A 55,615-nucleotide genomic window follows, 5' to 3' on the forward strand; every position below is an offset into this window, starting at 1 on the left:
CGCCGCCAGGCTTTACGATACGTGCGCTAAACTAAAACTATCCGAACCCATTCACATCACCTGCATTGGCAGGATTAAATTGGCGCGGGGTGGAGCAGCCCGGTAGCTCGTCAGGCTCATAACCTGAAGGTCACAGGTTCAAATCCTGTCCCCGCAACCAAGTTCGACACGCAACCGCCCGACCCAAGGTCCGGGCGGTTGTCTGTTATGCGCAAGATTTGCGCGAGTCTCCGGTTCGCGAGGAGATCGCACGCCAAACCAGCTCAACGACCCGGCGCCGTGTCAATCGGCGTCCCAAAAGGATCTCTTCGAGGGCGAGTGGCGGTTGTCGCGGTTGTCGTTGCCGGTCTCAACGATGCCGCAAATGCGGTCGAGCAGCGCGGTCGTCATCTCGAGGGCGTCGGGTGAAATCGACATAGGTGACCTCGATCACATCGCGCAGCTGCCGGCCGCATCCGAAGCGGCGCCTATCCGATGTGGTACAGGGCGAAATCGACCCGCATTCAATCGGGGTTATGGCAGCACACGCAGAGCTTGTTCCCGAACGGGTCGCGGAAATAGGCCCCGTAATACTGCTCGTGATAATCCGGGCGCAGGCCCGGCCTTCCCTCGTCTGTGCCGCCGTTGCGCATGGCCAGATCGTGGCAGGCATCGACCTGTAGCCGGGACGTGGCCAGAAAAGCGATCATCTGCCCATTTCCACGCGTGGGGGCGGCCCCGTCGAAGGGGCGCGCGATGATGAACAGGGGCCGATCCGCATCAGGGCTCTTCCAGCCCGCCCATTGCTCCTCGGAAAATTTCAGGGCGAGCCCGAGCTGGTCCAGCAGGGGATCATAGAAGCGGCGGGCGGCTTGCACGTCGGGGATACCGATCGTGGTGTGTGACAGCATGGCAGGCTCCGGATGGCGAGGGGGAAGGATCAGGAACGGGCCGCTTTCCGCTTGATACGCTCGGGCCGGCCGTGGGCAATGCGCCATTGCATGAGGGCATCCGCGCCGGGGCCGGCCTCAAGGGAGATCGGTAGCGCCTCCCTGCTCGCGCCCTCGTCCTGATCGACCAGTGTCAGGCTCAGGGGATGACCGGAAACGGCGTTGACGAAGCGCATTGGGGGGGCACGCCGCTGCTCTCGGCGCCATGTGTCGCCGATCTGCACCATCGCCTGCAGCAGCAGGGCTATGTCCCGTCCCCTGGCGCTGGGAATATACTCATAGCGGTCGGGTCGCGTCTGATACAGGCGGCGCTCCACAAGCCCGGTCTGCTCGAGGGACTTCAGGCGATCCGACAGGGTCGCATTCGTGATACCGCTCGACTGGCGCAGGTCGTCGTAGCGGGTCAGGCCGAGCAGAAGGTCACGCATGATGAGCAGCCCCCAGCGATCGCCGAGCGCGCTCATGACCTCCGCAATCGAGCACTCCATCCCATCGAAGCCCTTGGACCGCATATCGCGCGCCATCCTCCAACCAATACAACTCTCATAATAAGAGTTGATATGCTCCTATCATAAGAGTTACGTGGTCCGGCATCAACGATTTTGGAGTCGAGCATGTCGGACATCTCCCGGATCTTCGTGATCGGCGGCACCGGCGCGCAGGGCCTGCCGGTCGTGAAAGGGCTGGTCAGCGATGGCCGCTATGCGGTGCTCGCCCTGACGCGCGATTCCTGCTCGCCACGCGCCAGCCAGTTGGCGGCGATGGGGAATGTGTCCTTTCTCGAGGGTACCTTCGCCGATGAGGCCATGCTGCGCGAAGGAATGCGGGCCTGCGAAGGTGTCTTCATCAACCTGGATGGCTTCAACGCCGGCGAAAAGACCGAGATGTTCTGGGCGATCCGCGCCTATGAGATCGCGCTGGAGGAAGGCGTGAGGTTCCTCGTCTACGGCAATCTCGACTACACCCTGAAAAAGGCGGGTTATCGCTCGGAATTCCGCACCGGCCACTATGACGGCAAGGGACGGATCGGGGAATGGATCCTCAACCAGAACCGATCGAACGGGCACAGGATGGGCGCCGCCCTGTTCACCAGCGGCCCATACATCGAAATGGCGTTTTCGGCCGGAACGCCGATGACGCCGCGGATGGAGAATGGCGTCCTGACATGGCGCGTGCCGCTGGGGGAGGGGCGCGTAGTCCATGTCGCGCTTGATGATTGCGCTTATTATGTCCGCTGGCTGTTCGACCATCCCGAGCGCGCCAACGGGATGGATCTGGAGGTCGCGATCGAGCATGTCGGCTACGCCGATCTGGCCGCTGCTTTCGAACGGGTGACCGGGCACCCGGCGCGCTATATCGACACCGATCTGGATACCTATTTCGCGTCGATCCCCACCATCGCGGCGCAGCCCGCCGGCTATAATGCCGATCCGGCTGACAAGAGCACGATGAGCTTTCGCGAAAATTTCACGGGCTTCTGGAACCAGTGGAAGCACGATGTCATCACCCGTGATTACGCGCTGCTGGACGAAATCCACCCCGGACGGATCCGAAGCGCGGAAAACTGGATCAGGCGCCACGAGCAACGCGCCAGGGAGGAGGGCACGGAGACGCTCTGGGAGCGGGTTCAGCCCGGAACGATCACCAACCGGCGGATTCTGAAATTGAGTGAGGATCAGCGACGCGGCGCGATCTGATCGATTGCCAAATACCCGATATGAATCAGAAAAGTCGAACGGGAGCGCCCGCCGCATGCGGAGGCAATTCGTGAAGACAGACAGCGGAGCCTGCTATCGTGGCTATGTGAAGGTCGAGGTCGAGGCAGAAGCCAGCGGGGCCGGCTCTGCCGCCGGTCATCCCGCCTTCGATGCCTTCCCTGGCCGTCACCAAACGATTTCGCCCCGCAAGAGAACGGTATTGCCGGTGTCCTTGCCGGGGAAACTTCCGACGATATTGTCGGTCGTCCAGCGGATATAGTTCAGCTTCAGATCGAACATGTCGTTGAGATACCAGTTGCCGCCGACCGTGATGGCATGTCCGTCGCCGCCGCGCGGCGCATCCTTGAAATCGTACTTGTCGTAGCGGGCGAGCAGTTCGAACGCGCCGGGGCCGCCCTGCGTTAGCGGGCGCAGAACGTTGGGACGGGTGAATACGCCGGAGCGGGAAGCGTAGGGCACCTTCTCGCCGGTGATGAACCACCCGCCATAGGCGCTCCAAGCCTTCTGATCGATATTCTCGCCCGTGCCGTGGACGCGGATCGTGCGCTGGCCGTATTCGCCGAACGCCCACAGCGAATGCCAGCCGGCGCCCAGTTCGGCGCCATAGCCGTTATCAGCCTTCACGTTGGAGATGGAGCTGGCCGAGACGCGCACCTCGTCGTTGAAGTCGGTGGCGATCGCGCTCGTCTTGTTGATCGAGGTCACCGTCTTGTTGAGATTCTCGTAATAGGCCCATCCGGCGATGTGGATGAAGGCGTCCTTGCTCAGGATCGGGTTGACGTGGGCGCGGGTGAAATAGGCGATGTTGTCGTTGTGGGTGCCGTCATTGTCGCCATTGTCCCCACCCTTCACCGCGGCGCTGACGTGCCAGCCCCTGCCGAAGATCCGCTCCTGCAGGCCGAGGCCGAAATAGCCGATCTGCGGCACCGCCACCGATGCGACCGCGTTTCGCTCCGCGAACGGGATCGACACCAATTCGGTAGACCCCTCGATCGAGCGATCGTTGAGCGAATTGCCGAGATAGGTCTTGCTGCCAAGCCCCGCGATCTTCGTCTCGTAGGTGATATAGGCCTCTTTCACCGAGACCACGTTGCCCGCGAAGTCGACGTCGAGGCTGTAGCCGAGCTTGCCGATATTGCCCTCGGCGCCCAGGCGCAGATCGCGGAACTCGGTCCCCGTGAGATTGCGCGCGTGATAGCTCGAGCCGCTGGTGGACGAGACATCCGCGACGATGCGGCCGTTCGGGTGGAAGCTGAAGAAGCCGTCGTTGCTCTCGAAGGTAGGGCCGCCCTCCTTCCAGTCGACCTTCACGCCGTGTTTCGATCGCGCGTCGAGCTGCGCGACCTTGGCCTGCAGGTCGGAAACCTCGTCGACCTTGGTGTCCTGCGCGGCGGCGGCGATCTGGGCGTCGGTCCGTGCCTGCTGCGCCTGCGCGGCGGTCTGTACCGGCGGGGCGGCAGGTGTGGCCGACGCTTGCTGCTCGCGTGCCTCGACGGCGGAGAGGCGCTGTTTCAACTCGGCGATCTCGGCCGCCTGCGCCTTCACGAGATTGGCCAGCTCGGCATTGGTGGGTGCCTTGGCGGCGAGTGCCGGCGTGGCGGTCAGCAGCGCGCACAGGCTGCTGCCCAGCGCCAGGCGCTGGAACATTCGAATCCTCATACCCCTTTTCCTTCTGTTCTGTTCGGTCGTGTCAGTCGTTGTCGGTGGGTTCGCTCGATGCCGGATCGGGTCTGTCGGCCGCCGTTGCGCCGAACAGTCCCTGCGCCTTGGCGAAGGCAGTGAAGAGGCGCGGCCAGGCGGAGACCAGCGACCCCGGATCGCCGAGGCCCCAGCCATGCCCGCCCTTCTGGAAGATGTGCATCTCGTGCGGCACGCCGGCCTTCCGCAGCGCGTCGAACATCAGCAGGCTGTTGTCGATCGGCGCGATCGGATCGTCCGCGGCCTGCGCGGTGAAGGTCGGCGGGGTGCGGCCCGAGACGTGCGTCTCCACGGACCATTCGGCCGACATTTCGGGCGACGGATGCGTGCCGATCAGCTCGCGCACCGATCGCGTCGTGTCGAAGGGCGGACGCAGCGTCAGCACCGGGTACATCAGGCCGGCGACGACAGGGCGCGCCGAATGCTGGTCGATCGCGTCGATCGGTTGATAGCGCGGGGCGTCGGGCATCACCGCGGTCATGCCGGCGAGGTGTCCGCCGGCCGAGAAGCCGATCACGCCGAGTTTGGGCGCGTCGAAGCCGAAATCGGCGGCGCGCGATCGGATCAGCCGCATCGCCCGCTGGGCGTCCGCAAACGGGGCTTCGCGCGGCCAGCCGTCGCCCGGCATGCGATAGAGCAGCTCAAACGCGGTGACGCCGATCTGCTGGAGCCAGCGGCAGGTGGGCGTGCTTTCGTTCGCCACCTGGATGCGGAAATAGCCGCCGCCGCCCATCACCAGCATCGCCGTGCCGTTGGGTCGTGCCGGACGGTAGACGCGGATGCGCGGGCGGGTGATGCCGGATACCGCGCCGATCCCCTTGCCGGTCTGGCCGGTCCGTTCGGGGCCGTGGCCGCCGCCGGGGCCGGGCGGGGTGCCGGGCCACAGATCGATCTCCTCGACCGCGCCGGGGGCTGCGGAGAGGCGGGCGGGCAGGCTCATCGCGGTGCCGGCGACGAGGGAGGCGCCGATCAGGGCGCGCCGGTTCAGGTCCATGCTTCGGCTCCGTTGGTGATGTCGGGATCGCGGCGGCGCGGCTTGGGATGCCCGTCGAGCGCGGCGGTCAGCCGCTCGTGATCGAGCGCATTCTCCCAGCGGGCGACGACGATCGTCGCCACCGCGTTGCCGACGAAGTTGGTGAGGCTGCGGCATTCGCTCATGAAGCGATCGACGCCGAGGATCAGCGCCATGCCGGCGACCGGTACGTCGGGCACGATCGAGAGCGTCGCGGCCAGTGTGATGAAGCCCGCGCCAGTGACGCCCGCCGCGCCCTTGGATGACAGCATCGCGACGCCGAGCAGCAGCAGTTGCTGGCCCAGCGTCAGGTTCACGTCGCAGGCCTGCGCGATGAACAGGGCGGCCAGCGTCATGTAGATGTTGGTGCCGTCGAGGTTGAAGCTGTAGCCGGTCGGCACGACGAGGCCGACGACCGGCTTGGCGCAGCCGGCCGCCTCCATCTTCTCGATCAGGCCAGGAAGGGCCGCTTCCGAGGAGGAGGTGCCGAGCACCAGCAGCAATTCGGAACGAAGGTAACGGATCAGCTTCAGGATCGAGAATCCGCAGCCCCAGCCGACCGCGCCGAGCACCACCAGCACGAAGATCAGCGATGTGAGGTAGAAGGTCGCGACCAGCCCCGCGAGATTGGCGAGGCTGCCGACGCCGAACTTGCCGACGGTGAAGGCCATGGCGCCGAACGCGCCGATCGGCGCCGCGCGCATCAGGATGCCGACCATACGGAAGACGATCGCCGAGAAACGCTCGAGCAGCTCGATCACCGGCCGCGCCGGCTCGCCGACCAGCGATGTGGCGATGCCGAACAGCACCGCGATCAGCAGCGTCTGCAGGATGTCGCCGTCGGTGAGGGGCGACACCAGGGTGGTCGGAATGACGTGGAGCAGGAAGCCGGTGATCGTCTGGTCGTGCGCGGCCTTCGCATAGCTTTTCACCGCGCTCTGATCGAGCTGGGCGGGCTGTATGTGCAGGCCCGCGCCCGGCTGGACGATGTGCGCCACGATCAGCCCGAGGATCAGCGCGAGCGTCGAGAAGAACAGGAAGTAGGCGAAGGCCTTGCCGACGACCCGGCCGAGTCCGCCGAGATTCCCCATGCCGGCAATACCCGTCACCAGGGTCAGGAAGATCACGGGTGCGATCACCATCTTCACCAGCGCGATGAAGGCGTCGCCGAGCGGCTTCAGTGCCGCGCCGGTCGCCGGGGCGAAATGGCCGAGCAGCGCGCCGCACAGGATCGCCGCCAGAACCTGGATATAGAGATGGCCGCTCCAGTGACGCGCCTTCTCGGGCGCGGGCGTTCCGGTGGCGGGGAAATGGGCCAAGGCGTATCCTCTATACTGCCCGATCTTCTCCGTGTGTCGGGACGGGGCCAAGCGTAACGCGCCTCGCTTTCGGCGCCAGCGACATTTCGATGGAAAAATATCGTCTCTAATCAGCTGGTTGATGATTAGAGATTGACTGGTGTGTGTGGATTTCCGCACATACATGAAGCCTGAGGTGCGATTTTTCGGACATTCGATGAACGACAATCCTGCTCGATTCGCCTTCGTGCCCGCCGATCTACGGCCGCGTATCGTCATCGCAGCGATCCTGTATCTGGCCTCCCTGATCCTGCTCGCCTGGGCGGGCGACGTGTGGGCGGATCAGCAGGCCCGCAACGAGGCCCGCCGCGCCGCGCAGATCGCCGCCGCCTCGCGCGCGTCGCTGCTGGTATCGGAACTGCAGAAATACCGCCTGCTGCCGGTCGTGCTTGCCGAACAGCCGGAGATTGTCGCGGCGCTCGGCGGTGATGCGGGTGCTCGCGATCGCGCCAGCCGCAAGCTGGAAGACATTGCCGGCGAGCTCGGTAGCTCGGTCGTCTACCTGCTCGATGCGCGAGGGCGGACGATCGCGGCGAGCAACTGGCGCCTGCCGAGCAGCTTCGTCGGGCAGGATTACAGTTTCCGCCCCTATTTCACCCGCGCGATGCGCGCCGGTTCGGCCGAGTTCTTCGGCCTCGGCACGGTCAGCCGCGAGCCGGGCCTGTTCCTGTCACGACGGGTCGCAGGCGGCCAGGGCGTCATCGTCGTCAAGTTCGTCTTCGGCGCGGTCGAGCGGGGATGGGGGCCGGCGCCCGGCACCGTCATTGTCACCGGCGCCGATGGCGTCGTGCTGCTGACCAATCGACCGGGCTGGCGCTTCGGCACCACCCACGCGCTGCCGACCGCCCAGATCGCCGAGATGCGGCGTACCCGGCAATATGGCGGTGCGCCGCTGGCTCCTCTGCCGATCAGTGCGGCCGGCGATGCGCTGGTTGATATCGGGGCTCAGCAATCCGCCGCCGCCGACACGCCGGTTCCCGTCCCCGGCTGGCGCTTGACCGTCTTCGAGCCGCTCGCGCCGGTGCGCGCCGCCTATCTGGCGACCGCGCGGCTGATCCTGATCGGCGCGGCGGTGCTGCTGCTGCTACCGCTCGGCTGGTGGCTGCGCGCCAGCAGCCGCGCCGCACTCGCGGCGAGCCTCCGGCGGGTGCTGGAAGACGAGGTCGCGGCGCGCACCGCCGAGCTGGAGGCGGCGCAGACCCGCTTCCGCGATGCGCGTGAGGCGCTCGCCCATGCCAACCGGCTCGGCTCGATCGGGCAGATCACCGCGGCGGTGGCGCACGAGATCAACCAGCCCGTCGCGACGATCCGCACGCTGGCCGAGAATGGCACCGCCTTCCTCGCGCGCGGCGATGCGGCGACGGCGGGGCAGAATCTGGAAGCGATCGCCGGCCTCACGCAGCGGATCGGCACGATCACGGCGGAACTGCGCAGCTACGCCCGGCGCGGCACCGGGACGCTGCGCCCGGTCCCGATCGATCAGGCGATCGACGGAACGCTGCTGCTGGTCGGCCACCTGATCCGCAGCGCGGGTGTGATGCTGGAGCGGGTATCCGTCCCGGCCGTTGCCGTGCTGGCCGACCCGATCCGATTTGAGCAGATCCTCGTCAACCTGCTGCACAACGCCCTCGAGGCGCTTGCCGGGCAGCCAAGGCCACGGATCGGCCTGCTCGTCGATGTGGAAGCCGATACCGTCCGCATCCTTATCGCCGACACTGGCTCGGGCATTGCGGAGGCCGCGCGCGGTGACCTGTTCGCCCCTTTCGCCACCACCAAGGAGGCGGGCCTTGGCCTTGGCCTGGGCATCGCGCGCGACATCGCCCGCGAATTCGGCGGAGAGCTGGACGTCGGCGATGCGCCGCCCGGCTGGACGACCGCCTTCCTGCTGACCCTGAGGCGCGCATGACCGAGACGATCGACACCGTCGCCTTCGTCGATGACGATGCGGATCTGCGCACCGCCAACCTGCAGACGCTGGCGCTCGCCGGGCTGCGCTCCAAGCCCTTTGCGAACGCCGAGGCGGCGCTGGCGGCGATCGACCGCGATTTCCCCGGCATCGTCGTCACCGATGTGCGGATGCCGGGAATGGACGGCCTCCAGCTTTTCCGGGCGTTGCGCGCGATGGATTCCGAACTGCCCGTCATCCTCGTCACCGGCCATGGCGAGGTGGCGATGGCGGTGGCGGCGCTGAAGGAAGGCGCCTGGGATTTCCTGACCAAACCGTTCGGCAGCGACGTACTGATCGCAAGCGTGCGGCGCGCGCTGGAGACTCGGCGCCTCGCGCTCGAGAACCGGCGGCTCCGCGCCGCGGCCGCCGAGGCGGGGGAGGAAGTGCTGATCGGCCGCAGCCCGGTGATGGAGCGTTTGCGCGAAACGATCCGCCAGCTCGCGCAGGCCGATGTCGATGTGATGATCGAGGGCGAGACGGGCACCGGCAAGGAGCTTGCCGCCATTTTGCTCCACCGCTGGGGCGCACGGCGGGGCAGGCCGTTCGTGGCGATCAACAGCGGCGCGCTGCCCGAACAGCTGGCCGAGGGCGAGCTGTTCGGGCATCAGGACGGCGCGCTTCCCGGTGGCCGCCTGTCGCGCACCGGGCGGATCGCGGCGGCGAGCGGCGGAAGCCTCTTCCTCGATGAACTCGATTCCATGCCTCTGCCGCTCCAGGTCCGGATGCTGCGCGTGCTGGAAGAGCGGGAGGTCATGCCGATCGGCGGCGACCAGCCGATCGCGATCGACATCCGGGTGATCGCCGCGATCAAGCAGAGCCCCGATCGGCTGATCGCCGACGGACGGCTGCGCGCGGATCTTCACTACCGGCTCGACGTCGTGCGGCTGCGGATGCCGCCATTGCGTGAACGGATCGAGGATATTCCCCTGCTGTTCGCGCATTTCGTGCAGGAGGAGGCCGAGCGTCAGGCCCGGCCCGCGCGGGCGATCACGGACGAGGTCGTCCGGCGCCTGCAGGATCATGACTGGCCGGGTAATGTCCGCGAGTTGCGTCATGTCGCGAGCAGTTTTGTGCTGGGCCTGGACGGAGCGCCTCCCGACGATGCGAACGACGAGGAAGTGCGCAGGCCGCTGCGCGAGCGCACCCGCGCCTTCGAGGCGGCGGCGATCCGCAACGAACTGCGCTTGAATGACGGGGACGTCCAGCGGACGCTCGAGCGGTTGGATCTTCCCCGCAAGACCTTTTACGACAAGCTCAGCCGCTACGGCATCATCCCTGCGGATTATCGCCAGCCCCGGAAGAGGTGACGCTCATCCCCGCTCGGCGGCGAAGGCGAGGCGGAGCGCATCCGACAGGCTGGATACGTCCAGCTTGGTCATCAGATTGGCCCGGTGCACCTCGACCGTGCGCGGGCTGATGTCGAGATCGTAGGCGATCGACTTGTTGGGCAGCCCCCTGGCCAGCCCGGCCAGCACGTCCTGCTCGCGGGGGGTGAGCAGGGCGATGCGCGTGCGGGCGTCCTGCGCGCGATCCTGCGCCTGTTCCTGGCCGTCGAGCCGGAGGAAGGCCGCCTTCACCGCCGCGAGCAGCGCCGCTTTCTCGAACGGCTTTTCGAGGAAATCGACGGCGCCGCCCTTCATCGCCGCCACCGCCATGCCGATGTCGCCATGGCCGGTGAGGATGATGACCGGCATGGCGATGCCGCGTTCGGCCATCGCCCGCTGCACCTCCAGCCCGTCCATCTCGGGCATCCGGACGTCGAGCAGCACGCAGCCCGGCTCGGCATGACGCGCCTCCTTCAGGAAGGCGACGCCGCTGTCCCAGGTGGTGACGGCGTGGCCGGATGTCCTGAGCAGGAAGCCCACCGATCGGCGCAGCGCCTCCTCGTCGTCGATCAGATGGACCATCCGGTGCGTCGTCATGCCGCGTCCTCGGTGTCGGGGCGGGGGAGAGTGAAGTGGAATTCGGTGCCGCCCGACGGCGGAGAAACGGCCCAGATGCGGCCGCCATGCGCCTCCACGATGGTGCGGCAGATGGACAGGCCAAGGCCCATGCCGTCGCGCTTGGTGCTGGAAAAGGCCTCGAACAGCCGATCGCGGACCTCGGCCGAAAGGCCGGGGCCGTCATCCGCCACGATCAGGTGGGCCTGCGCGCCCTCGCCCGTCGCCCGGATTTCGAGCATGCCGCCCCCAGACATCGCCTCCACGGCGTTGCGCAGCAGATTGACCAGCACCTGCTGGATCTGCACCCGATCAGCCAGCACCGGCCCGGCATCGGGATCGATGCGATGGCGCGCGACGATGCCGCGTTCGGCCGCGCCGGCGAGGCCGAGCGCGCTGGCATCCTCGATCAGCGGCTCCAGCGGCTCGACCGTCTTCTCCACCTCGCCGCGCGCCACGAAGGCGCGAAGCCGGCGCACGATGCTGCCGGCGCGGAACGCCTCGCCGGCAGCATCCTTCAGCGCATCGCGCAGGATCGCGGTGCGATCCGCCATCTCGCCATCGAGCAGGTCGATCGAGGCCTCGACATAATTGGCCACCGCCGCGATCGGCTGGTTGAGTTCGTGCGCCAGCGTCGAGGCCATGGTGCCCATCGCGCTGAGACGCGAGACATGGGACAGTTCGGCCTGCAAGGCGGCGAGGCGCGCCTCGCTTTCCTCCTTCGCGGAAAGATCGCGGATGAAGCCGGTGAACACACGCTGCCCGCCGCCGATCGCCTCGCCCACCGCCAATTCCAGCGGGAAGATCGATCCGTCCTGCCGCAGCCCGAAGACGCGGCGCGTGGTGCCGATGATCCGCCGTTCGCCGGTATCGAGATAGCGCGCGAGATAATCGTCATGCGCGTCGCGATCAGGCTGGGGCATGAGCAGGCTGATGTTCCGGCCCAGCACGTCTGCCTCGGCATAGCCGAAGAGGCGTTCGGCGGCCGCGCTGAACGAGGAGATGATCCCCCGGTCGTCGATCACCACCATCGCATCGGGCACGGTCGCGAGGATCGAGCGAAGCTGCATCTCGCGCGCCTCGATCGCGGCTTCGGATGCACGCTGCCCGGTCACGTCGTGGACGACCTTGCCGAAGCCGACATGGCGCCCGCGCGCATCGCTGAGCGCGGTGATGGTGACGCTGGCGAGGAAGCGGCTGCCGTCCTTGCGCAGCCGCCAGCTTTCCTCCTCCAACCGGCCATGCGCCGTCGCGAAGGCGAGATCGCGCGCGGGCTTGCCGCTGTCCGCATCCTCGGGGGTATAGAAGATCGCGGTGTGGCGGCCGAGCACCTCCGCCTCCGCCCATCCCTTGATCCGTTCGGCGCCGCGATTCCAGATCGTCACATGCCCGCCGGTGTCGAGCATATAGATGGCGTAGTTGGTGGCGCCGTCGATCAACAGCGACAATTCGCTCGACATCTGCGCACGGCCGCACGCGGTGCGCGCCCGGCGCCCGAACAGCCAGCCGAACGCCGCAGCTGTGGTCAGCAGGGGAATAATGGCGAACTGCCAGGGTACGGCCATCGTCCTCGGTTCGGTGTCTCTTGCCTGTGTCGCGGCCATCATCGTGCCGGACGCTAAAGGCCGCAAGCGCGCGATCCCATACGGGAAAGCCCCAATAGCGCGGTGCTGGCGCGCGCGCGAGACGTGGGGCATCCCGAAAGGAGATCGGCATGATCCAGACACCACCCGAAGCGCAGGTCACAGGTGCCGCAGACCATTCCGTCGCGTTGCCCACGCGCTGCGGAATGACGCTCCACGTCCGGCCCGTCGTCGCGGAGGACGAGCCGGTCATGGCGGCCCTGTTTGCCGCCCTGTCGCCCGAAGACCTGCGCTACCGCTTCCTCAGCGCGATCCGGCAGGTGGACCCGGCGCGCATCCACGCGATGACGCGGGTCGATCACGATCGCACGGAGAGTTTTCTCGCATATGCGGAGGGCGAAGCGGTTGCGACGGCGATGCTGGCTATCGACGAGGATGGCGTCCAGGGCGAGGTCGCGGTGGTCGTACGCAGCGATCTCAAGGGGCATGGCATCGGCTGGGCGATGCTCGATCATCTGCTCCGCCATGCGCGCGCGCGCGGCCTCAAGGCGGTGCGCTCGATCGAGGCGGGCGACAATGTCGGGACGATCGCGCTGGAGCGCGAGATGGGCTTCTCGGTCCGTCAGGACGAGTGCGCGCATGAGATGATCGCCACGCGCCCGCTGGCCGGCGCATGACGCGCCCCGCCGCCATCGCGATACGGGGCGGTTCGCGTCAATGCGCCATGAACAGCGGTATGGGGCAGGTCCGCAGCATATCGCGGGACACGCCGCCGAGAAGCGCCTCGGTGATGCGGAAGCGCGAATAGGCGCCCATCACCACATAATCGAACCGCCCCGTCCTCAGCGCGTCGCGCAGCATCGCGGCGACCGGCGCCTGGTGCCCGCGCTCACGCCGGATCACCGGCTTCACGCCGTGACGGGACAGATAGGCGGCGGCGTCCTCGGCGGGGGCTTTCACCGTGCCGTCGTCGATCTCCAATATCATCGTCCGGCTGGCGAGGCCGAGCAGCGGGGTCGCCGCCCGTAACGCCGCGGCCGCCTGATCCGATCCGTTCCACGCCACCAATGCCCGGCCGTCGGCGTGAAAGCCGCCATGCCCTTCCGGAACGACGAGTACGGGGGCGCGGCACCGGGTAAGGATGTCGGCGGCGAGTTCGCGCTGGGCATGGCCGGGGAAACAGCGGATCTTCGGGCTGGCGACGATGACGTCGGCCATGCCGGCGGCGGCGACCAGGCTTTCCGCCACGTCGCCCATCGCCTCCTGCCAGTCCCAGGCGACATCCTCGACGGGGAGCCGGTCGCGCAGTCGCCCGGCGTTGGGCGCCTCCTGGGCCTGAGCGGCCTCGCTAAGGATCGCATAGGCGTCGCCGCTCATCGCATCGGCGGCGAGAGTGGGCGCCTCCACGACGGCGAGGCAGGTGAGGTGCCCGCCCAGCGTCCGGGTGAGGTCCAGCGCGGCCTGCAAGCGGGCTTCCTGGCCCGCATCGTCATGCACCGGCAGCAGCACGTTCTTCATCGTGAGCCTCCATCCTCTTCGTGGTCTACGCAGGCTAGGGCGGTTAGACGCGTTCCGGCATCCGCAAAGCTACGCAGTCAGGCGGCGAGCAACGTCGCCGCGCACAAGGCCAGCGGTGCCGTGCGGTGGCTGACCAGCAGCAGGCCCTGCCGCATACGCCCCAGCCGTGCGTCGAGCCGCCGGACGAGTTGCGCTTCCGTCGTGGCATCGAGCCCCTCGGTCGGTTCGTCGAGCAGCAGGATCGGCGCTGGAGACAGCAGCGCGCGGGCGAGCGCCAGCCGCCGCCGCTCGCCGCCCGACAAGCGGATGCCGTCCTCGCCGATCCACAGGTCCAACCCGCCGAGTTGCCGGACACGGTCGTCGAGCGCGGCGTCGTGCAGCGCCGACCAGAGCGCCTCATCACCGGCACCGGGCGCCGCGAGACGGAGATTGTCGCGCACCGTGCCGGTGAGCAGCATCGCATCCTGCGGGCACCAGGCGAACAGGGCGCGTCGCTCGGGAACGGACAGGGCGGCGAGATCGCGTCCGTCGAGCGCCGCGACGCCCGGTGACAGCGGACGCTGGCCGATCAGCATCTCGACCAGCGTCGTCTTGCCGCAACCGGAGGGACCGGTGAGCGCGATACGGCCCGCGCTCGCGAGCCGGAGCGGCCCGGCGGTGGACTGATGAGACGGCAGACGAACCGACGCGGGGGTCAGCATCGCATCGAGGCGGGCCTCGGCGGCGCGGACGGAGGCGCGTGCGGCGATATCGCGGACGAAAGGCGCTGCACCGTCGATCGTCATGGCCGCCGCCAATGCGGTCAGCGCAGCGATCGCGGCACCGGACGGGATCGCCAAGAAAAGCGCTCCGGTCGCGGCAAGGGCGAGCGTCGCACCCAGAACCGCTTCGTACAGGCCCGCGCGCGCGGTGAGCCGGCGTTGCGCCTCCCCGAAGTCGCGGCTGCGGTCGGCCATGCGCCGGGCGGCCCATTCCTCCAGCCCGTAGCAGCGCAATTCCGCGCGGGCGCCGGCGAGTTCGGCGAATTGCTGCTTGAGCAGGCCGGCTTCGTGCTGGCTCGTTCGTGCCGGACGCTCCGATCCCGCCGCGATGGCCCGACAGACACCGATGGCAAGGGCCAGGCACGCCATCGTCGAGCCGAGCGCCATAACCCCACCCAGGCAGATGAGCGCTGCCCCGCTCAGGGCGGACGCGGCCAGTCCCCAGCCGGTCGACCGGCGCACCAGCCCGGCCTCGATCGCGGCGACATCCTGCACCAGCCGGCTCGACGCTTCGCCCGTACCGAGCGCGAGGGCGGCCGGGCTGCGCGCGCTGCCCAGGAACAGACGGCCACGTACCCGCGCCATCGTGCGCAACGCTGCCGCATGGCCGGTCAGGCGCTCGCCATAGCGCGAGCCAGTGCGCAGGATGGCGAGCAGGCGGATTCCGGCGCTCGGCAGCAGATAGTTGAAGCCCTGCGCCGCGATCGGCCCGGCGAGGCCCGCGAGCGCCGCCCCGGTGATGAACCAGCCGGACAGGCCCAGCAGCAGGCTCGATGCGGCCCCGACCAGCGCGGCAAGGGCGGCCGCCTGCCTGAAACGCCGCCGCTCCGGCCGCGCCTCGGCGGCGATCAGATCGCGGAGCGTCATGCAGGTTGCTCCAGTCGGACGACGCGATCGGCGATGGCCGCCAGCCGGGCGCTGTGCGTGGCGATGAGAGTGGTGCGGCCGCGCGCCTGCCGCATGATCGTCTCGATCAGCGCGCTCTCGGACGCTTCGTCGAGATGGGCGGTCGGCTCGTCCAGAAGCAGGAGCGGTGCGTCGTGGAGCAGCGCGCGGGCGAGGCCGATGCGTCGCCGCTCGCCGCCGGACAGCCCGCTGCCCCTGGCGTCGAGCACCGTATCGAGGCCGCGTCTGTCCAGCACGCGGGCGAGGCCGGCGGCGAATGCGGCGGCGAGGATGTCGGCCTCGTCGGCGTCCGGCCGGGCGAGCGTGATATTCTCGCGCAGCGAATCGGGGAGGATCAGCGGGGACTGGCTCGCCCAGCCCGCATCCGGCCGGCCGGATGCAGCGAGCGCGCATCCGTCGATCGTGACAGTGCCGCTGGATAATGGCGCGAGGCCGAGCAGCAGGTGGAGCAGGCTGCTTTTGCCGGCCCCGGACGCCCCCATGATCGCCACCGTCTCTCCCGGCATGACAGCGAGGGAGAAGCCGTGAACGGCGTCGCGATCCGTGTCGGGGTAGCGGATGGTCACGTCGTCGAAGCGGATCGCGGGAGGCTGCCCGGTTTTCGAGGCCGGGGCGGCAAGCGGCTCGGCGGAGGCCTCCAGAGCCTGCAGCCGCTCGGCGGCCGCCTCCGCCATCTGCTTGTCGTGATAGGCGGCGGCCAGTCGGCGCATCGGCGCATAGAATTCGGGCGCCAGCGCCAGCACGAAGAAGGCGCGTGCGAGATCGAGATGCTCGGGCACCCGGAATGGCAGCAGGCCCAGCAGGTCGAACCCCGCATAGACCGCCACTAGCGCCACCGAAAGCGCGGCGAAGAATTCGAGCGCGCCGGAGGAGAGGAAGGCGATCGCCAGCACCCGGAGCGTCCGGTCCGCGACTTCGCCGGCCGCGTCCCCGATGCGCGCCGCTTCCGTATTCTCGGCGCGGAAGGCGAGGACGATCGGCAGAGCGCGTATCCGGTCGGCGAACAGGCCGGAAAGGCCGGCCATGGTGGCGAATTGCCGGCGCGTCTCGTCGGCCGCCGCACCGCCCGCGAGGGTCATGGCAGCGATGAAGGGGATGAGCGTGAAGGCCATGATCGCGGCCGATACCGGGCTGGCGCACCCGGCCGCGATCAGCACCAGCAGCGGGCCGATCGTCGCTGCGTGGCGGGCGGGCAGGAAGCGCGCGACATGGCCGTCGATCGCCTCCACCTCGTCGATCGCGGCGGCGGTGAGCGTGCCGGTATCGCCTTGCCCGATCGGCTGGTGCAGCGCGGCCCCGGCGATGCGACGACGCAGCGCGGCCTTCGCGTCGCGGGCATCGCGCGCGCCCACCCGCGCGGACAGCACCGCGCAGCCCCCCCGCGCGAGGCCGGAGGCGAGCATCAGCGCCAGCCAGACAGATGGGCTGGCGGAGCCTTTGGCGATCGCGGCGACACCGCCGGCAAGTCCGCCCGCGAACCCGATCGCGGCCACGGTGTCGAGCAGGAGCAGGGCCGTCGCGGGCCACCTCCGCCCCGCGACGCCGGAGAGGTAGCGCCGGGTTTCGGACGGGGCGAGGGCGGTCGCGGTCATGTCCCCCCATCGCATGGACGGGCGGCGCACGCTTTGACGGCCGTCAAGGCGGGGGCCGCATCGCCCGATTACGCGTCGCATTGAAGGAGACGCAATATGGACCCGACGGTCGTCGATCTCTCACGATTGCAGTTCGCGCTGACCGCGCTCTACCATTTCCTGTTCGTGCCGCTGACGCTCGGCATGTCGTTCATGCTGGTCATCATGGAATCGGTCTATGTGATGACCGGCCGCGAGATATGGCGCACCACCGTCCGCTTCTGGGGCAAGGTGTTCGGCATCAATTTCGTGCTGGGCGTCGCCACCGGCCTCACCATGGAGTTCCAGTTCGGCACCAACTGGTCCTACTTCTCGCATTATGTGGGCGACATCTTCGGGGCGCCACTGGCCATTGAGGGGCTGATGGCCTTCTTCCTCGAAGCGACGTTCGTCGGGCTGATGTTCTTCGGCTGGGATCGCCTGTCGAGGCTGGGCCACCTGATCGTCACCTTCATGGTCGCGCTCGGCACCAACCTGTCGGCGCTGTGGATCCTGATCGCCAACGGCTGGATGCAGAACCCCACCGGCGCGAGCTTCAATCCCGATACGATGCGCATGGAGGTGACCGATTTCGGCGCCGTGCTGTTCAACCCGATCGCGCAGGCGAAGTTCGTCCACACCGTCAGCGCCGGCTATGTCTGCGCGTCGGTTCTGGTGCTCGGCGTTTCGGCCTTCTGGCTGCTGCGCGGGCGCTTCACCGAGGTCGCGAAGCGATCGATGACGGTGGCGGCGGCGTTCGGCCTCGCGTCCTCGCTGTCGGTCGTCGTGCTGGGCGACGAGAGCGGCTATGCGCTCACCGACAACCAGAAGATGAAGCTCGCCGCGATCGAGGCTGCCTGGCACACGGCGCCGGCCCCCGCCGGGCTGACGCTTGTCGGCATCCCCGACGTCCATGCGCGGGAGACGCGCTACAAGGTCGAGATTCCCTACGTGCTGGGCCTGATCGCCACCCGCAGCCTCGACAGACAGGTGACGGGCATGTCCGAGCTGGTGCTGAAGGCGCAGGAGAGGATCACCTCGGGCGTGATCGCCTACGATGCGGTGCAGAAGCTCAAGGCTAACCCGAACGACCTCGCCGCGCGGCAGGTGTTCGAGCTGCACAAGCGCGATCTGGGCTATGCCCTGCTGCTGAAGCGCCATGTCGACGATCCGCGCAAGGCCAGCCCGCAGCTGATCGCCGATACGGCGTGGGACGTGGTGCCCGACGTGCCCTTCATGTTCTGGTCGTTTCGTACCATGGCGGCGATCGGCTTCGCGATGATCGCGCTGTTCGCCACCGCCTTCGCATTATGTTCGCTGAGGATCCACACCCGCACCCGCTGGTTCCTGCGGCTGGCGGTGTGGGCAATCCCGCTGCCGTGGATCGCGATCGAGCTGGGCTGGGCGCTGGCCGAGATCGGCCGCCAGCCCTGGGCGATCGACGGCGTGCTGCCGACCTTCCTCGCATCCTCCTCGCTCACCCCGGTCGCGCTGATCACCACGATCGTCGGCTTCACCCTGCTCTACGGAACGCTCGCCGTGATCGAGGTGCGGCTGATCCTGAAGACGATCGCGCACGGCCCGGTCGAGGATGATCTGGCGCCTCTCGCCGATCCGATCCCCGCAACCTCCATCACCGCCTGAAAGGAGGCATGACGATGTTCGACTATGAAATCCTGCGCCTGATCTGGTGGGCGCTGCTGGGCGTCCTGCTGATCGGCTTTGCGCTCACCGACGGTTTCGATCTCGGCACCGCGGCGCTGCTGCCCTTCGTGGCGAAGACCGATGCCGAGCGTCGCATGGTCATAAACTCGGTCGGCCCGACGTGGGAGGGCAACCAGGTCTGGTTCATCCTTGGCGGAGGGGCGATCTTCGCGGCCTGGCCGTTCGTCTATGCCGTCAGCTTCTCGGGCTTCTACCTCGCCATGTTCCTGGTGCTGGCGTCGCTGATCCTGCGGCCCGTCGGGTTCAAGTACCGATCCAAGAGGCCCGGCCCGAAATGGCGGAGCCGGTGGGACTGGGCATTGTTCGTCGGCGGCTTCGTGCCCGCGCTGGTGTTCGGCGTGGCGGTGGGCAACGTGCTGCAGGGTGCGCCCTTCCGCCTCGATAGCGATCTGCGGGCCTTCTACGAGGGCGCCTTCCTCGGCCTGTTCACGCCCTTCACGCTGCTGGCCGGCCTGCTTTCCGTCGCGATGCTGGTGCTGCACGGATCGGCCTGGGTGGCGCTGAAGGTGGAGCATGGCCCGGTTCATGCCCGCGCCCGTCGCTTCGGCGCGGTCGCCGGCATCGCCTCGATCCTGCTCTTCGCGCTGGGGGGCGTGATGGCGGCGAAGCTCGGCTTCCGGATCGAGGGTGTCGCCGATCCCTTCGGCCCGTCCAATCCGCTGCGCACCACCAGTGTCGCGTCGCCGGGCGCGTGGTTCGCCAATTACGGTCTGCATCCGTGGATGCTGATCGCCCCGGTGCTGGGTTTCGGCGGCGCGCTGCTCGCCTTGCTTGGCATCCAGACGCGCAGCGAGTGGGCGGCGTTCGGCGGCTCCTCGCTGTCGGCGACGGGGATCATCGCGACGGTCGGCCTGTCGATGTTCCCCTACATCCTGCCGTCGAGCATCGATCCCCATTCGAGCCTGACGGCCTGGAACGCATCATCCAGCGAGAAGACGCTCGGCATCATGTTGTTCGTCACCTGCGTCTTCCTGCCGATCGTGCTGGCCTACACGGCCTGGGTGTTCCGGGTGATGCGCGGCCGGGTGACCACCCGGCTCGTCACCACCCATCCGGATTTCTACTGATAGGAGGCATTTTTCCATGTGGTATTTCACCTGGGTCCTGGGGCTCGGTCTGGCGGTCGGCTTCGGCGTTCTGAACGGCATGTGGCATGAATTCCACCTGCCCGAAGGAGAGCCGGAGGCGCGCGGGGAATAGGCCGCCCCATCGTGAAAGGACGAAGCCGTCGCGGGATGCCGTGGCGGCTTCGGCGCGTAAACGGGGGTCGTGACGATGGAATGCGGGCAGGTTTGCGAAGGCTGCGCGGTGCGCGACGTGGCGCTGTGCGGCAGCCTCGACGACAGCGGGCTGGCCGATCTCAACCGGATCGGCCGCAGGCGCCGGGTCGGATGCGGCGAGACGATCGCCTGGGCGGGGGAGGAGAGCCGCAGCTGCGCCAACATCCTCTCCGGCCTGTTCAAGCTCTCCGCCTCCACCGCCGACGGGCGGGAGCAGACCGTCGGCCTGCTCTATCCGGCCGATTTCGTGGGGCGGCCCTATGCCCCGCGCACCGACTACAACGTGACGGCGCTCAGCGAGGCGGAGATCTGCGTCTTCCCACGCCCCGCCTTCGAGGAAACGCTGGAGCGGCACAACGAGCTGGAGCGCGAGCTGCTCCGCCGGACGCTGACGACGCTGGACGAGGCGCGGGGGCGGCAGCTGATGCTGGCGCGCCAGTCCGCCGAGGAGCGGATCGCGCGCTTCCTGCTCGACATGGCGAAGAAGATGGGCGGTGCGCGGCCAACGCCGGGCGGCCCGCAGACGTTCGACCTGCCGCTGTCGCGCGGCGCGATCGCCGACGTGCTCGGCCTCACCATCGAGACGGTGAGCCGCCAGATGACCAGACTAAAGGCGGCCGGCATCATCGCGCTGCCCGGCGGGCGGGCGGTCACGATCCTGCGGCGCGCGGATTTGCAGGGGCTGGCGGCGGAGACCTGAGCGTCAGGCGGCGCAGCGGCGCGTCAGGCTCGCCACGAGCAGCACGCGCGCCGGCGCGGTGAGGCGATCGCCGGCGAGATCGAGGATCGCCAGTTCCTCGAACGCCATCGCCTGCCGGCATGACTGGAAGAAGCAGCGCAGCATGTAACCGAGCGTGTTCGCCGTGGTCGGCATCGCGCCGGGATCGAGGGCGGTCGCCAGATCCTGCCCCTGGACGATGCAGGCGGCGCGGCCAGTCTCGATTTGATGCACGATGGCGCTGGCCACCCCGCCATCCGCCGTCTGATCGAACAGGCGGCGGCAGAGATGCCGCTCCCGCGCGTCATGCGCCGGCAGGAAATGCAGCAGATCGTCGCGCAGGCGGCCGGCGGCCTCCATGCCGGGAAGCGTGGGGAGCGCATCCGCCAGCGCCTCCAGATCGTCGCACAGGCGCGAGAGACCGGCATGATCGGCCACCATGGCGACCAGATCGATCTCGTCGATCATGTGCCAGTTGCCGGGGAACAGACTGCCCATGCCGGCCTCTCCTGTCGTCAGAAGCGCATGCCGATGCCGATGCCCGGCACCAGCGGATCGAGATGCACGCGCTCGCGATTGACGAGGCTGCCCGTGGTGAGCCGCGCGGTGGTGTCGATGTCGATATATTTGAGGTCGAGGTTGACGAACACGCGCGGCGTGATGTCCACATCGACGCCCGCCTGCAGCGCATAGCCCACGCTGTCGTTGAGGCCGAGCTTCGTCCTGCCGATCGCGCTCTGCAGCGCGCCGCTCGCCTTCTCCGAATAGAAGATCGAATAGTTGATGCCGGCGCCGACATACGGCCGGACATGGCCGTCGGGCAGGAAGTGATATTGCAGCGTCAGCGTCGGCGGCAGCACCCAGGTGTGGCCGGCCTTGCCAAGCCCGTCGAGCGCGCCGCGCCCCTGGATGTCGTGCTTGGTAGTGGCGAGGATCAGCTCGGCGCCGACATGTTTCGTCGCCATGTAGGTAAAATCCAACTCCGGCGCGTAGGCGTTGGTGATGGCGGTGTGCGCCGTCGGGAAGGTCGGCGCGATCGGCCCGGTACGCTCTGTCGGCGTCACCCGGATGGCGCGCAGCCGCACGATCCAGTGCTGATAGTCGTCGGCCGCCTGCGCCCGTGCCGGGGCCGCCGCCGCGCCCGCCAGCATCGCCGTGCCCAGCAGCAGCATCTTGATCCGCATCGTCAGTCTCCTCAGTCAGAACCGAGGCGGGGCTAGGCCGGCGGGCGCGGCGCGACATTGACGCGGCGCAAAGACGGATCGTGTCGTCGGGGGCAGGTTCGGCGCATGACGGCCTATATCCCCGAACTCTACGAGCGACCGGTGCCGCGCTACACCAGCTACCCGACCGCGGTGGAATTTCACGACGGCATCGGGGCATCGGATCAGGCGGCGGCGCTGGCGGGCGTGCCGGCGGATATGCCGGTCTCGCTCTATGTCCACATCCCTTATTGCCGGGAGATTTGCTGGTATTGCGGCTGTAACACCGGCGCGATCGGGCGGGGCGAGCGGCTCGGCCGCTATGTCGCGGCGCTCCGGGCCGAGATCGAGACGGTCGCGCGGCTTATGCGGGGGCGGGTGGTGTCGATCCATTTCGGCGGCGGCAGCCCCAATGCGCTGCCCGCCGACATGCTGGTGGCGCTGATCGGGCAGCTTCGGACATGCTTTGCGACCGTCGAGCGGCCGGAGATCGCGGTGGAGCTCGACCCCCGTCTCGCCGATGCGGGCTATGCGCGCGCCTTGGCGGCAGCGGGCGTGACGCGCGCGAGCCTCGGCGTGCAATGTTTCGCGCCGCACGTGCAGGCGCGGATCAACCGCATCCAGCCCCCGGATATGGTGGAGCGCGTGGTGCGAGAGCTGCGCGAGGCCGGCGTCCCCGCGATCAACTTCGATCTGCTCCATGGTCTGCCCGCACAGACCATCGATGATGTCGCCGATACGATCGCGCGGACGCTGACGATGCGGCCGGATCGGATCGCCCTGTTCGGCTACGCCCATCATCCCCGCCTGCTGCCCCGCCAGCGGATGATCGATGCGAGTGCTTTGCCGCGCGGGGCGGACCGTTTCAGGCAGGCTAGCGGAGCGCACGACCTGCTGGTGGCGGCCGGCTATCGGGCGATCGGCTTCGATCATTTCGCGCTGCCGGCGGATGCGCTGGCTCGCGCCGGTCAGGCGGGCAGGCTGAGGCGCAATTTTCAGGGCTTCACCGATGAGCCGGGCGAGGCGGTGATCGGCCTCGGCGCCTCCGCGATCAGCCAGTTTCCGGGCCTGCTCGCGCAGAACGAGAAGCATATTGGGCGGTATCGCGCGGTCGCGCTGTCCGGCTGTCTCGCGACCGCGCGCGGTGTCGCGCGCGATGCGGAAGACCGGATGACGGCCGAGGCGATCGAGCGGTTGCTGTGCAACCGGCGCGTCGATCTCGCCGCTGTCGCCGGTCGCCATGGGCACGATCCGCAGGTCTTCCGGCCAGCGCTCGACAGGCTCGGCCAACTCGGCGTGCGGCATCTGGTCACGATCGACGGGGACATGCTGACGATCCCGCCCGGTGCGGCGCCCTATATGCGGATCGTCGCGTCGGCGTTCGATCGCTATCGCTAGAGCGATTTCAAAGCCGATGGGATCATCGGCTGACTCGGAAATCGCGGCAAAACAAATCCTAGACGAGCATCGCCGCCGCCATCCGGCCGAAGGCGGCGAGCATCGACGCGCGCAGTTCGGCATCCTCGATGTGCAGGGCGAGCGACCGCTCCATCGCCGCGATCCATTGCGCGGCGGGTACCCTGCCGAAGCCCATGGCGCGGTGCCGGCTCATGATGCAGCCGCGCGGATCGGGCGGCAGGGGCGGCCCGCCCAGCCACGCCGACAACCATGTCGCGAAGGCGGCGCGGACGCCCTGCATGTCGGCATGGAGCGCGCGCAGCTCGGCGAAGCGCGGCTCCGCCTCGATGCGATCGTAGAAATCGTCGGAAAGGGCGCGGACGACCTCGATCCCGCCGATCCGCTGGAACGGCGTCACGACCGGCCGCCTTCGCGCAGGCGCTGGCGGCGGGAGGAAGGCGCCCGGCTGCCCAGCTGGAACACGCGTGGGTAGCGTCGCGCCATGGCCTCGTCATAGCCGAGGTTGAAGACGGTGGAGCTTTTCCGTGGACGTTCCGGGCGGCGGTAATAGGTGCCGAACAGCTTGTCCCACGCGAAGTTGGTGATGCCGAAATTGCCGTCCTCGTCATGGAAATGATGTTCCATGTGGCGGGCCTTCATGGCGGCGAGGGCCGGGTGGCGCGGCTTGTACCCGAGATGCTGGATGCAGTGGCAGAATTCGTAGAAGCAGGTCATCGCCAGCCCCGTTGCGAAGCCCAGCAACGCGCCGCTTGGACCGCCGATCAGCCAGCCCGGCAGCGCCGAGACCAGCAGGATGGTGGGGAGCGTCGTGCGCAACGCGCCGAGCAGCACCTCCAGATGATCGGGGTCCATATGGTGGTCGTAATGGATGCGCTTCCAGACACCGGCGAGCGCAGGCACCTTGAACATCCATCGCGCATGGAGAACCCAGCGATGCAGCCCGTACCAGACGAGCGGATAGGCCAGGATGACAAGGCTGACCGTCGCCCACGATCGCGGGGCGTCCATCGGGTCCATCGCGAACAGGATCAGCGATGCGACGAACAGCAACAGATAGGCCTGGATCGCATAATGGCCGAAGAAGGCATGGACGAGTTCCCGCAGCCCCATCCGGCCGAGATGATGCTGCTTGCGCCACAGCGCGCGTCCCGTACGGGCCGCGGATCGTTTCAGGGTCATGGGGCTGCCTTCCGCGCAGTCGATGGTGGTTTGGCTTTACGGCGCGCGCGGGCGGAGAGTTTTGACCGGGGTCAAAGCGGAACGGGTCGCCGCGTCTGCATCGGGCGGGGATGCACGACGCGATCATCATCGGGGCGGGGCCGGTCGGCCTTGCGCTCGCCGCCAGTCTGGAGAGCCGGGGATGTTCGGTCGCGCTGGTCGAGCGGCAGGAGCCGGATCGGCTTGCGCGCCCCGCCTTCGACGGACGGGAGATCGCGCTGACCCGCACTTCGCGGGCAATCCTCACCGAGCTGGGGGCGTGGGAGAGGCTGCCGCCCGACGAGATATTCCCGCTTCGTGCCGCGCGCGTCCTGAATGGTCATGGCCGGCGTGCGATGGCATTGTCGCCGGCCGACGGGCGCGGCTCGCTGGGCGATCTCGTGCCGAATTTTCGTATCCGCACCGCCTTGTTCGATGTCGTGCGCGAGCGGCCGGGGATCGAACTTTCGACCGGAGAGGAGGTGCGCGGGGCGCGGGATGAGGGGCGGGATGGCGTCGTCGTGGACCTCGCCTCCAGCCGCTCGATGCGGGGCAGGGCGTTGATCGCGGCCGACTCCCGCCTGTCGATGCTGCGCGGCCTCTTCGGGATCGGCGCCGAGATTCGCCATCTGTCCAAGACGATGCTCGTCTTCCGCGTTTTTCATGACCGGCCGCATGACCGGATCGCGACCGAGTGGTTCGCGCATGGGCTGACCATCGCCACATTGCCGCTCGGGCCGGGGCAGTCCTCGATCGTGCTGACCGTCACGCCTGCGGAAGCGGCACGATTGATGCGGATCGACGATGCGGACCTGTCCGCCTACGTCTGCCGCCATCTTGCCGGGCGACTGGGTGCGGTCCGTATCGCGAGTTCCCGACACGCCTATCCGCTGGTCGTCACCTGCGCCGATCGGTTCGCGGCGGGGCGCGTGGCGCTGGCGGGGGATGCCGCGATCGGCATGCATCCCGTGACCGCCCACGGGTTCAACTTCGGACTGATGGGGCAGCGACGGCTCGCCGAAGAGCTTTCGCGGGCGCTACATGACGAAACCGACGTCGCGCGCGCGCTTGGGCGCTATGCGATCGGGCATCGCCGCGAAACGCGCCCGCTGTATCTCGCGACCAATGCGATCACGCGGCTGTTCACGCGCGAAAGCCCGGCAGGCCATATGCTGCGTCAGGCCGTCATCTCGGCCGGCACGCGCCTCGCGCCGGTGCGGTCAGGGCTGGTCGACCTGCTCGGATAGTCTGGCGCCTCTCCAGGCCAATATCCGGTATGCGGCCGGCCGTGGCGCTAGTCGGTGGAAAGCCACGCATCGCTGCATACGAGAATGAGTTGCCGTCTGGCCGCCGGCTGATGGAGGTAGGATTCGACGATCACCCGATCCTCCATTGTCAAACGCCGGAGGATTTCCGACACGCTCCGATACAAGCCGGATCTGGCCAGCTCAAAAGCCCGATCGATCGCTGGATTCCCTGTCATGGCATCGACCTAGCCCAGGCGGCGGCGCAAGGGAATCTGGATCGCCGATCTCGCCTCGTCCCGTCCCCTCCCACGTCGGGATCGGCGTATCGAACCGCTCCCGAGAGCGACCTCGATGTCCGCCCCTGATGCCGCGAACGCGCGCCGGCCTGGCGATCCCGGCGCACGATCAGAAGGCGAAGGCGCCGCCGAACCGAACGCTGCGTGGCCGAAGCGGGGTGACCTGATCGCCCGTCGCGACACCGAACGGATCGCCGAATGAAAAGATGTTGCCGCGCGTACCGAGCAGATTGCTGACATCGATTGAAATGGTGAATCGCCCGATGGGAATGCTGACACCCAGGGCGGTATCCGCATAGCCTCCCTGCTTGAGATCCAGCGCGGCGCCCACGCCCAGGCGGGAATGCCCGACATAGTTGATCGAGGCGGTCAGGTCGAAAGGCTGGCGTAAGATCGTGCCGTGCCAGGCAAGCCCGGCTCTTGCGGTCAGATCGGCAATGTTTGGCAGCGTCGCGTCCTTCTCGCCCGCAAAGGCTGCCGCCGGTTTGGAGAGATTGCTGTCGTTGAGGAAAAGCGCGCCATCGATGCTGAGCGAGCGGAACGGCCTCCAGCTCGACAGAATTTCCAGACCGACCACGCGCCCCGATCCGATGTTCGTCGTGAAGGGAAGCCCGTTGGTATCGACGAGATCGGCCTGAATATCTTCCCAATGCGCATAGGATAGAGAGGCCGACGCCATGAATTTCGATTCCGGATCGCCCAGCCGGACGCCCGCTTCCCATGTCGCGACGCTGTCGGCCTCGAAACGCTGCACGCTACTGGCCTGCACGGCGAGGCCGCCCGGCCGATATCCCTCCTGATACCGCACGAAAAGCGACAGCTTCGGCCTGAGCTTCCACAACAGCCCTCCTGAGGGGAGTATGGACACGTCGTGGCGATGATCGTCACCGGTGCCGGAATCGAGCACTCCGCCCGTCTGTCGTGTGAAACCGATGCGCCCGCCACCCGTCGCGAAAAGCCGTGGCAACAAACGCACCGTCGCTTCGCCGAACAGGGACGCTTCCTCCACCGTGTTGGAGGTGCCGGTGAGGCTGGCGTCCGCGCCAACCGGACCCAGCGTCCGGCGAAGCTTGTCGGAACTGCGCAACAGTTCGACTCCGGCCACCCAGCCGCCGCCATTGCTCGCGCTGTGGGCCAACCGCGTCTCGTTGCTGAATACGCTGATCCCGTGATCTTCCTGATAGCGTGTCGGTTCCGCGGCGGAGGGGCTGGCGTCGTAGGTGGAGCCGACATCATGGGAGATGACCGACGTCGCCGAGGTGAGGGTGGTGCTGCCCATCGTGTGGCGCACGACGAGGCTGCCGAGCGCGTAATCATTGTCGAAGGGTTGAGCGATGACGCTCGATCTTTCGTAAGGAGGGAATCCCCGCAGCCCATATTGGCCGTCGCGACTGTCGATGAACTGCAGCACGCCGCCCGCATCGATCGTCCAGTCCGACGCGGGCGCGAACCGGAGGGTCGCGCGGCCGCCGCGTGTCGTCGTACGATTGATGGCGCGAAGATCGCGACCCGGATCGTTGATATAGCCGCCATCGATCGAGCCATACGCAACCATCCGGAGCGCGAGGCGATCGGTCACCAGTGGAGCGTTGATGAGAAGATCGCCGTCGACGCCCGGAGCACCGTGCGCGGTTGCGGTGCCCCCTGCCGCGATGGCACCTGACCATCGATCGAGCACCGGAGCATTCGGCTCGAGGCGGATCACCCCGCCGAGCGACCCGGCGCCATAGAGCGTGCCCTGCGGACCTTCCAGCACTTCGACGCTCTTGACGTCGTAGAGCGCGAGGTCCGGATCCGGTGCGCTGTAGGTGAGCCTGACGTCGCCGAGATACTGGCCGACCGTCGCCTGCGTCGGGCCGTTGAAGCTCGAATCCGCTATGCCGCGGATGAAGAGCTTGTTGCGGCCGGGTCCGAGGTGCGTGGACGTCAGGACCGGGACGCGGTCGACCAGCGCCTCCGAGCCATGGATCAGCGTGCCGGGGCGGATGGTGGCGACATCGACGTCCGAGATGCTGCCTGGATAGTCATCCAGCGGCGCGGAACGCTTGCTCCCGCTGACGATGATCTCTGCAGGCTGCTCTGCGCCCATCGAAGGCCGGGCGGGAACCGGGCGGCCACCCGGCCGGCGCGCCGGAACAGGCTTGCGAACGATCCGGAAGGTCTGGCTGTCGACCTGCACGAATGTCGCGACCGTCCCGTTCGTCATCCGCGCGAGCGCCTCGGCGACGGTCAGACGACCCCTTACGGGCCGGGTGACAACGGCGCCGAGCGATGCGTCGGAAATGCCGATCGTGGCGTTTGCCGACGTGCCGAGCGAAACGACGGCGGATCGTAACGGCTGGGCCGGGATATCGATCGCCAATCCGGTTCCGGCTTTGGCGCTTTCCGCAGGCGCCATCGCCAGGCCGACGGCCAGAGCAAAACGCCTCACTTGTCGAGCGGAGTCATCTGCCAGCCGTTGCCCACATGGCGAATGCGAACGTCGATGACCGACGCGATGCGGCGGAACATCCTGTCCCGATCGCCATCGATCATGAGTACGCCGCTGAACCGCCGGTCCTTGATCGTCGCGTCCGCCATCACCGGACTCCCGATCGATCGCGACAGGTCCGCCGCGATCTCTCCGAGGGTCGCATCGCGATAGGAAAGCCGTCCCTGCCGCCAGCTGCCGACGGCAGCGGGATCGATCTGTCTGATCGTGGCACCAGCCGTATCGAGCGCGATCTGCTGTCCCCCTTCGAGGCGCACGGCGGCTCCCTTCGGATCGTACATCACCGCCCCCTCGCGCACGGCGACACGCACGCCGCCCGCATCGCGTACCATATCGAAGCTCGTTCCGACATCCTGGAAGACACCGTCGCCGGCCCGCACCGCAAACGGGTGGGCTGCGTCGTGGACGACGTGGAAGAAAGCCTCGCCGCTGACCAGCGTCGCGATCCGCGGATCGGCATGATCGAGTTCGAGGATGCTGCCGCCGTTCAGGGCGATCGTCGTGCCGTCCGCCAGCGCGATGTCGCGCGGGGTGCCCGGTGTCGTTTCGATGCGATAGGGCTGCGCGCCGCCGTGCATCAGCGCGGGCACCGCCAGCACGGCTGCGAAACCCGCTGCGATCGCGCCGCCGATCCCCAATCCCCAACGCGAGGCGCGTCGCTGGCCCGCAACAGGGCTGTTGTCGTTGATCGCGTCCCTGACGGCCGGCAGTTCATGCTTCGGCATCCGGGCCGGGCCGAGGCCCGCGCAGGCATCCTCGATCACGATCAGGGCGGTGTCGAATGCGTCCGTATTGCGGGGATCCGCTTCCAGCCAGGCGATATGCGCGTCCCAATCGGCGAACGTCGGATCGTGGATCCGACGCGCCCAATCGAGCGCCTCTTCCTGGCGCGTTGGGTCAGCGCCGGTCATCTTTAACCTCCCGAACCCTGACGTCCGCCTCGTTTTTCATGAGGTCGGCCTGAGCGGCGGCAACCGCTCGATAGGCTTTCTGCAGGTGCTTCTCGATGGCGCTCAGCGTCACCCCGAACTCCGCCGCGATATCACGCTGGGCTATTCCTTCGACGCGATGCCGACGGAAAATATGCTCCGTCTTGGGCCCCAGCCCGGCCAGCACGGCTTCGATCCGCTGCAAGGCCTCGCGCGCGAGGAGGACATGTTCGGCGCCCGGCGTCTCGTCGGTGTCGTCGATCACCTCCTGATAATTCTCTTCCCGCAGACGGCGGCGTACCGCCCCCCGCCGCCGGTCGAGCATCAGATTGTGCGCCATGCGATAGAGATAGGCGAGCGAGTCGTCCGCTTCGATGGATCCTGCGGCAGACAGCTTCATCCAGAGATCCTGAAGCAGATCGTCCGCTTCGTCGCCCGCACCGCGTGCGCGGAAATAGCGCAGTAACGCGGGCCGATGCGCCATGAACGCTTCGTCGAGCGTCCCTGCCATCCTGATCCTCCGCGCGTTGCCAGCCTCTGCCGACAGATAGGCGCGCGAGCCCGCAGGGGTAAAGATGGTCACTATGGTTCGAGCCATCAGAAAGAGGCCCTGGGGATCTGGCTTATCCGCGTATCGGGGCGGTTCGTGCCGGGCGCGCGTGCTTCGCCCCGCGCCTGCCGTCGGCAGATGTCGCCGTAGTGAACCGGCGGCAGCGCCCACGAAGGAAGCCCCGCAATTGCCGGACCGCTCCAGAAAAGCCCGAGAGAACATGCCATCCTGATCCATTGAATTCTGCACATGGTCGTTCCCCCCGACCCTCGGCCCATGCCGCTTCCGTGCATTTCAGACGTCACGCATCGCGGTGATCCGCACATCCCCGATAGCGAAGCCGGGAATCGGGTCGCCCGTTCCGGCCAAAAGATTTTGGCAGAACCCGTTGCGGGATTGTCGCGCGCGCGGCGTCCCGATCACGGCAAGGGGTGCGAACTGTGTATGAGAATGCGGGAGTTCGCCATCGCGCTGTCGATGGCCGTGATATTGCTGACCCTGCTCGCGATCATCGGCAATATTCTCGCCGCGACCCTCGGTTGAGGGTTGCCTGGCGTATGCTGTTGCAGTTGTGGTGGACGGGCTTCACTGACCGGGGTTATCCTCTCGATCTCGAAATCGAAAAGGCTTCAGCGGCGCCCGTAAGGCTTTTCACCAGCCTGTACCTCGGGTGATCGCAACGTTGCTGGCGCAGGCAACCGCGAATGCGTAGCCGTCCGCGATCCATCCGCCGAAGAGCGCCAGGCCATGGCCGCCACGGAGAATTCGGGCGTCTTCGCCAATCGTCACGTCGAAGCTGTCCAGTGGATAGGACAGTCCAAGGCCCAGAGCCTTTACGAAGGCCTCCTTCCGGGTCCAGCACCGGAAGAAGCTCCGCAATCCGTTTGGCGCGGACAGCAAGGCCTGCTGTTCGATGGGTGTGAAGAAACGCCCCGCGATCGGCTGCCAATCGAGATCGGGAACGATCCTTTCGATGTCGCAGCCAACTTCCTGGCTTCCGACCGCGACGAGCATTCGTTCACCCGAATGCGACGCGCTGAAATGGCAGGGGTGCCCCGGCAGGCGGGGTTTCCCGTGCGACCCGGCCTCGAACCGCAGGCGTGCGGGGGGGGCGCCGATCCGTTCACCGAGGATTTCGCGCAGGCGCGCGCGGCGAACGATGAAGCGTCGACGATCACGTTCAAAACGGAATTGGCCTGCCCGCTGCCGTTCCCCACCATCGATCAGCGCGGCCAGTCGTGCGATCTCCTCCTCGCCGGGATCGAGCGTTATGGTGTGGAGCGTGATCTCGGCCATGCCGTCAGGCAGAGGCGGAGCGGCGCGCCGGTTCGCGCCGGTGCTCCAGCACCGGCCGCAACGCATCCGCGAGGATATCGACGAAAGGGGGTTCCAGCATCGTGCGATGCCCGCCCGGAATGGTGAGGGCCTGGAAATCTCCGGTCACATCCGCGCGCCAATCCTCGAAGAAATCGAGTACGTCGGGATGCTCGGCCGGCTGGAACAGCATCACGTTGCCACCATAAGGACGCGGCGTGTAGCGGAGCGCGGCCTGATCCAGCTTCGATCGCAACATGGGTTGGAGCACCGCCTCGCGCCCGCCGGCCAGCGCCGCCGCATCGGACATGCCCTGGAGCCGCGCGCAGAAATAGCGCCAGCGACGACCCTTGGGCTGCTGAAGCGACGTGCCGATATGGAAGCGCAATTTGCTGAGGAAGAAGCGCACCGCGCCGATGCTGCGCGCTTTCACCGGGTGGAAGGCGTGGATCAGCATCAGCCGTTCGACATGCTCGCCCTCGTCGCGCAGACGCGAGGCGACGGCGAAGGCCAGGATACCGGACGTGCACCAGCCGCCGATCCGATAGGGACCATCGGGTTGCGCATCCCGCATCGCGGCGACCATCAGGCGGGCGGCGTCCTCCAGATCAGGCGGGCAGCCGCCTGCGGCCTCCAGCACCACATCCACCGACACGCCGAAGAACGGCTGATCCGTCCCCAGCCGTTCGGCCAGGGGGCGGAAGGTGGAGCCTCCGTCGAGCCACAGGATCGGCGTTGCGGTGCCGCGCGGCTGGATGGGAGCGATGACCGGAGATTCCCGATCCTGCCCGGCGGCGACCAGCTCGGCCATCTCGAACAGGCGCGAGGCGCGGAACAGCGATGCCATCGGCAGGCGGATGCCATGATCCGCCTCGATCCGGCGGAGCAGGCGCGCGACCAGCAGCGAATGGCCGCCGAGATCGAAGAAATCGTCGTCGCGCGACACCGTTTCGACCTTCAGCACCGTGCGCCAGATCGCCGCCAGCGCCTCCTCTTCGGACGTCGCCGGCGGCGCGCCCTTGCTTCCGGTAGCGGCGCCGGGTTCGGGCAGCGCGCCGCGATCGACCTTGCCGTTGGGGGTGAGCGGCAGCGTGTCCAGAACCACGAAGCGCGTCGGAATCATGTAATCGGGCAGGGTCGCGGCCAGCGCCTCGCGCCATGCGTCCACCGTGCCTTCGCCGACGACATAGCCCGCCAGTCCGCGCTCGCCGGATGGATCGGGCCAGGCGCGCACGGCGGCGCCGGCGATGCCCGGCAGCGCCGCGAGCGCGCCTTCGACCTCCTCGATCGCGACACGGAAGCCCCGGATCTTCTCCTCGTGATCGACCCGGCCGAGACATTCGAGCTGTCCGTCCGATCGCCAGCGTGCGAGGTCGCCGGTGCGGTAGAGGCGCTCGCCGCCATGATCGACGAAACGCTGTTCCGTCAGGTCCGGCCGGCCGCGATAGCCGTGGGCGACACCCCGCCCGCCGATCAGCAGTTCGCCGATCGCGCCCGAAGGCAGATCGTTGCCTTGGGCGTCGAGGATACGGATCTGCGTGTTGGCGATCGGCCGGCCGATCGGGATCGCGCCGTCCGCCTCGATGCGGGCGAGGGTGGACCAGATCGTCGTCTCGGTCGGCCCGTACATGTTCCAGACCTGCCCTGCGCGGGCGAGCAGCTGGTCGGCCAGAGCGCGAGGCAGCGCCTCGCCGCCGCACAGGACCCGCAGGGCCGGATCCCCCCGCCAGCCGGCCTCGATCAGCCCGCGCCAGGTGGCGGGCGTCGCCTGCAGGACGGCGGGGCGCACCTCGGCGATCAGATCGGCGAGTGCGGTCATGTCGATCGCGGTGTCGCGCGAGGCCAGCGCGATCGTGCCGCCCGAGACGAGCGGCAGCCACAGTTCCAGCGCGGCGATGTCGAAGGAGAGGGTGGTGATCGCCAGCAAGGTCTCGCCGCGCGCGAAGCCGGGCCGCTCCTGCATCGCCATCAGCAGGTTGGCGAGCGCGGCGTGCGGGATCTCGACACCCTTGGGCCGGCCGGTCGAACCCGACGTGTAAAGGACGTAGGCCAGCGCCTCGCCGTCGTGCGCGAGCGGTGCGAAGGATGCGTCGGGCCAGCCGCGATCGAGGCGAAGCCGCCGCGCCGCGTCCGCCGGGATCGCGCCCTCGGTGCCGGCCTCGACCAGCACCAGCGCCGGTGCCGCGTCGCCAGCGATCATCGCGAGGCGGGCGGGCGGAAAGCCGGGATCAAGCGGCAGATAGGCGGCGCCCGCCTTCAGCACGCCGAGCATCGCCGCGACCATCCACGGCGAGCGGTTGAGCGACAGGCCGACGAGATCGCCGGTTGCGACACCCTCTGTCGCCAGCCGCGCGGCGATCGTGTCGGAGCGGCGGGCAAGATCGGCGTAGTTCCATGCCTCGCCGTCCTGCCGGATCGCGATCGCTTCGGGCATCTCGGCCACGCGCTCGGCGAACCAGTCGACGACGTTGCCGTGAGGGAGTGCCTGCGCCGTATCGTTGCGATCGGAAACGAGCGCCTGCCGTTCGCTCTCGGACAGCATCGGCAACCGGCCGAGCGGCGTGGCGGGATCGGCGGCGACGCCCTCCAGCAACGTCGTCCAGTGTCCGATCATCCGTCGGATCGTGGCGGGATCGTACAGCTCGCTCGAATAGAGGAACCGGCCGGCCATGCCGCCGGGCCGCTCGTCCAGTTCCAGGTAGAGATCGTATTTCGCCGCGCCGACGACGACGTCCATCTGGGTGAGATCCCACCCTGCGGGGAAGGGATCGACCGGCGGCTCGATCGAGAAGAGCGTGTTGAACAAGGGGTGCGTGCCGGTGCCGCGCTTGATGTCGAGCGCGCGGACGAGCCGATCGAAGGGGATGTCGCGGGCGCCGAGCGCGCCGATCACGCTGGCCTTCACCTGCGTCAGATAGTCCCGGAATGGGGTCGCGCCTTGCGGCTGGCTGCGCAGCGCCATCGTGTTGAGGAAATAGCCCATCAGCGGCTGCAATTCCTGCCGCTGGCGCGTGTCCGTCACGCCGCCGACGATGATGTCGGTGTCGCCGGTATAGCGGAACAGCATCACCTTGTAGGCGGCGAGCAGCACCATGTAGAGCGTGGCGTTGCCGGCCCGTGCGATGCCCTTCAGCGCATCGACCAGCGGTTCGGAAAGCTCGAACACCTCCATCGATCCGGCGTGGGTGGGCAGCGCCGGGCGCGGCCGGTCTCCCGCGACCTCCAGCCGAGGCAGGGGCTGGACGAGCGCATCGCGCCAATAGGCCAGCTGACGACCATAAGCCTGCTCATCGCTCACCCGCTGCTGCCAGGCGGCATAATCGGCATATTGCAGCGCCGGCTCGGCGAGCGGGGAGGGCCGCCCCGCCTCGAACGCCGCGACCAGCGCCGCCAGTTCGGGCATCAGCGTGCGATATATCGAGACGCCGTCGAAGATGATGTGGTGGAGCGTGAGGTAGAGGCGATGCTCTTCCTCGCCCAGTTTCACCACGCGGGTACGGAACAGCGGCGCGGTGTCGAGCGGGATCGGCGCGCGCGCATCCTCGGTGGCGAGACGGCGCGCTTCGGTATCGCGTTCTGCTTCGGGCAGGTGGCTGATGTCGATCAACGGCAAGGCGATGGCGAGGTCCGGCGCGATCCGGTGGACCAGCTCGCCGTCCTGCTCGACGAACGCGGTGCGCCAGATGGCATGGCGCCGCACGATCTCGGTTAGTGCCCGCTCCAGCGCCGCATGATCGTAGCGGCCGAGCCGATGAATCGTGATCGACTCGTTGTAGAGCGGCATGTCCGGCGCCATCTGCGCGTGCAGCCAGAGCTGGCTCTGCTCGGCGGTCAGGTGCACCGGAACGCTCGGATCGCGCGGGCCGATGACCGGCGCCACGGCGGCGGGCGCCAGCTCGCCGCGCAGCATCCGCTGCATCAGCTGACGGCGAAGCTCGGCGGGATCGACCTCAGTCATGGAAGGTCACCGGCAGCTTGGTCAGCCCGCGCAGGCCGAGATTGGCGCGCCAGCCGAGCCTGCCCTCGCCGAGCGCGAGGTTGGGCAGGCGCTTGAGCAACGCGGCGAAGGCGATCCGCCCCTCCATCCGCGCAAGCGGCGCGCCGAAGCAGAAATGCGCCGCCCAGCCGAAGGCGAGATGGCGATTGTCCTGCCGCTCCAGATCGAGCCGGTCCGGATCGGCGAAGCGATCGGGATCGCGATTGCCCGCCGCCATCACCGCCATCACCGCCGCGCCCTTGGGGATCAGGGTGCCGCCGATCACCGTGTCGCGCGGGCAGATGCGCCCGGTATGCTGGCTTGGCGTCTCGTAGCGGAGCAGCTCCTCGATCGCGGTGCCGGCGATCTCCGGCCGGTCGCGCATCTGGGCGAGGCGGTCGGGCTGGCGCAGCAGGGTGAGCAGGCCGTTGCCGATCAGGTTGGTGGTGGTCTCCTGGCCGCCGACCATCGTGACGATGACGTTGGCGATCACCTCCTCTTCGGAAAGACGCGCGCCATCCACCTCGGCCTCGACAAGCGACCGGATCAGCCCGTCGCCGAGCTTTCGCCGCTCCTCGCGGATGGCGCTGCGGAAATAGGCGGCCATCTCCGCGACGCTCTTCAACACCTGCTTGATGCGCTCGGGATTGTGCTGGAAGTTGCCGAGCATCTCGGCGAAATCGGCCGACCAGGCCTTGAGCTGGGCATGGTCTTCCGCCGGTACGCCGAGCAGGTGGGCGGTGACGATCGCCGGGAAGGGTGCGGCGAAATCGCCGATGACATCCATCGATCCACTGGCGATGACCTTGTCGATCAGATCGTCGGCGATGGTCTCGATCCGCTCTTCCAGCAGTTCGATCCGGCGCGGCGTGAAGGCGGTCGAGCAGAGCTTGCGCAGGTGGGTATGGGCCGGCGCGTCCATGAACAGCATCTGCCTGACCATCACCGCCGCGATCGGCTCGATCTCGCCCAGACCGAGCGCGCGCATGTGATCGGGCGAGGGGGTGCGATCCGCCGAGAAGGTCTGCAGCACGGTCAGCACATCGGCATAGCGGGTGACGACCCAGCTGTGCAGATACGGATCCCAATAGACCGGTGCCTCGGTACGAAGGCGCGCGTAGAAGGGATAGGGATCGGCCAGCACCTCCGGATCGAGCAGGCGGAACAGGCTGAGCGACGGGTCGGACGCGGGCCGGCTGGCCATCAGAGCGCCGCCATCCGCTGGATGTCCTCCGCGCTCATGCTGTCCAGTTTTTCGATGATCAGGCGCTCGACCGTCTCGGCGAGGGTTTCGACGGTCCGGCCCTCGAACAGGTGGAAGAGGCTCAACTCCACCCCGAAGGCGTCGCGGGCGCGGACCACCACCTGCGTCCCGAGCAGCGAGTGGCCGCCAAGCAGGAAGAAATCCTCATCGACACCGATATCGGTACGCTCGATGACGCTGCAGACGATCTCCAGCAGCCGCGCCTCGGTGGGAGTGGAGGGCGCGCGGCCCCCAATTGTCTCGGCCATGGCATGGGCGATGGGATCGGGCAGCGCCGTGCGATCCAGCTTGCCGCTGGAATTGAGCGGCAGAGTGGCGAGGCGGACGAAGCGGCCCGGCACCATATAGTCCGGCAGGACATTCGTCAGGTCGGCGCGAAGATCGCGCGCGGTCGGCTCCTGGCCTTCCGCCGGCACCACATAGGCGACGAGCTCGCCCTTGTGCGTGACGACCATGCTGGCCGACACGGCTTCGAGGCGGTTGAGGGCGGCGACGATTTCGGCGGGTTCGATACGGTGGCCGCGCACCTTGATCTGCTGATCTGCGCGGCCCCGAAAGGCGAGTTCACCGTCGGCGAGCCAGGCACCCAGATCGCCGGTGAGGTAGAGCCGCCCGAGCGTCGCATGATCGACGAACCGCGCTGCGGTCAGCGCCGGATCGCCGCGGTAGCCGCGCGCGACCTGCGCGCCGCCGATGGCGATCTCGCCTTCCTTGGCCTCGTTACCGTCGGCGTCCAGCAGGTGGATGCGCGTGCCGGCGATGGGGTGGCCGATGGAGGGGATAGCGTCGCCCTTCGACGCAACCACGCCGGAGGTGGCGACGACGGTGCTTTCGGTCGGGCCGTAATTGTTGATGAACGCGAACGGCTGACCGGGCAGCGGCCGGACCGTCAGCCTGTCGGCGCCGGTCAGCAGGACGCGCAGCGCCGCATCTGCGGGCCACGGCGAGCGCGCCATCGGCTCCGCGAGTGCTGTGGGAGCGAAGGCGACCTCGATCCGCTTCGCCACCAGCCAGTCGCGAAGTGCGGTCGCATCGGCGCGAGTCGCGTCATCGGCCAGTGCGAGAATGCCACCCGAGGCCAGGGTGGGCCAGACCTCCCACGCGGCAGCGTCGAACCCGAGTCCGGCAAGGTGGCTCGTTCGCGTGGCTTCACCCACCGAGAATGCGTTGCGATGCCAGTCGATCAATGCGGCGAGGTTGCCGTGCGTAACCTCCACCGCCTTGGGTTTGCCGGTCGATCCCGAGGTGAAGATGACATAGGCGAGATCGTCCGCCGAACGTGCCGTCGGGATGATGTCGACGCCGGGCGCCGCATCGCCCGGCTGGATGAGCGGCACGGCGCCGGCGATCCGGTGACCGAGGGGCGCGTGCGCGATCAGGGCCGAACAGCGCGCGTCCTCGATCAGCGAGGCGAGCCGTGCGGCGGGCCAGGCAGGGTCGAGTGGAAGATAGGCGGCCCCGGCCCACCAGCAGCCGAGCAGTGCCGCGATCTGATCGGCGGATCGCGGAAGGCAGACGGCGACCACACTGCCCGGCATGGCGTGAAGGGCGTGGAGGTGACCGGCGATCGTGTAGGCCCGATCGTGGAGCTCGCCATAGCTTACATGCGTCTTGGCCGCCTCGATCGCGATGGCATGGGGGGCGTGGGTCGCCATATCCCTTATGGCGTCCGATGCTGACGCGAACAAAGGGTATGTCCCCGAGTAAATGTTCATGCCCACCTCCATTCCCCCCGGAGGATGTCCATTTAACGAAGTAACAGATGCCGTTCCAATTTATCGATAAAGTTAATGTGCCGATCTGATCCAGCACTCCACCGATTCCGGCTTGAGTCCTGCCGTTGTCGTTCCCGGCGATGCAGGCGCAGGCGCGCGTAACACCGGGATCAGCCGCATCGCGGGCATGGCAGGCGATTTCGCGCGAGCTTCATGTGCCCCGCGCGTTCAGGACGGAATGCAGATCCTCCGCCGGAGCCAGGCGAGCTCCGCCCGATCGTCGAGACGGACCGACCCATCGGGTCGGGCGATCACGCCCAGGCGCGAGAAGAGCGTCGGGAGGTCGGTACCGACGCGACGGTGCGCGAAGGCTTCGTAAAGCCCCGCCAGAATGTCCACGCCGGTGGCGGCATCGCCCGCTGCCATCAACTGCTCGGGTGTCCAGGTCGCGGCGTTGCCGCCGCTCGCGCGGTTCATTCCGCGCATCGCGTCACGAAGCATCTTCCTGCCGGACGTCCTCAGCGCGATCTCGACCTCGGCGCGTAGCCAGAAGGTCGCACCGCCCCAATAGAGGCGGTTATGCGCGCGGGTGCCATCCATTCCTCCATCGCCCGGTCGAGGCTCGCCGCCGGGCATGCCGGCGACAGCCTGCCGCCAGACATCCTCCTCGGTCAGTTGGCCAGCCTGCGCCCGAGCGACGGGTTCCACGTAGGTGGCATTGCCCTCCTGCAGCCAGAGGGCGCGGCGCGGAAGATCGGGCAGCGCGGTGTGGACCATTTCGTGCACCAGCACCCAGTCGTTCGCGAAGGCCGTCGCATCGGCGTGCGTGCCAACCCGGATCCTCGTCGCGGGACCGGCATAGCCGAAGGTCGTGGCGTGGCCGACCGTTTCGCCCGGTTCGGCGATGACCAGCAATCGGTAGCGATCGACGGGATATCGGCCGAAATAGGCGATCATCGCGCGACCCGCCAACCGGATCCAGTCGACCACGAGCCTCCGATCGATGCCAGAAGCGCCGTCCGCGAACGTCACGTCGATCGTGCCTCCGACCATCGGCAAGGTGATGTGGGGCTGGCGAAACAGCGCCGCGTACATCGCGTCCGGCTCGTCATAGGCGTCGCTGGCCTCGGCGCCTGCGCGCGCCATCGCCTCGCCCAGACCCAGCGTGGCGCCCATGGCGAGCAGAACCGTGCGACGGTCGGGCACTCATGCGCTCCTATCGGTGAGCCGGGGGCGACACCGAAGCCACGAGGCCATCCTGAAACCACCGGCCGAGCAGGGTGCCGGCGATCGAAGGACCATTTTCCTCGCCGTGCTGCCCGACAAGGCGCGCGCAGAGTGCGCCAAACGACAGGCCCCCCCTCATGAGGCGCAGCGCCTCGTCCTCGTCGCGCTCCAGCGTCCGGAAGGCGGGCGCAAGCTCGCTGCGCCAGACGGCGATGCTGGCCGGTCCGAAGAGTAGCTGCGCTGCCGGTGGCTGCCGGGCGACGGTGATCGCGGACCAGATCGAGGCCGCGTTGGTCGAAACATCGATCAAATCGAGCGTGGGGACGAACCGCAGCGTCGCCGTGTCCCAATCGGCGTCCGACAGTGTCGCCGGATCGAGCGGATCGGCATCCGCGCCGATAAACGCGACGCCCAGGGCCAGTTCGAGCCTTGCCAGATCCGCAACCTCGGGATCGGCCGGATAGCGCGAGGCGAGAGTCGCTGGAAAGTCGAGGGCGTAGGCGTCGAGGGTCCAGCTGTGTGGTGGCAGCCGATCGATGTGCGTGGCGGCCGCAGCGTCGAAAGCCTCGTCGCCGAGCCAGGCGTGCGTCACCGTGAAACTCTCCCTGAGGCAGGCCATGAGCGACGAGCGATAGTTGTTGAGATAGACGGAGAGACCCGGCGCATCGCCGGTTTCCAGACGAGACCCGGCCTCCTGGCACTCTTCGGTCAACCAGTCGCGGAAGTCGCGCTGCAGGGCGAGCAGGTTCACGCCACCTGCCTCATGAATTTGGCATCGATCGAGCGCGCGATACCGAGTTCTTCGATCAGGTCGTCGAGGGGGGGGATGTCGTCGTCACGCTCGATCATCGTGGCGACCGGGCCGATGTGGGCCAAGGCCGTTTCATAGAGCGTCCAGACGGAGGGCGGCACCGGCTTGTCGTGGGTGTCGATCAGGAGGTGGCGTCCCCGGCTGTGGCCGGCGAGATGAACCTGGCGGACGCGCCTGGCCGGGATTCCGGCCAGATAGGCCTGCGGATCGAAGCCGTGGTTCGTGGCGCTGACGAAGATGTTGTTGATGTCCAGCAGCAGGTCGCAGCCGGTCCGTGCGCACATCTCGTCGAGGAATGCCCACTCTGTCATGTCGCCGTCGAATACGAGGTAGCTCGACGGGTTCTCGAAGAGCATCGCGCGGCCGAGCGCCTCCTGCGCCCGGTCGATGTTCGCGCAGACGATCCCGAGCGCTTCCTCGGTATAGGGCAGCGGCAGCAGATCGTGCGCGTTGAACCCCTCGATGCGCGACCAGCTCAGATGATCGGAGACGAACATCGGCTCGATCTCGTCGGCAAGGCCTCGCAGACGACGCAGATAGTCCAGGTCGAGACCGTCAGCCGAGCCGATCGACATCGATACGCCGTGTAGGGCGATCGGATGGCGCTCGCGCACGCGACGCAGCACGTCGCGGGGTTTGCCGCCATCGACCATGAAATTCTCCGAGATGACCTCGACGAAGTCGACCGGGACAGGCACCTCGCCCTCGAGGAAGTCGGCATAATGCGGCTTGCGCAGGCCGAGGCCGAAAAGCGGGGGGCGGGGCATGGCGGGCTCCAGCAGAAAAACAGCCCGACCACCTTTCGGTCGCCGGGCCGAGGGGATCACTTGCTTACTTGCTCTCGGTCAGGCTGCCGCCAGCCGCCTTGCAGGCTTTCGAGCTCTCGAGCTTGAAGCCCTGGCCCTTGCAGTCGTTCTGGCCCTTGCAGTCATGGGTGCCCGACTTGCAGTCCGATGTGCCCTTGCAGCTGTTGACGCCGTAGCAATGGACCTGGCTGGCGCCCTTGGCCATCGCGGGGCTGGACAGGCTGGCGCCGGTGATGGCGATCAGCGCGGCGGCGGCGATGCTGACAGCGGATTTCGAGGGGGGCATGAAGAGCTCCTGGGAGGGGTTCTGCCGGATCGGCCCCTTCCCTACGGCCCCTCCCCCAAGGTGGTTACATCACCGTCCCGGATAGGCTTGCCCACATGCGGGCTGGCGAGTTCCGCCGGAAGGGTACGCCGACTTCCGCGCTCTCCGGCGATGCGGCGAACTGTCTGTAACGGGGGGTGGCCAAGCTGCGTAAGCTCCACCGTGCCCCGCACTGCCCTTCGAGATTCATCACGGGCGAGGGAGCGCGGCCGATCGGCATGGACGAATGGCTCCAGGCCGATGCTCGAACCGGGAGAAAGCCGATGTCCGTTCCGCGGGGAATCCGAAATCTGGGCGGGGCGGCTGTCGCCTGCCTGGCCCTCACGGGGGCGCAACCCGTTGTCGCGGTCGATCAGCGCGGCCCGGTGGTGGTCGAACTCTATCAAAGTCAGGGGTGCTCGGATTGCCCTCCGGCGCAGGAATATCTGAACAGGCTGGCCGATCGACCGGGTGTGCTCGCCCTCTCCTTCGCGGTCACCTACTGGGATCAGCTCGGCTGGAAAGACAGCTTCGCATCGCCGCGGTTCACGCAGCGGCAGCGTGATTATGCCGCCCATAACGGCGGAGCCGGCGTGGCCACCCCGCAATTCTGGATCAACGGACGCGAGACGATACTGGGCGCGAACATCCCTCGGGTGGAGACCGCGATCGCCAAGGCGGCTCTCGCCGGTCCCAGGATTGCCGCAGCCGGCAATCACGTGACCATCGCGGCCGGCCACGCGCCGGCTGCGGCTGACGTCTGGGTTGTGCGCTACGATCCGCGCACGATAGCGGTGGCGATATCCGCCGGCGAGAATGGCGGGCGGACCATCCCCCATCGCGACATCGTGCGCGAACTGGTGCAGATCGGTCACTGGAATGGGGCGGCGGAAATGCTCACGCTGCCTCAACCGGTGACGGGCGGCCTGGCGACGGCGATCCTGCTGCAGGACGGCAAGGGCGGGCGCATTATCGCGGCAGCGCTGGCGCGCTAGCTGACGAGATGGAAGAGATCCGGCTACCTGAGCCGATGGTGACGGCGATGCGTCTTGCCCGTGCGGGCTTGATTATCCGCAGAAAATAAATGGTGCCGCTTACAGGACTCGAACCTGTGACCCCCGCATTACGAATGCGATGAACATGGGGGAAAAGCGCCTATTGTCGCGCGGAGGCAAGGGCGATTCGGCGGAACGGGAAATGAACATCGGGCAATCCGCGATACCAGCGCGATACCAAGATGCACTTTGAAGAGCTGTCGATCGCCTGCGTCGGCGCGCGCTTCGACAACCCGCGCCGCAAGGGCCAGCCCACCGGCTCCCGCGAAATGGAGATCATGTTCGCGGCGCGTGGCGACCGCGTCGAGCTTCGCCCCGAGCCCGAGAACAAGCACGATCAGAACGCGATCGCGGTCTACTCGAAGGAGGGCGTGCAGATGGGCTACGTCTCCGCCGATCGCACGGTGATCATTCACCGCGCCTGGCACGACACGCGGGATGTCCATGCGCTATTCCAGCAGCGCACACCGTGGGGAGCGTGGATCAGGATAGGGATCGATCATGAACCGACCCTACCTCCGGAAGCAGAGCAGGCGCCGACCCTGCGGCCGACGCCCGACTTCTGGCCCGACGACGATCCCGGTTTCGACGGCGTGGATTTCATACCGTCAGACGAATAGGGCGCCGGCTACGGCCCTTCAGCGCGGCCACCCAGTGGAGTTATCCGAGCTGCCGTAACTCGACCTCTGGCGGCTCTGCGCCGAGTAGGGATCGACGGTTCCCTCCCGTCCCGTATAGGGGTTCACGTTCGGGCGGCTGCTCCAGTTGTCGAAAGCATTGCCGTTCGGGTTGGTCTGCATATGCGGCGCGACATAGGTGCCATCGCTACGCGTATAGCCGCGAACCTCATGCGCATACTGCGCGAACGCAGGAGTAGCTGCCAGCACCAGGCCGACAGCAAGCATCTTGATTTTCATGGTCCATCCCCTGTTGAGCCGCACGAGTCGGCGGACCTCAATATCACAGGGTAAGGATCAGCGGCCAGCCGCCGGACAGGTGAACGGCAGCACCATGCCGTGATCGGACGCCCACCGGCACATCGCAGCGACCTGCCCCCATCCGCGCTTGCCCCACGCCTCGACTTCGCTGCCATAGGCGGCCGATGCGTGATCATCGGTGATCGCCGCGTCCGGCATCACCGGCTCGGGCTCGACCTTAAGCGCCGTGACAGGCGGCGGGAAGAACGCGATCCGGGTGCTGCTGGCGCCACCGCACGCAGTTAGCGGCGCGAGTAGCAGCGCCAGTGCTGCCGGCCGGAGCCTTCTGAGACGCATCGTCCTGTTCCTTCTGCTCGACCACCGACTGCGCGGCGGTGACGGCGATCGCCACCGCTTGGTTGGAGTTGATGTCGTCATTCGCCTTGCTCGCCGCGATCTGCGCATCCTTCTCCTGCAGCGCGGCCTTCTGCTGCACGGTCTGGTCGCGCAGGCCGACCACATAGCGGGTGAAGCCGATCGTCGCGGCGAGCGCGATCGCGAGAGCGATCAGCGCCAGCAGCACCGCCGCTGCGATCGCCGCCCAGCGGCCGAGCCGCTGCGCTTCCTCGCCGTGCATCCCGCGCCGGATCAGAGCTCCCGCGACCCAAGTAGCAAGCCAGGTCATGGCACCCTCCTGCGCGCGACGAGATCGATGATCTTGCTGCTCAGCCACACGGTCCCGACACCCACGGCGAGGTTATTCCAGGTCTGGATGATCGAGCCGCGCGTTTCCGGCGATACATTCACATCGTGATTCAGCACGAAGAAGGTGACGATCGCGAAGGCCGTCAGCACCGCCAGCGAGAAGCCGGCGATGATGGCGACGAGCAGCGGGTGAGTCTCGCCGGCATCGAGGGGCGGCGTGACGTTCACCGTCTCGGCCTTCTCGATCGGGGCGATCGGCGTGGGGGAATCGGTCATGCAGCCTCCAACACGCGGTTGAGGAACCAGCCCCAGCCGAACCGCTCCTGGCTGGGCTTGCGGGCGATGATGTCGAGATAGCGCGCGCCCTGCTGCGCATTCACGGCGCAGAGCAGCACGTCTTCCCACCGCTCGTTCGCGCGGCGCTTCTGGCACCCGGCGAGTGCGAAGTCGCTCTTCGCGCCGAAATTGCCGTCGACGCGGGCGAGATCAGGCCAGTCGGCGCCCTGGTTGTTCAGCGCGTTGAGCGCCATCTGCAGCATCATCACGCCCTGCGGCGCGCCCATGTTGACGCCGGTATCCAGCGCCTCGGCCGCGAGCCGCGGCGAGCGCTTCGCCAGCAGGTCGATCCCCGGCACGACGACGAAATCCTGCCAGTAGATCTCGCGCGCCGTCGCCAGCGGCAGCACCCTCATGTCGCCGGTGTAGCCATGCTGGCGGGCTTTCGCCTGCGTGATGCCGTAGCGCGTCGGTCCGCCGCCGTCGGCGGGGTCATCGACATAGCCGCCCTCGCGCTGCACCAGCGCGTCGATCATCTGGTCGATCGTCATGCCGCTTCCTCGTCGAGTGTGATGGTATCGAGCGCGTCCATCGCCGCCCGGATCTCTGCAGTAGGAACAACCGGCAACGGAAAGGCCGCCTTCAGCAGCTCCTCCGCCCGCGTCAGCGAAGCATTGCCCGGATCGACGCGGCGCAGCTCGGCGGCCACGATCTCGAACGCCGCCCGGAGCGCCCAATTCTCTTTTGCCCGCTGCGCGTCCGAGCGCTCGACCCTTTCGAGCCTGCCCTCAATCGCAGAGAGATATTCGCCCCGACGCTCGTTCAGTTCGGTTTCTTCCTTGGCGATGCGATCTGCGCGGCGGTCGTTCCAGCCGAACAGCCAGCGCACGCCCTGGCCGAGCACGCCCAGCACCGTGACGATCCCGCCGACGGCACCGGCAGTCGCAAGCTCCGGAGAGACTTCGCTCACACGCCACCGCTCTGGTAGACCGCGAGGTCGGTCCCCGATCGTGTCCTGTCCGCACAGGTTGACCTGCAGACTGCCGACCGAGACGCGCTGGCAGCTTTCCAGCCCGAAGCCGACCTGCGCGACGTTGTTCACCCGCACCGACCCGACCTGCACGTCGGTGACGGGAAGGCCCGAGCTGCGGATCTTGAAGCCATCCTTGCCAGCCGTGTCGATATCGACCGAGCCGATCTGGATGCCGGTGCAGCCCTTCGAGCGATCGTCGTTGATGTAGAAGGCCGTGTCCGTCGTATCGCGGATCTGCACCTGGCCGATCTGAAGGTCGCTCGTCGGCATCGCCCCGTTGATACCGTACCACGCCGCCTCGGGCGCGCCCTGGCAGGTGATCAGCATCGCCTGCCCAAAATGCGCCGTAATGCCGCTCGTGGTGCCGATGTTGACGGCTGAGAAGCGGCCGATGCGAAGGCGGCGCACGCCCGTCCAGAGCGAACCGTGCGCGGCGCAGTTCACGATAGACAGCTCGCCGATCTGCGGATCGGTGACGTTGGCCATGCAGAAGCCGAGCGTCTTCGAATTCTGTACCTGCACGCGGCCGATGCGGATTCCCGCGAGATAGCCGGGCGTGACCAGCATGTCGCCATGGATGCCGAGCAGCGTGAATCGGTTCGGCGCCTGCGAGCGATCATAGGCGGCGAAATTGGCGATGCCGCCGTCGACGATGATCCCGTCCATGTCGATCGCGCCCGCGATCGAGATACCATCGGCCGCGCCGGTGTAGACGATCCGGGCGTTCTGGCTCAGCGGCCCGCGCAGCATCAGCCCGGCGGGCGGCGTCCATGTCGACCCGATGAAATAGTCGCGGTCGATATACATCGCCGCGTTGGCGACGACGCAATAGGCGGCGCAGCGCTGGAAGCGGCCGAGATCGTCCGTTTCCCCGGCGAGCCTGTCGAACGTCGCGACCGGGATCAGCGTCAGCGCCGCCGTCGTTTCGGGGACCGAGATCGGGAACGGCACGAACCCGCCCGAGCCATCGAAGCCGAACAGCGAGTTCGCCCGCTTCGCGACGCCCGGAAGTGCCGGCCCCTCATCGCCGACCGGCACCTGAATCGCCCGCTGCGTCTCGCGGCGTAGATACTGGTCGCGCAGGGCGGAACGGTCGAAGCCCTCGTTGTGCTGCTGGGGGAAGAAGCTCTCTTCCACGCCGAAGCTGATCCCGTTCGTGAACTCTGGTGCCAGCGCGATATAGAGCGCGGGACCGGCGGCGGGCGGCGTATAGAAGGTGGCCCGCCGCCTGCAGCGCATCCTTCGTCGCGTGCTTCGTTTCCTTGCCGGTCAGCACGTTGTGCAGGTCCTTCGCCGCGGTGACGATACTGTCGCCGGCGGCCTGCAGCGGCGAGATCGTGAAGCCGAACGTCTTCTGTCCGGTCAGGGAATCCCATGCCGGCTCGATCAGATCCTTCACTAGCGGAATCGGGCCGAGCAGCTGCACGATCATCTTCTTGAAGGCCCACTCCCCCCAGTCCTCGTCCGGATCAGGGCCCCGCCCGGCGAGCAGATCGGCGAGCACCGGCGGGAGCGCGACCAGGAAGAACGCCCGCGCCGCCAGCTTGGGCAGATTGCGGGTGCTGCGCTCGCGCACCACCTGCCCGATGTCGCGGCCGAGCGTCCGCTCGCGCTGATAGAAGGCCGAAAAGTAGCTGTAGAACATCGTCAGGAACTTCAGCATTTCGCCGTGCTTGCCCGTGCCGCGCTGGACGGCGGCGAGATCCTTCGCGGAGCCCGCGCCCTGCGACAGCCGCACCGCCTTGTCGCCTTCGTAGCGCGCCGTGCCGCCGGCCGCGTGGGGCTGCAAGCAGCATTGGTACAAGCTGCCGCAGTATCTGCGGAACAAGATCTGGCGCGCCTACCGGCCCGGCCAGGAGAACACGAAGACGCCCAGCCGCACCTATGTCGAGGTCGCTCGCGAGGTGCAGGACTGGATCGCCGCCAACGTCAACACCGGACAGGGGAGCCTCCTATGATCAGCACACCCGACGATCAGGCATTCGCGCGCGGCTGGCAGGCCGCCTGGTCGATGTTCGAGGCTGGCGTCGTCATCGAGAAGCCGCACCACTCGCAGGTGCATATGATCTGGTGCGAGGGCGGTCCGGCGCCGCGTCATCTTCACCGGTCGTGGAAGAGCGCCCGCGACGAGGCCGAGCGGCTGGCGAAGGCGAACCCCAGCAAGCGCTTCCACATCCTCTCCAGCGCGCAGATCTATTCGTTGCCGGTCGTGGAGCGGTCGCATGGCTGAAGCGATCGACTTCCCCGGCTCGAACTTCACCTTCACCCCGCCGCCGGGCCGCGACGACATCCGCGACCTGCACACGTTCCGACAGCACGACGGGCCGTCGAACGTCTCCTGCTGGCGCTTCACGCCGGAGGAGCTGGCAGAGGTGAACCGCACCGGTTGCTGCTTCCTCACGGTCATGTCGCACCGCGTGTTCTTCCCTGCCTTCGTCGGCACCGAGGACACCGTGCGCAGCGTGATCATCGATTACGGCTCAGTCTGGAAGAAGGCGCCGGCCAATGACTGAGGCTGAGCGCATCCGGTTCGTGGGTGTGGCGATTGAGACCGCATGGAACGCGCACCAAGATCTGCCACCGATCGAGATGACCGAGGCGGAGCGGGAATATCTCGCCCGCGCAGCGATGCGCGCAGTGCGCATGGAGGCGGCCAATATGGTCGACGCTTACAAGGTGCCGGGGCGATGACAGACAGAGTGTTCTGTTGCGTGCGCGGCTGCACCCGCTTCAGCTACGCCGAAACGTGCGTGAAGCGGTGGGGCACCGCCAACGTCGTCTTCATTTGCGGGAAGCACTGGCGCCGACTCACGAAGGCGGAACGCCTCGTGTGGTCGCGCCTGCGTCGCCTCGCAAAGAAGATCGGGTGGGAATCTCTCGAAGCGCGCCACGATCGCGTGTGGGAAGCCCTCCGCCGCAGGTGCGCGCTATGAAGACCCTCGTCGCCGCCACCTATGCCGGCGGGCGCCTGTATGCCGCCGTCGACGAGCGCAAGCCGGCGGGCCACGTCGGCGCGCTCGCGCACAGCGCCTCGATCGCCGCCCTCGTCCCCTTCGCCAGCGACGAGCTTGCGAAGGCGGCCATGCTCAAACTCGGCATCGAGCCGAACGCCATCGCGGAGAGGTAGATGGGCGAGGCTATCAGCTTCGATCGGATATGGCGCTGGCGCTGCAATCTGCCCGAGCGGCACGGCACGCGTTGCCGGGTGCTGGCGCGCGGCACGATGAACTCGGCGCTGATCGAGTTTGAGGCGGTGTCAATGGTCAGCCGCCGAAAGCGGCGGAAGATGCACTCGCCGAGCACTATCTAGCCGCGCAGAAGCCCGTCGAGCAGCCTATCGCAGCCGTCTATGTCGAAAAGCTCATGGCAGATTGGCTGCTGGAGCACGCCGAGAAGCACCTCGCCGACCCCGTCCGCTATGCCAACGGCATCGCGCACTGGCAGGCGTTCTTCCTCGAAGAGCGCAAAGCCGGCCGCCTGCGTGGACAGCCCACCGTCGCGGACATCAACTCACGGCTGGTCGAGCGCTTCCACGACTGGCGCAAGGCGCAGGGCGTAGGCGGCCACACGATCAGCCGTGACACCGCCGCGCTGCGCCAGCCCCTCAACTGGGCGTGGAAGAATAACCGAATCGCCTCCGCCCCGTTCGTCCCCGACGTGAAGGCGCACGAGAAGACAGAGCCGCGCGACCTGGTCTATTCGGTCGAGCAGCTGGCGGCGTTCCTGGAAGCGGGATGGGCGCTCGAAGAGCGTCAGCACATCCACCTGTTCGCGATGATCATGCTCAGCACGAACGGGCGGGTGGAAGCGGTGCTGGAGCTGGACAGCGTCCAGGTGCAGGACGGCCTGATCTACTTCAACGCGCCCGGCCGGAAGCAGACGAAGAAGCGCCGCTCGATCGTGCCGATCTGCCCCACGCTCGCGCCATGGCTTGAGGACGTCAACGGCAAGGTCATCCAGTGGCAGAAGCGGTTCGTCGACCGTGAGACGGGGCTACCCTACTTCAAGCGCCTGCCCGCCGAGAGCATCAAGACGGCGTTCGAGAAGACGCTGATCGCTGCGAACATCACCGAGCACGCGGTCGACGACGAGGGCAACGCCATATGGTTGCCGCCCCGCGGGCGCCTGGGCGAATCGTCGATGCGTCCGAAGCTCGTCGGGCTCGGCTCGCCCAACACCCTGCGCCACACCACGAACACGCAGATGCACGCGCGCGGCGTCCCCGAGGCGCAGATCGAGGCGGCGGCCGGCCACCGGGGCGAGGGCACCAACAAGCGGCACTATCGCCACCTGCGACCTGAGTACCTGCGCCAGTTCATCGACGGCGTCGAATCGCTCTGGGCCGATATCGGCGAGCTGACCAAGGTGCACCTGCGATACCAGCGCGATACCAAGATCATCGATCTTGGCGCAAAGCGCTTGGGGCGGTGAAAGAAAAACCAACGATTCCCGTCGGTTCGAATGGTGCCGCTTGCAGGACTCGAACCTGCGACCCCCGCATTACGAATGCGATGCTCTACCAGCTGAGCTAAAGCGGCCTGCCGGAGTGCGGCGCCTGTAGCAGCGCTCCGCGTCGCCCGCAACACCCGTCGCGCAAAGGCTTTACGCTATTTCAACCACGGCGCGTGCATGGTCGGCCATCCGCGCGTTCAGGGGTGCGCGGCAGCGCTGGAGAGTATCGGATGGACGGTATGCGGGGGATCGATCACGAACCCGTCGAGGGGCACGAGCCCGCGCTGGAGCCAGAGCGTCCGCCGGCGATCGGTAGCGATGAGCGGCGGATGCACGTTCGTGCCTACAATTTCTGGGTCTCGATGCTGGGTGGCCGCGCCTATCCCTCGATCGAGGATCTCGATCCCGAGCATAGCGAGGATTTCGGGCCGCACAGCGTGCTGCTGGATTTCACCGGTGGAGTGGAGGACCCGGCGATCACCTTCCTCGGTGCCGCGCTGCGCCGCGAATGCGGCCTGGATCATGACATCCACAATATCTCCGACGTGCCGAGCCGCTCCTTGCTCAGCCGCCTGACCGACCATTATCTCCAGATTCTCGCCAACCGCGCGCCGATCGGTTTCGAGGCCGAGTTCGTCAGCCAGCGCGGCGCCAACACGATGTATCGCGGCATCCTGATGCCCTTTTCGTCCGACGACGACACGATCGATTTCGTCTACGGCGTGATCAACTGGAAGGAAGCGCCGTCCGATGTGGCCGAGCCCGTCGCGCTTCCCGGCGATCCGGCGGCGGAGGAGGTGCCTGCCGCGCCGGTGTGGGCGGATGGCCCGTTCGGTACGCTGGAAGACGCGCCGCACGACCATGATGCGGTGGAGGGCGAGGACGACCTGCTGCCCGGCCACAACGCCGCGCTGGCCGATCATCTCGCCGCCGCGCGCGATTCTGCGGAGGTGGCGCAGGGCGCTCGCCTGAAAAGCCGTGCCGCGCTCTATCGCGCGCTCGGCCTCGCCTATGATTTCTCGCTGCTCGCCGATGCGCGGCCGGCCGAATATGCCGAACTGCTCGACGATGCCGGCGTCAAGGCGCAGAAGCGCGCGCCGATGACGGCGGTGGTGAAGCTGATCTTCGGTGCCGACGTGGACAAGGCACGTGCCACGGAGTTCGCCGCCACGCTTGCCTACGCCCATCGGCTGGGGCTGGAGCCGGGCGCGCTCGCCGGGCATATCGAGGCGCTGCCGGGCGGCCTGAAGGCAATGGTCGCGGCCGAGCGGCAGGCGCGCAAGCCGGTCACCGCACCACCCAGCCATGCCGAGATCGCGCGTGCCGCGCTGCGCAAGGTGGCGGCGCAGGTGGTGATCGACCTCCCGGCCGACTCGGGCGAGTTCGTACTGCTGCTCGCGCGGCGCGAAGGCGACGGAAAGCTCGCCGTGATCGCGCCGGTGCCCGAGGAGGAAAGCCTCGTCGATCGCGCCATCCGCAAGATCACGCGCTGACAGCGACCGACAGACGCAACAAAGATTCGTTACCCTCCGATCGGCCTGACGCGCCGTTGCTTTTACCCCTCCGGGGTTGAGCGGCGGCGCGTTGAGGCGCATATCGGCGCGCGAAATCGGCCCCGAAAACGGGGCGATCCACCCGCGCAAGGAGCGGAAACAGCGATGACGGCATCTGTGGCGAGCGAAGCGACTTCCGGCGAGACGACGGAGGTGGCGCCCGGCCTCATCCGCGAAATCGCCAATCTGCTGACGGCGGGCGCGTTGCCCGGCGAAACCGACGGCTTCGACGAGGCCGCCTGCGAGGCGGCTGCCGCCTTCGTCGCCACCGCAGCCGCCAGGCGCGCCCCCGAAAAGCCCGGCTTCGCGCTCGATTCGATCGGCGGCGAGGGCGGGCGCCGGTTGATGCGCCTCGCGATCGTCAATGACGACATGCCCTTTCTGGTCGATTCGGTCGCCGCCGCGCTCGCCGCGCGCGGGCTGGCGGTGCATCGCCTGCTCCACCCGATCGTCGCGGTGCGCCGCGACGCGTCCGGCACGCTCACCGGCCTGATGCCGGCGGGTACCGAAGGCGAGCGCCGCGAATCGATCATCTACATGGAAATCGAGCGTGTCGACGCGAAGGAGCGTCGCACCATCGTCGAGGAACTGGAGGGCGTGCTCGCCCACGTTCGCGCGGCGGTGGAGGACTGGCCTCTGCTCCAACATGCACTGAAGGATGGCGCCGCCAAGCTGCCGGACGGGGAGGGTGCTGCGCTGCTGCGCTGGTTCCTCGACGGCAACATGACGCTGCTGGGCTTCCGCCGGGTGGATGCCGGAGGGCGGATCGATCAGGAGCTGGGCATCGCGCGCGCGGACGCCAGCCCGTTCATGGCGGACGGCACCCGCGCCGCCGCCATCGCCTGGTTCGAGGCGGGCAACGAGGCGCCGCTGCTGCTCAAGGCCGATCGCGTCGCCACCGTCCACCGCCGCGTGCCGCTCGATCTCGTCGTGCTGCCGCGCCGGGACGGCGGGCGTGTCGCCGGCATCGATATCCACGCGGGCCTCTGGACATCGGGCGCGCTTGCGACCCGGCCTGATCGTGTGCCGCTGCTGCGCCGCCGCCTGTCCGATCTGGAGGAGGAGCTTGGCTTCGATCCCAACAGCCACGCCGGCAAGGCGCTGCGCCATGCCATCTACGAGCTGCCGCACGACCTGCTGATCGCCTTTTCGGCCGCCGCGCTGCGCGAGGTGTCGCTCACCGCCATGTCGCTGTCGGACCGGCCGCGTCCCAAGCTGTTGCTGGTCGACGAGGTGCTGGGCCGCCACCTGTTCGCCTTCGTCTGGCTGCCGCGCGACGAGATGACGACCGGCCGGCGCGAGGCGATCGGCCGGATGATCGCGGAAGCGGCCGGCGGCTCGCTGGCGAGCTGGGCGATCGATCTCGGCGACGGCGACGTCGCGCTGATCCGCTACACGATCGCGCTGGCGGAGCAGGGCAGGCGCCCCGAAGCCGAGCCGCTGGATCGGCGGCTGGAGCAGATGGTGCGTGGTTGGGCGCCTGCCGTCGAGGCGGCGCTGTCCGAGCGTATCGGCGCGAGCCGCGCGGCGCGCCTTGGTCTCAGCCACGCCGGTGCCTTCCCGCCCGGTTATCGGGCGCGCGCCGAGGCGAGCGAGGCCGCCGAGGACATCGTCCGCCTCACCGCGCTGGAAGATGACGGCGACCGCGCCGCGCGCCTCTACGCGGTGCCGGGCGAGGGGGCGGATCGCCTCCACCTCAAGATCTACCGCACCGGTGGCCTGGTGCCGCTGTCGGACGTGGTGCCGGTACTCGAGGATTTCGGGTTCGTTGTGCTGGAGGAGGTGCCGACCGCGCTTTCCGGTGGGTTGGGCCATATCCACGAATTCCTGCTCGATGCCCCGGAAGGTAGCGGCGTCTCGGTGCTCGCCCGTGCCGGGATCGCGGAAACCGCCATTGCCGAAGTGCTGAAGGGCCGGGCGGAGAACGACGCCTTCAACAAGCTGATCGTCGGCCTCGGGCTGGAGCCGCGCGCCGTCGTGCTGCTGCGCGCTTGGTTCCGCTATCTGCGTCAGGCGGGCATGAATTACGGCCTTGCCACCACCGCCGATGCGCTCGCCCGCGCCCCCCAGGTGGCGAAGGGTTTCGTCGATCTGTTCGATGCCCGGCACGACCCGAAACATGCCTCGCCGGCGAAGGCGGATGCTGCCCGTACCGCCATCGACGAAGGCCTCGTCGCGGTCGCCGCGATCGACGACGATCGCATCCTGCGCCGGATGCGTGGGTTGATCGAGGCGATCCTGCGCACCAATGCCTTCGCGCCCGCCGCCGAGGAGGCGCTCGCCTTCAAGCTGGACAGCGCTAAGGTGCCCGACCTCCCCGCGCCGCGTCCGTGGCGCGAGATATGGGTCTATTCGCCACGTGTCGAGGGCATCCACCTGCGCGGCGGCCCGATCGCGCGCGGCGGCCTGCGCTGGTCCGACCGGCGCGACGATTTCCGCACCGAGATCCTGGGCCTGATGAAAGCGCAGGTGGTCAAGAACGCCGTCATCGTGCCGACCGGCGCCAAGGGCGGCTTCTATCCCAAGCAGCTGCCCTCGTCGGCGAACCGTCAGGCGTGGCTGGCGGAGGGGACGGAGAGCTACCGCATCTTCATCCGCTCGCTGCTGTCGGTCACCGACAATCTGGTCGAGGGCAAGGTGGTCCACCCGGATCGCGTCGCCATCCTCGATCAGGACGATCCCTATTTCGTCGTCGCCGCCGACAAGGGCACCGCGACCTTCTCCGACGTCGCCAACGCGATCGCGGTCGAGCGCGGCTTCTGGCTGGGCGATGCGTTCGCGTCGGGCGGCTCCAACGGCTACGATCACAAGGCGATGGGCATCACCGCGCGCGGCGCCTGGGTGTCGGTGACGCGCCACTTCGCCGAGATGGGCGTCGATGTGCAGGCTGACCCGATCGTCACGGCGGGCTGCGGCGACATGTCCGGCGACGTGTTCGGCAATGGCATGCTGCTCAGCAAGACGATCAAGCTGGTGGCCGCCTTCGATCACCGCCACATCTTCCTCGATCCGACCCCCGACATGGCGGCCAGCTGGGACGAGCGCGCGCGCCTGTTCGCATTGCCAACGTCGAGCTGGGCGGATTACAACGCCGATCTGATCTCGGCGGGCGGCGGCGTCTTCCCGCGCAGCCAGAAGGCGATTCCGGTTTCGGCGGAAGCTGCCGCCGCGCTTGGCATCGCCGAGGGCACCTACGATCCCTCGACCCTGATCCAGTCGATCCTCAAGGCGCCGGTCGAGCTGCTGTGGTTCGGCGGCATCGGCACCTACATCAAGGCTTCCAGCGAGACCAACGCGGCGGCTGGCGATCCCGCCAACGACGCCAACCGCGTCGACGCCGCGCAGCTTCGCGCCAGGGTGATCGGCGAGGGTGCCAACCTCTCCACCACCCAGGCCGGCCGCATCGAGTTCGGCCTGCTCGGCGGCCGCTCCAACACCGACTTCATCGACAATTCGGCGGGCGTCGACTGCTCGGACAACGAGGTCAACATCAAGATCGCGCTCAATGCCGAGATGGCGGCGGGCCGGCTCGGCTTCGAGGATCGCAACACCTTCCTTGCCAGCATGACCGACGACGTCGCGGGCATCGTGCTGGAGGATAACCGCCTCCAGACGCTGTCGCTCTCCTCGGCCGAGCGCGGCGGCCCGGCGGCGCTGCCGTCGCAGGTCGCGGTGATCACCGAGCTGGAAGCGGCCGGGCGGATGGACCGCAAGGTCGAGGGCCTCGCCGGCAACGACGTCTATGCGCGCCGCGCGCAGGACGGGCACGGCCTCACCCGGCCCGAGCTGGCGGTGATCCTCAGCCACGCCAAGCTGACGCTGCAGGCCGCGATCGAGGCCTCGCCGATCACCGGCGACCCGACGCTGTCGCCGATCCTCCATCGCGCCTTCCCCGAGCCGATGCAGGCGCGCTTCACGCAAGCGATCGACGCGCACCGGCTGCGCGGCGAGATCATCGCCACAAAGGTCGCCAATGCGGTGGTCAACCGGCTCGGCCTCGTCGCTCCCTTCGAGCTTTCGGAGGAGGAAGGCGTCAGCCTCGCGCGCGTCGCCGGCGCCTATCTCGCCTGCGACACGATCTTCGGGCTGACCCAGCTGTTCGCCGATATCGAGGCCGAGCCGATGCCCGAGACGGGCCGCCTCGAACTGCTCGACGTCGCCGCCCAGGTGAT

55 protein-coding genes and 3 tRNA genes (1 of these 58 cut by a window edge) are annotated in these 55,615 nt (G+C 67.7%); 23 read left to right on the forward strand and 35 right to left on the reverse strand.

The annotated features are described in order from the left end of the window. Positions 1–83: 83 nt before the first annotated feature. Positions 84–160: transfer RNA gene (locus QGN17_RS16895), tRNA-Met, on the forward strand. A gap of 122 nt (positions 161–282) precedes the next feature. Here the strand turns inward: QGN17_RS16895 and QGN17_RS16900 are convergent. The 3 genes from QGN17_RS16900 to QGN17_RS16910 form a co-directional block, all read right to left on the reverse strand. Beyond that, positions 283–417 (reverse strand): hypothetical protein, encoded by a 135-nt coding sequence (locus QGN17_RS16900; protein ID WP_281045779.1) that lies wholly within the window; start codon positions 415–417, stop codon positions 283–285. Positions 418–503: 86 nt separating this feature from the next. Continuing rightward, a complete protein-coding gene (locus QGN17_RS16905) occupies positions 504–890 on the reverse strand; it encodes a VOC family protein (protein ID WP_281045780.1) in 387 nt (128 codons plus the stop codon). A gap of 29 nt (positions 891–919) precedes the next feature. Beyond that, on the reverse strand, positions 920–1,453 hold the full coding sequence (locus QGN17_RS16910) for a winged helix-turn-helix transcriptional regulator (protein ID WP_281045781.1): 534 nt from the start codon (positions 1,451–1,453) through the stop codon (positions 920–922). Between the two features lie 90 nt (positions 1,454–1,543). Here QGN17_RS16910 and QGN17_RS16915 point away from each other — a divergent pair, with 90 nt between their 5' ends. Continuing rightward, positions 1,544–2,626 (forward strand): NmrA family NAD(P)-binding protein, encoded by a 1,083-nt coding sequence (locus QGN17_RS16915; RefSeq protein WP_281045782.1) that lies wholly within the window; start codon positions 1,544–1,546, stop codon positions 2,624–2,626. 186 nt (positions 2,627–2,812) lie between these two features. Here the strand turns inward: QGN17_RS16915 and QGN17_RS16920 are convergent, their stop codons facing one another. Genes QGN17_RS16920 through QGN17_RS16930 form a run of 3 tightly spaced genes read right to left on the reverse strand, consistent with a single transcriptional unit; the run spans position 2,813 to position 6,676 of the window. Then, positions 2,813–4,306: an OprO/OprP family phosphate-selective porin gene (locus QGN17_RS16920; protein WP_281045783.1), complete on the reverse strand. Its 1,494-nt coding sequence runs from the start codon at positions 4,304–4,306 to the stop codon at positions 2,813–2,815. A gap of 31 nt (positions 4,307–4,337) precedes the next feature. Then, on the reverse strand, positions 4,338–5,339 hold the full coding sequence (locus tag QGN17_RS16925) for an alpha/beta hydrolase (RefSeq protein ID WP_281045784.1): 1,002 nt from the start codon (positions 5,337–5,339) through the stop codon (positions 4,338–4,340). Next, complete coding sequence (locus QGN17_RS16930; RefSeq protein ID WP_281045785.1) at positions 5,330–6,676, reverse strand: dicarboxylate/amino acid:cation symporter; 1,347 nt, start codon at positions 6,674–6,676, stop codon at positions 5,330–5,332. Before QGN17_RS16930 ends, QGN17_RS16925 begins: the two co-directional genes overlap by 10 nt. 196 nt (positions 6,677–6,872) lie before the next feature. Here QGN17_RS16930 and QGN17_RS16935 point away from each other — a divergent pair, with 196 nt between their 5' ends. After that, the gene (locus QGN17_RS16935; protein WP_281045786.1) at positions 6,873–8,621 is read left to right on the forward strand and encodes an ATP-binding protein; all 1,749 of its coding nucleotides are present in this window, start codon (positions 6,873–6,875) and stop codon (positions 8,619–8,621) included. Then, on the forward strand, positions 8,618–9,970 hold the full coding sequence (locus tag QGN17_RS16940) for a sigma-54-dependent transcriptional regulator (protein WP_281045787.1): 1,353 nt from the start codon (positions 8,618–8,620) through the stop codon (positions 9,968–9,970). The genes QGN17_RS16935 and QGN17_RS16940 overlap by 4 nt, the downstream gene beginning before the upstream one ends. A gap of 3 nt (positions 9,971–9,973) precedes the next feature. On the opposite strand, the gene fixJ is transcribed toward QGN17_RS16940, so the two are convergent. Next, positions 9,974–10,585 (reverse strand): response regulator FixJ, encoded by a 612-nt coding sequence (gene fixJ, locus QGN17_RS16945; RefSeq protein ID WP_281045788.1) that lies wholly within the window; start codon positions 10,583–10,585, stop codon positions 9,974–9,976. Continuing rightward, positions 10,582–12,168: a PAS domain-containing sensor histidine kinase gene (locus tag QGN17_RS16950; RefSeq protein ID WP_281045789.1), complete on the reverse strand. Its 1,587-nt coding sequence runs from the start codon at positions 12,166–12,168 to the stop codon at positions 10,582–10,584. The genes fixJ and QGN17_RS16950 overlap by 4 nt, the downstream gene beginning before the upstream one ends. Before the next feature lie 149 nt (positions 12,169–12,317). On the opposite strand from QGN17_RS16950, the gene QGN17_RS16955 reads away from it, so the two are divergent. Then, positions 12,318–12,863, forward strand: a complete 546-nt coding sequence (locus tag QGN17_RS16955) for a GNAT family N-acetyltransferase (RefSeq protein WP_281045790.1) — start codon at positions 12,318–12,320, stop codon at positions 12,861–12,863. A 37-nt stretch (positions 12,864–12,900) separates the two neighbouring features. Here QGN17_RS16955 and QGN17_RS16960 read toward each other — a convergent pair whose 3' ends face one another. The 3 genes from QGN17_RS16960 to cydD all read right to left on the reverse strand — a co-directional run bounded on the left by QGN17_RS16960 (position 12,901) and on the right by cydD (position 16,963). Next, positions 12,901–13,704: a universal stress protein gene (locus QGN17_RS16960; RefSeq protein WP_281045791.1), complete on the reverse strand. Its 804-nt coding sequence runs from the start codon at positions 13,702–13,704 to the stop codon at positions 12,901–12,903. A 77-nt stretch (positions 13,705–13,781) separates the two neighbouring features. After that, on the reverse strand, positions 13,782–15,332 hold the full coding sequence (locus tag QGN17_RS16965; protein ID WP_281045792.1) for an ATP-binding cassette domain-containing protein: 1,551 nt from the start codon (positions 15,330–15,332) through the stop codon (positions 13,782–13,784). After that, a complete protein-coding gene (cydD, locus tag QGN17_RS16970; RefSeq protein WP_281045793.1) occupies positions 15,329–16,963 on the reverse strand; it encodes a thiol reductant ABC exporter subunit CydD in 1,635 nt (544 codons plus the stop codon). The genes QGN17_RS16965 and cydD overlap by 4 nt, the downstream gene beginning before the upstream one ends. A gap of 96 nt (positions 16,964–17,059) precedes the next feature. Here cydD and QGN17_RS16975 point away from each other — a divergent pair, with 96 nt between their 5' ends. The 4 genes from QGN17_RS16975 to QGN17_RS16990 all read left to right on the forward strand — a co-directional run bounded on the left by QGN17_RS16975 (position 17,060) and on the right by QGN17_RS16990 (position 20,686). Beyond that, the gene (locus tag QGN17_RS16975; RefSeq protein ID WP_281045794.1) at positions 17,060–18,625 is read left to right on the forward strand and encodes a cytochrome ubiquinol oxidase subunit I; all 1,566 of its coding nucleotides are present in this window, start codon (positions 17,060–17,062) and stop codon (positions 18,623–18,625) included. 14 nt (positions 18,626–18,639) lie between these two features. Continuing rightward, on the forward strand, positions 18,640–19,773 hold the full coding sequence (gene cydB, locus QGN17_RS16980) for a cytochrome d ubiquinol oxidase subunit II (protein WP_390902714.1): 1,134 nt from the start codon (positions 18,640–18,642) through the stop codon (positions 19,771–19,773). Positions 19,774–19,789: 16 nt separating this feature from the next. Beyond that, a complete protein-coding gene (gene cydX / locus QGN17_RS16985) occupies positions 19,790–19,906 on the forward strand; it encodes a cytochrome bd-I oxidase subunit CydX (RefSeq protein ID WP_281045796.1) in 117 nt (38 codons plus the stop codon). Positions 19,907–19,981: 75 nt separating this feature from the next. Further along, the gene (locus tag QGN17_RS16990; RefSeq protein WP_281046043.1) at positions 19,982–20,686 is read left to right on the forward strand and encodes a Crp/Fnr family transcriptional regulator; all 705 of its coding nucleotides are present in this window, start codon (positions 19,982–19,984) and stop codon (positions 20,684–20,686) included. A gap of 3 nt (positions 20,687–20,689) precedes the next feature. Here QGN17_RS16990 and QGN17_RS16995 read toward each other — a convergent pair whose 3' ends face one another. Both QGN17_RS16995 and QGN17_RS17000 read right to left on the reverse strand, forming a co-directional pair. Further along, on the reverse strand, positions 20,690–21,202 hold the full coding sequence (locus tag QGN17_RS16995; protein WP_281045797.1) for a hypothetical protein: 513 nt from the start codon (positions 21,200–21,202) through the stop codon (positions 20,690–20,692). 17 nt (positions 21,203–21,219) lie between these two features. Beyond that, positions 21,220–21,888 carry an OmpW/AlkL family protein gene (locus tag QGN17_RS17000; protein WP_281045798.1) on the reverse strand — a complete coding sequence of 223 codons (669 nt, stop codon included), beginning with the start codon at positions 21,886–21,888 and terminating at the stop codon, positions 21,220–21,222. Between the two features lie 105 nt (positions 21,889–21,993). On the opposite strand from QGN17_RS17000, the gene hemN reads away from it, so the two are divergent. Next, positions 21,994–23,304, forward strand: coding sequence for an oxygen-independent coproporphyrinogen III oxidase (gene hemN / locus QGN17_RS17005; RefSeq protein WP_281045799.1), 1,311 nt, complete (start codon positions 21,994–21,996; stop codon positions 23,302–23,304). Between the two features lie 58 nt (positions 23,305–23,362). Here hemN and QGN17_RS17010 read toward each other — a convergent pair whose 3' ends face one another. Then, positions 23,363–23,722 carry a globin domain-containing protein gene (locus QGN17_RS17010; RefSeq protein WP_281045800.1) on the reverse strand — a complete coding sequence of 120 codons (360 nt, stop codon included), beginning with the start codon at positions 23,720–23,722 and terminating at the stop codon, positions 23,363–23,365. Continuing rightward, positions 23,719–24,504, reverse strand: coding sequence for a sterol desaturase family protein (locus tag QGN17_RS17015; protein WP_281045801.1), 786 nt, complete (start codon positions 24,502–24,504; stop codon positions 23,719–23,721). The genes QGN17_RS17010 and QGN17_RS17015 overlap by 4 nt, the downstream gene beginning before the upstream one ends. A gap of 110 nt (positions 24,505–24,614) precedes the next feature. Between QGN17_RS17015 and ubiM the strand changes: the two genes are divergently transcribed. Then, positions 24,615–25,769, forward strand: a complete 1,155-nt coding sequence (ubiM, locus tag QGN17_RS17020) for a 5-demethoxyubiquinol-8 5-hydroxylase UbiM (protein ID WP_281045802.1) — start codon at positions 24,615–24,617, stop codon at positions 25,767–25,769. A 405-nt stretch (positions 25,770–26,174) separates the two neighbouring features. On the opposite strand, the gene QGN17_RS17025 is transcribed toward ubiM, so the two are convergent. From QGN17_RS17025 to QGN17_RS17035, 3 genes are all read right to left on the reverse strand, one after another. Next, positions 26,175–28,427 (reverse strand): TonB-dependent receptor, encoded by a 2,253-nt coding sequence (locus tag QGN17_RS17025; protein ID WP_281045803.1) that lies wholly within the window; start codon positions 28,425–28,427, stop codon positions 26,175–26,177. Between the two features lie 65 nt (positions 28,428–28,492). Next, positions 28,493–29,467, reverse strand: a complete 975-nt coding sequence (locus QGN17_RS17030) for a FecR family protein (RefSeq protein ID WP_281045804.1) — start codon at positions 29,465–29,467, stop codon at positions 28,493–28,495. Continuing rightward, entirely contained in the window at positions 29,454–29,996 is a 543-nt protein-coding gene (locus tag QGN17_RS17035; RefSeq protein WP_281045805.1) for an RNA polymerase sigma factor, read from the reverse strand. The genes QGN17_RS17030 and QGN17_RS17035 overlap by 14 nt, the downstream gene beginning before the upstream one ends. Positions 29,997–30,311: 315 nt before the next feature. Here QGN17_RS17035 and QGN17_RS17040 point away from each other — a divergent pair, with 315 nt between their 5' ends. After that, on the forward strand, positions 30,312–30,578 hold the full coding sequence (locus QGN17_RS17040) for a hypothetical protein (protein WP_281045806.1): 267 nt from the start codon (positions 30,312–30,314) through the stop codon (positions 30,576–30,578). Positions 30,579–30,686: 108 nt separating this feature from the next. Here the strand turns inward: QGN17_RS17040 and QGN17_RS17045 are convergent, their stop codons facing one another. The 8 genes from QGN17_RS17045 to bufA2 form a co-directional block, all read right to left on the reverse strand. Then, positions 30,687–31,331 (reverse strand): 4'-phosphopantetheinyl transferase family protein, encoded by a 645-nt coding sequence (locus QGN17_RS17045; protein WP_281045807.1) that lies wholly within the window; start codon positions 31,329–31,331, stop codon positions 30,687–30,689. Between the two features lie 4 nt (positions 31,332–31,335). Beyond that, a complete protein-coding gene (locus QGN17_RS17050) occupies positions 31,336–35,307 on the reverse strand; it encodes a non-ribosomal peptide synthetase (protein ID WP_281045808.1) in 3,972 nt (1,323 codons plus the stop codon). Beyond that, a complete protein-coding gene (locus QGN17_RS17055) occupies positions 35,300–36,529 on the reverse strand; it encodes a cytochrome P450 (protein WP_281045809.1) in 1,230 nt (409 codons plus the stop codon). Before QGN17_RS17055 ends, QGN17_RS17050 begins: the two co-directional genes overlap by 8 nt. Next, positions 36,529–38,244, reverse strand: coding sequence for a non-ribosomal peptide synthetase (locus QGN17_RS17060; RefSeq protein ID WP_281045810.1), 1,716 nt, complete (start codon positions 38,242–38,244; stop codon positions 36,529–36,531). Before QGN17_RS17060 ends, QGN17_RS17055 begins: the two co-directional genes overlap by 1 nt. A gap of 288 nt (positions 38,245–38,532) precedes the next feature. Beyond that, entirely contained in the window at positions 38,533–39,510 is a 978-nt protein-coding gene (locus QGN17_RS17065) for a hypothetical protein (RefSeq protein WP_281045811.1), read from the reverse strand. A gap of 10 nt (positions 39,511–39,520) precedes the next feature. Next, positions 39,521–40,282, reverse strand: a complete 762-nt coding sequence (locus QGN17_RS17070) for an HvfC/BufC N-terminal domain-containing protein (protein ID WP_281045812.1) — start codon at positions 40,280–40,282, stop codon at positions 39,521–39,523. After that, positions 40,279–41,109 (reverse strand): MNIO family bufferin maturase, encoded by an 831-nt coding sequence (gene bufB / locus QGN17_RS17075; RefSeq protein ID WP_281045813.1) that lies wholly within the window; start codon positions 41,107–41,109, stop codon positions 40,279–40,281. The genes QGN17_RS17070 and bufB overlap by 4 nt, the downstream gene beginning before the upstream one ends. Positions 41,110–41,173: 64 nt before the next feature. After that, entirely contained in the window at positions 41,174–41,434 is a 261-nt protein-coding gene (bufA2, locus tag QGN17_RS17080) for a BufA2 family periplasmic bufferin-type metallophore (protein ID WP_281045815.1), read from the reverse strand. 257 nt (positions 41,435–41,691) lie between these two features. Between bufA2 and QGN17_RS17085 the strand changes: the two genes are divergently transcribed. Next, a complete protein-coding gene (locus QGN17_RS17085) occupies positions 41,692–42,447 on the forward strand; it encodes a DUF1223 domain-containing protein (RefSeq protein WP_281045816.1) in 756 nt (251 codons plus the stop codon). 90 nt (positions 42,448–42,537) lie between these two features. On the opposite strand, the gene QGN17_RS17090 is transcribed toward QGN17_RS17085, so the two are convergent. Next, positions 42,538–42,608 (reverse strand) — tRNA-Ser (locus tag QGN17_RS17090). Positions 42,609–42,689: 81 nt separating this feature from the next. On the opposite strand from QGN17_RS17090, the gene QGN17_RS17095 reads away from it, so the two are divergent. Then, on the forward strand, positions 42,690–43,127 hold the full coding sequence (locus QGN17_RS17095) for an HIRAN domain-containing protein (protein ID WP_281045817.1): 438 nt from the start codon (positions 42,690–42,692) through the stop codon (positions 43,125–43,127). An 18-nt stretch (positions 43,128–43,145) separates the two neighbouring features. On the opposite strand, the gene QGN17_RS17100 is transcribed toward QGN17_RS17095, so the two are convergent. Genes QGN17_RS17100 through QGN17_RS17130 form a run of 7 tightly spaced genes read right to left on the reverse strand, consistent with a single transcriptional unit; the run spans position 43,146 to position 47,227 of the window. After that, positions 43,146–43,424 (reverse strand): hypothetical protein, encoded by a 279-nt coding sequence (locus QGN17_RS17100; RefSeq protein ID WP_281045818.1) that lies wholly within the window; start codon positions 43,422–43,424, stop codon positions 43,146–43,148. Positions 43,425–43,481: 57 nt separating this feature from the next. Beyond that, positions 43,482–43,643, reverse strand: a complete 162-nt coding sequence (locus tag QGN17_RS17105; RefSeq protein ID WP_281045819.1) for a hypothetical protein — start codon at positions 43,641–43,643, stop codon at positions 43,482–43,484. Between the two features lie 19 nt (positions 43,644–43,662). Beyond that, entirely contained in the window at positions 43,663–44,109 is a 447-nt protein-coding gene (locus QGN17_RS17110; RefSeq protein WP_281045820.1) for a hypothetical protein, read from the reverse strand. Continuing rightward, the gene (locus tag QGN17_RS17115; protein WP_281045821.1) at positions 44,106–44,405 is read right to left on the reverse strand and encodes a hypothetical protein; all 300 of its coding nucleotides are present in this window, start codon (positions 44,403–44,405) and stop codon (positions 44,106–44,108) included. Before QGN17_RS17115 ends, QGN17_RS17110 begins: the two co-directional genes overlap by 4 nt. Then, positions 44,402–44,956, reverse strand: a complete 555-nt coding sequence (locus QGN17_RS17120) for a glycoside hydrolase family 108 protein (RefSeq protein ID WP_281045822.1) — start codon at positions 44,954–44,956, stop codon at positions 44,402–44,404. The genes QGN17_RS17115 and QGN17_RS17120 overlap by 4 nt, the downstream gene beginning before the upstream one ends. Beyond that, positions 44,953–46,575, reverse strand: coding sequence for a hypothetical protein (locus QGN17_RS17125; protein WP_281045823.1), 1,623 nt, complete (start codon positions 46,573–46,575; stop codon positions 44,953–44,955). The genes QGN17_RS17120 and QGN17_RS17125 overlap by 4 nt, the downstream gene beginning before the upstream one ends. Beyond that, positions 46,460–47,227, reverse strand: a complete 768-nt coding sequence (locus QGN17_RS17130; RefSeq protein WP_281045824.1) for a hypothetical protein — start codon at positions 47,225–47,227, stop codon at positions 46,460–46,462. The genes QGN17_RS17125 and QGN17_RS17130 overlap by 116 nt, the downstream gene beginning before the upstream one ends. Between QGN17_RS17130 and QGN17_RS17135 the strand changes: the two genes are divergently transcribed. The 7 genes from QGN17_RS17135 (at position 47,202) to QGN17_RS17165 (ending at position 49,869) form a co-directional block, all read left to right on the forward strand. Further along, complete coding sequence (locus QGN17_RS17135; protein ID WP_281045825.1) at positions 47,202–47,396, forward strand: hypothetical protein; 195 nt, start codon at positions 47,202–47,204, stop codon at positions 47,394–47,396. The two genes, QGN17_RS17130 and QGN17_RS17135, sit on opposite strands and share 26 nt — an antisense overlap. Then, positions 47,393–47,668: a hypothetical protein gene (locus tag QGN17_RS17140; protein WP_281045826.1), complete on the forward strand. Its 276-nt coding sequence runs from the start codon at positions 47,393–47,395 to the stop codon at positions 47,666–47,668. Before QGN17_RS17135 ends, QGN17_RS17140 begins: the two co-directional genes overlap by 4 nt. Continuing rightward, a complete protein-coding gene (locus QGN17_RS17145; protein ID WP_281045827.1) occupies positions 47,661–47,951 on the forward strand; it encodes a hypothetical protein in 291 nt (96 codons plus the stop codon). Before QGN17_RS17140 ends, QGN17_RS17145 begins: the two co-directional genes overlap by 8 nt. Then, on the forward strand, positions 47,944–48,129 hold the full coding sequence (locus QGN17_RS17150) for a hypothetical protein (RefSeq protein WP_281045828.1): 186 nt from the start codon (positions 47,944–47,946) through the stop codon (positions 48,127–48,129). The genes QGN17_RS17145 and QGN17_RS17150 overlap by 8 nt, the downstream gene beginning before the upstream one ends. Positions 48,130–48,367: 238 nt before the next feature. Beyond that, complete coding sequence (locus tag QGN17_RS17155) at positions 48,368–48,565, forward strand: hypothetical protein (RefSeq protein ID WP_281045829.1); 198 nt, start codon at positions 48,368–48,370, stop codon at positions 48,563–48,565. After that, positions 48,566–48,748, forward strand: a complete 183-nt coding sequence (locus QGN17_RS17160; RefSeq protein ID WP_281045830.1) for a hypothetical protein — start codon at positions 48,566–48,568, stop codon at positions 48,746–48,748. A gap of 53 nt (positions 48,749–48,801) precedes the next feature. Then, positions 48,802–49,869 carry a tyrosine-type recombinase/integrase gene (locus tag QGN17_RS17165; protein WP_281045831.1) on the forward strand — a complete coding sequence of 356 codons (1,068 nt, stop codon included), beginning with the start codon at positions 48,802–48,804 and terminating at the stop codon, positions 49,867–49,869. 31 nt (positions 49,870–49,900) lie between these two features. Here the strand turns inward: QGN17_RS17165 and QGN17_RS17170 are convergent. After that, positions 49,901–49,976 (reverse strand) — tRNA-Thr (locus QGN17_RS17170). 144 nt (positions 49,977–50,120) lie between these two features. Here QGN17_RS17170 and QGN17_RS17175 point away from each other — a divergent pair. Further along, complete coding sequence (locus QGN17_RS17175; RefSeq protein WP_281045832.1) at positions 50,121–51,383, forward strand: PAS domain-containing protein; 1,263 nt, start codon at positions 50,121–50,123, stop codon at positions 51,381–51,383. Between the two features lie 165 nt (positions 51,384–51,548). Next, on the forward strand, positions 51,549–55,615 hold the 5' portion of the coding sequence (locus tag QGN17_RS17180) for an NAD-glutamate dehydrogenase (protein WP_281045833.1). 616 nt of this gene lie beyond the right edge of the window; the window shows 4,067 of its 4,683 coding nt (coding positions 1–4,067); it begins with the start codon at positions 51,549–51,551; its stop codon lies beyond the right edge, outside the window.

Source organism: Sphingomonas oryzagri (assembly GCF_029906645.1).
GTDB classification, from domain to species: domain Bacteria; phylum Pseudomonadota; class Alphaproteobacteria; order Sphingomonadales; family Sphingomonadaceae; genus Solisphingomonas; species Solisphingomonas oryzagri.

Coding starts and splice junctions, on each gene's coding strand:
- QGN17_RS16955 (WP_281045790.1), top strand. CDS start 12,318: ATGATCCAGACACCACCCGAAGCGCAGGTCACAGGTGCCGCAGACCAT.
- QGN17_RS17115 (WP_281045821.1), bottom strand. CDS start 44,405: ATGACCGATTCCCCCACGCCGATCGCCCCGATCGAGAAGGCCGAGACG.
- QGN17_RS16995 (WP_281045797.1), bottom strand. CDS start 21,202: ATGGGCAGTCTGTTCCCCGGCAACTGGCACATGATCGACGAGATCGAT.
- QGN17_RS17030 (WP_281045804.1), bottom strand. CDS start 29,467: ATGACCGGCGCTGACCCAACGCGCCAGGAAGAGGCGCTCGATTGGGCG.
- fixJ (WP_281045788.1), bottom strand. CDS start 10,585: ATGACGACGCACCGGATGGTCCATCTGATCGACGACGAGGAGGCGCTG.
- QGN17_RS17160 (WP_281045830.1), top strand. CDS start 48,566: ATGGGCGAGGCTATCAGCTTCGATCGGATATGGCGCTGGCGCTGCAAT.
- QGN17_RS17035 (WP_281045805.1), bottom strand. CDS start 29,996: ATGGCAGGGACGCTCGACGAAGCGTTCATGGCGCATCGGCCCGCGTTA.
- bufA2 (WP_281045815.1), bottom strand. CDS start 41,434: ATGCCCCCCTCGAAATCCGCTGTCAGCATCGCCGCCGCCGCGCTGATC.
- QGN17_RS16940 (WP_281045787.1), top strand. CDS start 8,618: ATGACCGAGACGATCGACACCGTCGCCTTCGTCGATGACGATGCGGAT.
- QGN17_RS17165 (WP_281045831.1), top strand. CDS start 48,802: ATGGCAGATTGGCTGCTGGAGCACGCCGAGAAGCACCTCGCCGACCCC.
- ubiM (WP_281045802.1), top strand. CDS start 24,615: ATGCACGACGCGATCATCATCGGGGCGGGGCCGGTCGGCCTTGCGCTC.
- QGN17_RS17140 (WP_281045826.1), top strand. CDS start 47,393: ATGATCAGCACACCCGACGATCAGGCATTCGCGCGCGGCTGGCAGGCC.
- hemN (WP_281045799.1), top strand. CDS start 21,994: ATGACGGCCTATATCCCCGAACTCTACGAGCGACCGGTGCCGCGCTAC.
- QGN17_RS16910 (WP_281045781.1), bottom strand. CDS start 1,453: ATGGCGCGCGATATGCGGTCCAAGGGCTTCGATGGGATGGAGTGCTCG.
- QGN17_RS16965 (WP_281045792.1), bottom strand. CDS start 15,332: ATGACGCTCCGCGATCTGATCGCCGCCGAGGCGCGGCCGGAGCGGCGG.
- QGN17_RS16950 (WP_281045789.1), bottom strand. CDS start 12,168: ATGGCCGTACCCTGGCAGTTCGCCATTATTCCCCTGCTGACCACAGCT.
- QGN17_RS17095 (WP_281045817.1), top strand. CDS start 42,690: ATGCACTTTGAAGAGCTGTCGATCGCCTGCGTCGGCGCGCGCTTCGAC.
- QGN17_RS16900 (WP_281045779.1), bottom strand. CDS start 417: ATGTCGATTTCACCCGACGCCCTCGAGATGACGACCGCGCTGCTCGAC.
- QGN17_RS17045 (WP_281045807.1), bottom strand. CDS start 31,331: ATGGCCGAGATCACGCTCCACACCATAACGCTCGATCCCGGCGAGGAG.
- QGN17_RS16915 (WP_281045782.1), top strand. CDS start 1,544: ATGTCGGACATCTCCCGGATCTTCGTGATCGGCGGCACCGGCGCGCAG.
- cydB (WP_390902714.1), top strand. CDS start 18,640: ATGTTCGACTATGAAATCCTGCGCCTGATCTGGTGGGCGCTGCTGGGC.
- QGN17_RS16960 (WP_281045791.1), bottom strand. CDS start 13,704: ATGAAGAACGTGCTGCTGCCGGTGCATGACGATGCGGGCCAGGAAGCC.
- QGN17_RS17150 (WP_281045828.1), top strand. CDS start 47,944: ATGACTGAGGCTGAGCGCATCCGGTTCGTGGGTGTGGCGATTGAGACC.
- QGN17_RS16935 (WP_281045786.1), top strand. CDS start 6,873: ATGAACGACAATCCTGCTCGATTCGCCTTCGTGCCCGCCGATCTACGG.
- QGN17_RS17100 (WP_281045818.1), bottom strand. CDS start 43,424: ATGAAAATCAAGATGCTTGCTGTCGGCCTGGTGCTGGCAGCTACTCCT.
- QGN17_RS17120 (WP_281045822.1), bottom strand. CDS start 44,956: ATGACGATCGACCAGATGATCGACGCGCTGGTGCAGCGCGAGGGCGGC.
- QGN17_RS17000 (WP_281045798.1), bottom strand. CDS start 21,888: ATGCGGATCAAGATGCTGCTGCTGGGCACGGCGATGCTGGCGGGCGCG.
- QGN17_RS17105 (WP_281045819.1), bottom strand. CDS start 43,643: ATGCCGGACGCGGCGATCACCGATGATCACGCATCGGCCGCCTATGGC.
- cydX (WP_281045796.1), top strand. CDS start 19,790: ATGTGGTATTTCACCTGGGTCCTGGGGCTCGGTCTGGCGGTCGGCTTC.
- QGN17_RS17040 (WP_281045806.1), top strand. CDS start 30,312: ATGCCGCTTCCGTGCATTTCAGACGTCACGCATCGCGGTGATCCGCAC.
- QGN17_RS17050 (WP_281045808.1), bottom strand. CDS start 35,307: ATGACTGAGGTCGATCCCGCCGAGCTTCGCCGTCAGCTGATGCAGCGG.
- QGN17_RS17055 (WP_281045809.1), bottom strand. CDS start 36,529: ATGGCCAGCCGGCCCGCGTCCGACCCGTCGCTCAGCCTGTTCCGCCTG.
- QGN17_RS16990 (WP_281046043.1), top strand. CDS start 19,982: ATGGAATGCGGGCAGGTTTGCGAAGGCTGCGCGGTGCGCGACGTGGCG.
- QGN17_RS17015 (WP_281045801.1), bottom strand. CDS start 24,504: ATGACCCTGAAACGATCCGCGGCCCGTACGGGACGCGCGCTGTGGCGC.
- QGN17_RS17110 (WP_281045820.1), bottom strand. CDS start 44,109: ATGACCTGGCTTGCTACTTGGGTCGCGGGAGCTCTGATCCGGCGCGGG.
- QGN17_RS17175 (WP_281045832.1), top strand. CDS start 50,121: ATGGACGGTATGCGGGGGATCGATCACGAACCCGTCGAGGGGCACGAG.
- bufB (WP_281045813.1), bottom strand. CDS start 41,109: ATGCCCCGCCCCCCGCTTTTCGGCCTCGGCCTGCGCAAGCCGCATTAT.
- QGN17_RS16925 (WP_281045784.1), bottom strand. CDS start 5,339: ATGGACCTGAACCGGCGCGCCCTGATCGGCGCCTCCCTCGTCGCCGGC.
- QGN17_RS17085 (WP_281045816.1), top strand. CDS start 41,692: ATGGACGAATGGCTCCAGGCCGATGCTCGAACCGGGAGAAAGCCGATG.
- cydD (WP_281045793.1), bottom strand. CDS start 16,963: ATGACCGCGACCGCCCTCGCCCCGTCCGAAACCCGGCGCTACCTCTCC.
- QGN17_RS17060 (WP_281045810.1), bottom strand. CDS start 38,244: ATGGCGACCCACGCCCCCCATGCCATCGCGATCGAGGCGGCCAAGACG.
- QGN17_RS17155 (WP_281045829.1), top strand. CDS start 48,368: ATGAAGACCCTCGTCGCCGCCACCTATGCCGGCGGGCGCCTGTATGCC.
- QGN17_RS16975 (WP_281045794.1), top strand. CDS start 17,060: ATGGACCCGACGGTCGTCGATCTCTCACGATTGCAGTTCGCGCTGACC.
- QGN17_RS17145 (WP_281045827.1), top strand. CDS start 47,661: ATGGCTGAAGCGATCGACTTCCCCGGCTCGAACTTCACCTTCACCCCG.
- QGN17_RS16905 (WP_281045780.1), bottom strand. CDS start 890: ATGCTGTCACACACCACGATCGGTATCCCCGACGTGCAAGCCGCCCGC.
- QGN17_RS16920 (WP_281045783.1), bottom strand. CDS start 4,306: ATGAGGATTCGAATGTTCCAGCGCCTGGCGCTGGGCAGCAGCCTGTGC.